42 protein-coding genes and 5 pseudogenes are annotated in these 46,037 nt (G+C 46.6%); 36 read left to right on the top strand and 11 right to left on the bottom strand.

Annotation, left to right across the window (positions count from 1 at the left end):
- On the bottom strand, positions 1–94 hold a 94-nt coding region (locus tag KY305_RS20425), incomplete at its 3' end, for a hypothetical protein (RefSeq protein WP_396021546.1).
- Positions 95–415: 321 nt separating this feature from the next.
- Between KY305_RS20425 and KY305_RS18990 the strand changes: the two genes are divergently transcribed.
- From KY305_RS18990 to KY305_RS18950, 9 genes and pseudogenes are all read left to right on the top strand, one after another.
- The gene (locus KY305_RS18990) at positions 416–1,135 is read left to right on the top strand and encodes a YebC/PmpR family DNA-binding transcriptional regulator (protein ID WP_214800479.1); all 720 of its coding nucleotides are present in this window, start codon (positions 416–418) and stop codon (positions 1,133–1,135) included.
- 312 nt (positions 1,136–1,447) lie between these two features.
- Positions 1,448–1,528: pseudogene (locus KY305_RS20185) on the top strand (spore coat protein); the annotation flags it as partial.
- 299 nt (positions 1,529–1,827) lie between these two features.
- Positions 1,828–2,694 (top strand): annotated as a pseudogene (ant(6), locus tag KY305_RS18980) (aminoglycoside 6-adenylyltransferase).
- Positions 2,695–2,884: 190 nt separating this feature from the next.
- On the top strand, positions 2,885–3,133 hold the full coding sequence (locus tag KY305_RS18975; protein WP_061520246.1) for a spore coat associated protein CotJA: 249 nt from the start codon (positions 2,885–2,887) through the stop codon (positions 3,131–3,133).
- A complete protein-coding gene (cotJB, locus tag KY305_RS18970; protein WP_223063810.1) occupies positions 3,117–3,380 on the top strand; it encodes a spore coat protein CotJB in 264 nt (87 codons plus the stop codon). Before KY305_RS18975 ends, cotJB begins: the two co-directional genes overlap by 17 nt.
- Before the next feature lie 14 nt (positions 3,381–3,394).
- Positions 3,395–3,964 carry a spore coat protein CotJC gene (gene cotJC, locus KY305_RS18965; protein ID WP_223063809.1) on the top strand — a complete coding sequence of 190 codons (570 nt, stop codon included), beginning with the start codon at positions 3,395–3,397 and terminating at the stop codon, positions 3,962–3,964.
- A gap of 91 nt (positions 3,965–4,055) precedes the next feature.
- Positions 4,056–4,589: a GNAT family N-acetyltransferase gene (locus KY305_RS18960; protein WP_223063808.1), complete on the top strand. Its 534-nt coding sequence runs from the start codon at positions 4,056–4,058 to the stop codon at positions 4,587–4,589.
- Between the two features lie 22 nt (positions 4,590–4,611).
- Entirely contained in the window at positions 4,612–4,890 is a 279-nt protein-coding gene (locus KY305_RS18955) for a YesK-like family protein (RefSeq protein ID WP_223063807.1), read from the top strand.
- A 97-nt stretch (positions 4,891–4,987) separates the two neighbouring features.
- Positions 4,988–5,677 (top strand): YetF domain-containing protein, encoded by a 690-nt coding sequence (locus tag KY305_RS18950; protein WP_223063806.1) that lies wholly within the window; start codon positions 4,988–4,990, stop codon positions 5,675–5,677.
- A gap of 32 nt (positions 5,678–5,709) precedes the next feature.
- On the opposite strand, the gene hmoA is transcribed toward KY305_RS18950, so the two are convergent.
- The gene (gene hmoA, locus KY305_RS18945) at positions 5,710–6,036 is read right to left on the bottom strand and encodes a heme-degrading oxygenase HmoA (RefSeq protein ID WP_223063805.1); all 327 of its coding nucleotides are present in this window, start codon (positions 6,034–6,036) and stop codon (positions 5,710–5,712) included.
- A gap of 83 nt (positions 6,037–6,119) precedes the next feature.
- Positions 6,120–6,482 carry a VOC family protein gene (locus KY305_RS18940; RefSeq protein ID WP_223063813.1) on the bottom strand — a complete coding sequence of 121 codons (363 nt, stop codon included), beginning with the start codon at positions 6,480–6,482 and terminating at the stop codon, positions 6,120–6,122.
- A 161-nt stretch (positions 6,483–6,643) separates the two neighbouring features.
- On the opposite strand from KY305_RS18940, the gene KY305_RS18935 reads away from it, so the two are divergent.
- The 4 genes from KY305_RS18935 (at position 6,644) to KY305_RS18920 (ending at position 8,931) form a co-directional block, all read left to right on the top strand.
- A complete protein-coding gene (locus KY305_RS18935; RefSeq protein ID WP_223063804.1) occupies positions 6,644–7,507 on the top strand; it encodes an STAS domain-containing protein in 864 nt (287 codons plus the stop codon).
- A 180-nt stretch (positions 7,508–7,687) separates the two neighbouring features.
- A complete protein-coding gene (locus KY305_RS18930; RefSeq protein WP_223063812.1) occupies positions 7,688–7,861 on the top strand; it encodes a YezD family protein in 174 nt (57 codons plus the stop codon).
- 31 nt (positions 7,862–7,892) lie between these two features.
- Positions 7,893–8,195 (top strand): FMN riboswitch-binding regulator RibR, encoded by a 303-nt coding sequence (gene ribR, locus KY305_RS18925; RefSeq protein WP_223063803.1) that lies wholly within the window; start codon positions 7,893–7,895, stop codon positions 8,193–8,195.
- Positions 8,196–8,286: 91 nt separating this feature from the next.
- The gene (locus tag KY305_RS18920; protein WP_223063802.1) at positions 8,287–8,931 is read left to right on the top strand and encodes a Bax inhibitor-1/YccA family protein; all 645 of its coding nucleotides are present in this window, start codon (positions 8,287–8,289) and stop codon (positions 8,929–8,931) included.
- A gap of 216 nt (positions 8,932–9,147) precedes the next feature.
- Here the strand turns inward: KY305_RS18920 and KY305_RS18915 are convergent, their stop codons facing one another.
- On the bottom strand, positions 9,148–10,218 hold the full coding sequence (locus tag KY305_RS18915) for a DUF3900 domain-containing protein (RefSeq protein WP_223063801.1): 1,071 nt from the start codon (positions 10,216–10,218) through the stop codon (positions 9,148–9,150).
- Between the two features lie 162 nt (positions 10,219–10,380).
- On the opposite strand from KY305_RS18915, the gene KY305_RS18910 reads away from it, so the two are divergent.
- From KY305_RS18910 to KY305_RS18880, 7 genes are all read left to right on the top strand, one after another.
- Positions 10,381–13,566, top strand: a complete 3,186-nt coding sequence (locus tag KY305_RS18910; protein WP_223063800.1) for a bifunctional cytochrome P450/NADPH--P450 reductase — start codon at positions 10,381–10,383, stop codon at positions 13,564–13,566.
- A 425-nt stretch (positions 13,567–13,991) separates the two neighbouring features.
- Positions 13,992–15,920, top strand: coding sequence for a lipoteichoic acid synthase (gene ltaS / locus KY305_RS18905; RefSeq protein WP_223063799.1), 1,929 nt, complete (start codon positions 13,992–13,994; stop codon positions 15,918–15,920).
- A 220-nt stretch (positions 15,921–16,140) separates the two neighbouring features.
- Positions 16,141–16,905: a glucose-1-phosphate cytidylyltransferase gene (locus KY305_RS18900; RefSeq protein WP_223063798.1), complete on the top strand. Its 765-nt coding sequence runs from the start codon at positions 16,141–16,143 to the stop codon at positions 16,903–16,905.
- 6 nt (positions 16,906–16,911) lie between these two features.
- Positions 16,912–17,880: a GDP-mannose 4,6-dehydratase gene (locus KY305_RS18895; RefSeq protein ID WP_223063797.1), complete on the top strand. Its 969-nt coding sequence runs from the start codon at positions 16,912–16,914 to the stop codon at positions 17,878–17,880.
- A 24-nt stretch (positions 17,881–17,904) separates the two neighbouring features.
- Positions 17,905–18,816 (top strand): putative nucleotide-diphospho-sugar transferase, encoded by a 912-nt coding sequence (locus KY305_RS18890; RefSeq protein WP_223063796.1) that lies wholly within the window; start codon positions 17,905–17,907, stop codon positions 18,814–18,816.
- Between the two features lie 28 nt (positions 18,817–18,844).
- Positions 18,845–20,005, top strand: a complete 1,161-nt coding sequence (locus tag KY305_RS18885) for a glycosyltransferase family 2 protein (protein ID WP_223063795.1) — start codon at positions 18,845–18,847, stop codon at positions 20,003–20,005.
- Between the two features lie 15 nt (positions 20,006–20,020).
- Positions 20,021–20,959: a putative nucleotide-diphospho-sugar transferase gene (locus tag KY305_RS18880; protein WP_223063794.1), complete on the top strand. Its 939-nt coding sequence runs from the start codon at positions 20,021–20,023 to the stop codon at positions 20,957–20,959.
- A gap of 31 nt (positions 20,960–20,990) precedes the next feature.
- Here KY305_RS18880 and KY305_RS18875 read toward each other — a convergent pair whose 3' ends face one another.
- Both KY305_RS18875 and bcaP read right to left on the bottom strand, forming a co-directional pair.
- Positions 20,991–22,220: an MFS transporter gene (locus KY305_RS18875; protein ID WP_223063793.1), complete on the bottom strand. Its 1,230-nt coding sequence runs from the start codon at positions 22,218–22,220 to the stop codon at positions 20,991–20,993.
- 119 nt (positions 22,221–22,339) lie between these two features.
- The gene (gene bcaP / locus KY305_RS18870; protein ID WP_223063792.1) at positions 22,340–23,725 is read right to left on the bottom strand and encodes a branched-chain amino acid transporter BcaP; all 1,386 of its coding nucleotides are present in this window, start codon (positions 23,723–23,725) and stop codon (positions 22,340–22,342) included.
- A 247-nt stretch (positions 23,726–23,972) separates the two neighbouring features.
- Here bcaP and yfmT point away from each other — a divergent pair, with 247 nt between their 5' ends.
- Positions 23,973–25,430 (top strand): benzaldehyde dehydrogenase, encoded by a 1,458-nt coding sequence (gene yfmT, locus KY305_RS18865; RefSeq protein WP_223063791.1) that lies wholly within the window; start codon positions 23,973–23,975, stop codon positions 25,428–25,430.
- A gap of 15 nt (positions 25,431–25,445) precedes the next feature.
- Positions 25,446–26,300 carry a methyl-accepting chemotaxis protein gene (locus tag KY305_RS18860; RefSeq protein WP_223063790.1) on the top strand — a complete coding sequence of 285 codons (855 nt, stop codon included), beginning with the start codon at positions 25,446–25,448 and terminating at the stop codon, positions 26,298–26,300.
- Positions 26,301–26,454: 154 nt separating this feature from the next.
- Here KY305_RS18860 and KY305_RS18855 read toward each other — a convergent pair.
- Both KY305_RS18855 and KY305_RS18850 read right to left on the bottom strand, forming a co-directional pair.
- Positions 26,455–26,805: pseudogene (locus tag KY305_RS18855) on the bottom strand (FMN-binding negative transcriptional regulator); the annotation flags it as partial.
- A 185-nt stretch (positions 26,806–26,990) separates the two neighbouring features.
- Positions 26,991–28,058, bottom strand: a complete 1,068-nt coding sequence (locus KY305_RS18850; RefSeq protein WP_223063789.1) for a glycosyltransferase — start codon at positions 28,056–28,058, stop codon at positions 26,991–26,993.
- Positions 28,059–28,216: 158 nt separating this feature from the next.
- Here KY305_RS18850 and KY305_RS18845 point away from each other — a divergent pair, with 158 nt between their 5' ends.
- The 4 genes from KY305_RS18845 (at position 28,217) to KY305_RS18830 (ending at position 32,269) form a co-directional block, all read left to right on the top strand.
- Positions 28,217–30,106 (top strand): ABC-F family ATP-binding cassette domain-containing protein, encoded by a 1,890-nt coding sequence (locus KY305_RS18845; RefSeq protein WP_223063788.1) that lies wholly within the window; start codon positions 28,217–28,219, stop codon positions 30,104–30,106.
- Between the two features lie 122 nt (positions 30,107–30,228).
- Positions 30,229–30,651 (top strand): MerR family transcriptional regulator, encoded by a 423-nt coding sequence (locus tag KY305_RS18840; RefSeq protein ID WP_223063787.1) that lies wholly within the window; start codon positions 30,229–30,231, stop codon positions 30,649–30,651.
- 63 nt (positions 30,652–30,714) lie between these two features.
- The gene (locus tag KY305_RS18835; RefSeq protein ID WP_223063786.1) at positions 30,715–31,899 is read left to right on the top strand and encodes an MFS transporter; all 1,185 of its coding nucleotides are present in this window, start codon (positions 30,715–30,717) and stop codon (positions 31,897–31,899) included.
- Between the two features lie 43 nt (positions 31,900–31,942).
- Positions 31,943–32,269: a hypothetical protein gene (locus KY305_RS18830; protein ID WP_223063785.1), complete on the top strand. Its 327-nt coding sequence runs from the start codon at positions 31,943–31,945 to the stop codon at positions 32,267–32,269.
- A gap of 87 nt (positions 32,270–32,356) precedes the next feature.
- Here KY305_RS18830 and KY305_RS18825 read toward each other — a convergent pair whose 3' ends face one another.
- Entirely contained in the window at positions 32,357–33,913 is a 1,557-nt protein-coding gene (locus KY305_RS18825) for an ABC-F family ATP-binding cassette domain-containing protein (RefSeq protein ID WP_214800447.1), read from the bottom strand.
- A 168-nt stretch (positions 33,914–34,081) separates the two neighbouring features.
- Between KY305_RS18825 and KY305_RS18820 the strand changes: the two genes are divergently transcribed.
- Positions 34,082–35,212, top strand: coding sequence for a DEAD/DEAH box helicase (locus KY305_RS18820; protein WP_223063784.1), 1,131 nt, complete (start codon positions 34,082–34,084; stop codon positions 35,210–35,212).
- Between the two features lie 33 nt (positions 35,213–35,245).
- Here the strand turns inward: KY305_RS18820 and KY305_RS18815 are convergent, their stop codons facing one another.
- Positions 35,246–36,253 carry an NADP-dependent oxidoreductase gene (locus tag KY305_RS18815; protein WP_223063783.1) on the bottom strand — a complete coding sequence of 336 codons (1,008 nt, stop codon included), beginning with the start codon at positions 36,251–36,253 and terminating at the stop codon, positions 35,246–35,248.
- A 113-nt stretch (positions 36,254–36,366) separates the two neighbouring features.
- On the opposite strand from KY305_RS18815, the pseudogene KY305_RS18810 reads away from it, so the two are divergent.
- Positions 36,367–36,926: pseudogene (locus KY305_RS18810) on the top strand (GNAT family N-acetyltransferase).
- Between the two features lie 118 nt (positions 36,927–37,044).
- Here the strand turns inward: KY305_RS18810 and KY305_RS18805 are convergent.
- A complete protein-coding gene (locus KY305_RS18805; RefSeq protein WP_223063811.1) occupies positions 37,045–37,386 on the bottom strand; it encodes a DUF3212 family protein in 342 nt (113 codons plus the stop codon).
- Between the two features lie 198 nt (positions 37,387–37,584).
- Here KY305_RS18805 and KY305_RS18800 point away from each other — a divergent pair, with 198 nt between their 5' ends.
- The 8 genes and pseudogenes from KY305_RS18800 to KY305_RS18770 form a co-directional block, all read left to right on the top strand.
- A complete protein-coding gene (locus KY305_RS18800; RefSeq protein ID WP_214800444.1) occupies positions 37,585–37,932 on the top strand; it encodes a YflT domain-containing protein in 348 nt (115 codons plus the stop codon).
- A 278-nt stretch (positions 37,933–38,210) separates the two neighbouring features.
- On the top strand, positions 38,211–39,476 hold the full coding sequence (locus KY305_RS18795) for a pectate lyase (RefSeq protein ID WP_223063782.1): 1,266 nt from the start codon (positions 38,211–38,213) through the stop codon (positions 39,474–39,476).
- A 124-nt stretch (positions 39,477–39,600) separates the two neighbouring features.
- Positions 39,601–41,037 carry an anion permease gene (locus KY305_RS18790; RefSeq protein WP_214800442.1) on the top strand — a complete coding sequence of 479 codons (1,437 nt, stop codon included), beginning with the start codon at positions 39,601–39,603 and terminating at the stop codon, positions 41,035–41,037.
- Between the two features lie 106 nt (positions 41,038–41,143).
- Positions 41,144–41,830, top strand: coding sequence for a hypothetical protein (locus KY305_RS18785; RefSeq protein WP_223063781.1), 687 nt, complete (start codon positions 41,144–41,146; stop codon positions 41,828–41,830).
- Positions 41,831–41,925: 95 nt separating this feature from the next.
- Positions 41,926–43,014, top strand: a pseudogene (locus tag KY305_RS18780) (NTTRR-F1 domain); the annotation flags it as partial.
- Between the two features lie 514 nt (positions 43,015–43,528).
- The gene (locus KY305_RS20280) at positions 43,529–44,941 is read left to right on the top strand and encodes an NTTRR-F1 domain (protein ID WP_396021545.1); all 1,413 of its coding nucleotides are present in this window, start codon (positions 43,529–43,531) and stop codon (positions 44,939–44,941) included.
- A 245-nt stretch (positions 44,942–45,186) separates the two neighbouring features.
- Positions 45,187–45,381, top strand: a complete 195-nt coding sequence (locus KY305_RS20170; RefSeq protein WP_262417874.1) for a hypothetical protein — start codon at positions 45,187–45,189, stop codon at positions 45,379–45,381.
- A 5-nt stretch (positions 45,382–45,386) separates the two neighbouring features.
- Positions 45,387–46,037, top strand: a 651-nt coding sequence (locus KY305_RS18770) for a hypothetical protein (protein ID WP_262417873.1), incomplete at its 3' end; no start/stop codon positions are given.

Here is a 46,037-nt window from a genome sequence, read left to right as displayed (position 1 = left end):
TTTTTAGATTGACCATTTGGCCGCGGAGTTGTTTGTATTCTCCCGCGCGCTGTTTTGCGGCGGAAAGCAGGGTGGTTGCTTCGAAAACTTTCATGACCATATCCTTTCTTTTGTTCGATATCAAAATTTTACCACGTGTTGCCGGATGTGCAGTGTAGGAAATAGGTAATGAGGATAAAATGAATCTTTTGGCTTGCGACTTAATTCCTGTATCCTGAATTTTTGTGTTTCATACATACAAAAGTCAGAGTTCGTTAATGGCACGTTCAGCTGCTCCGCCGTTATTTTGACAGGGAGAAAATCTGCTGGCTGCTTTTTCTAACGTCTTACACTCGAAACAACCAAACCACTTGAGGTATAATAGAAAAAGAGTATTTATCATACAGATTCAATTCGTGAAAGAGAGTGGAACAAAATGGGCCGTAAGTGGAACAATATTAAAGAAAAGAAAGCGTCAAAAGACGCGAATACCAGCCGGATTTACGCGAAGTTTGGCCGTGAGATTTATGTGGCGGCAAAACAGGGCGAGCCTGATCCGGAGTCAAACCAAGCGCTGAAAGTAGTGCTGGAGCGCGCGAAGACGTACAGTGTGCCGAAAAACATCATTGAGCGTGCGATTGAAAAGGCGAAGGGCGGTGCGGAAGAGAATTTTGATGAGCTGCGTTATGAAGGCTTCGGGCCGAACGGGTCAATGATCATCGTTGACGCTTTGACAAATAACGTGAACCGGACGGCGCCTGAAGTGCGGGCTGCGTTTGGGAAAAACGGCGGAAACATGGGTGTCAGCGGGTCTGTCGCTTACATGTTTGATGCGACGGCTGTTATCGGGGTTGAGGGCAAATCAGCTGATGAAGCGCTTGAATTGCTGATGGAAGCTGATGTGGATGTCCGTGATATTTTAGAAGAGGATGACAGTGTCATCGTTTATGCCGAGCCTGATCAATTCCATGCCGTGCAGGAAGCCTTTAAAAATGCCGGCGTTGAAGAATTTACCGTGGCTGAACTGACGATGCTGGCGCAAAATGAAGTTGAGCTGCCGGAAGAAGCGAAAGCTCAGTTTGAAAAGCTCATTGATGTATTAGAGGACCTGGAAGACGTGCAGCAGGTCTACCATAATGTAGATTTAGGCGAATAAAGTCAGACAGAAGGCCGGAACATGTTCCGGCCTTTTTTTATTTATACAGGCCTTGTAAAGCGATTCATTTATTATTTTGTGAAAAATGGGCAGATGCCCATACGTTTCGTTCCAAATCTCATAAGCTGGACTGTAACCTATGTGAAGGAGCGATTGATCATGAATGAAAGAAGACCGATTTACGGAGGCTACGGAGGGTTTGGCGGCGGCTACGGCTTTGGAGGCTACCCAGGCGGTTATGGCGGTTACGGGGGCTTCGGCGGATATCCGGGCTATGGCTACGGAGGCTATGGCGGTTTTGGAGGATATCCGGGATACGGCTACGGAGGTTACGGAGGCTATGGCGGCGGATATCCGGGCTATGGCTACGGAGGTTACGGCGGAGGCTATGGCGGATACCATCATTACCCGTTCCATCATCGGGCCGGCCAGTATGCCTGATCATAAGAGAAAGGCACTCTTGAGCAGCAAGAGTGTTTTTCTCATGTTCTTGCAGCTGAATTGTACTGTTGGAACAAAATTATCAGTACATAGGGTTTTCTGCAAATCATGAGCTGGCTCACAGACCTTTTCTTTCTGTTGATTATAACTCCACTCAGTAAAACGAATATGATAAAATTCCTTTTAAGTTATTGGGGAAAAATCACCGTTTATCCAAAAGGGGCTGATCTCTTTGTCGGGAGGTTTTACATGTGAGAAGTGAAAGCGAAATGATGAATTTCATTCTTGATATTGCAAAAAAGGACGAGCGAATCCGCCTTGTTACATTGGAGGGGTCAAGGACCAATAAACATGTACCGAGAGACCGATTTCAAGACTATGATATTTCTTATTTTGTGACCGATATGGATTCTTTCACGTCCGACGACGGATGGCTGGCCTAGTTTGGAGAAAGAATAATGATGCAAAAACCTGAAGATATGGAACTTTTCCCTCCGGAGCTTGGAGGCTGGTTCTCCTATTTAATGCTTTTTAAAGATGATCATAAAATCGATTTAACCTTGATCCCTGTAAATCAAACAGAGCATTATTTTGCAGAAAGTGATGGTTTGGCGGAAGTATTATTAGACAAGGATGACCGAATCCGCCGCAGAATGATTGCGACTGATGAACAATATCATATCAAGAAACCAACTTCCAGGGAGTTTGATGATTGCTGTAATGAATTTTGGATGGTTTCAACGTATGTTATTAAAGGGTTAATGCGTAACGAAATACTGTATGCGCTGGATCATATGAATGGCATTTTAAGACCTAATGTATTGCGTATGATTGCTTGGAATATTGGGATAGAAAATCAGTTTTCAATAAGTGTGGGGAAGAATTACAAGTATATTCAAAAATACATGGATGCAGAAGACTGGGAAATCCTGCTGAATACCTATGTCGGCAATACGTATGAAAGCGTGTGGCAGGCATTATTTGATTGTTATGATCTCTTTAGAACATATTCAAAGTCAGCGGCTTCTGCATTAGGATATAAATATCCTGGGTATGATAAGCAAATTACGGATTATTCGTTGAAAAACTACGATCGTTTCCTTCAAAGTTTTACTTGAAGAGACGGTTCAAGCTGAAGATCCGCATGAGAAAAGTCCGTTCTAATGAGCGGACTTTTTTGCAGCTCAGATCATGCCTTTGTACATGCCGGCTTTTTTTTGGACGAAATGATCCTGAACCGGAAAGGCATAAATGCCTTTCCATGTTCATACCTATTAAGGTCATGTGTTTCTTGAAAGGAGGATCGTTATGAAAGAAAACGAGCCGTTTACACCGATCAAATCCTATAAGCCCTTCCACAGCAGGTTTGATCCGTGCCCGCCGATCGGGAGAAAGTATTACAGTACGCCGCCGCAGCTTTATATGAGATTTCAGCCGTATCATTTAGAGCAATTTTCTCCGATGGAGGCATTAAAAAAAGGAACCCTTTGGAAGGATCTGTATGATTTCTATGATAATCCTTATCGGGGGGGAATCGAATATGGCGAAAAAGATTGATGATGAATATTACCGGCTGCTGGAGCAAATACAGGCGGCGGATTTTGTCTTGGTGGAACTGACGCTTTATCTTGATACACATCCTCATGACCGCCTTGCGCTTCAGCAGTTTCATGAATATTCCCGGTACTCAAAGCAGCTCAGAAAACGTTTTGAGCCGGAATACGGACCGCTTTTGCAATACGGCGTCAGCCAGGTTGGGGCACAGTGGGATTGGAGCCGCGGTCCTTGGCCATGGCAAGTATAGGGAGGGATCAGTGAATGTGGGTATATGAAAAAAAGCTGCAATATCCTGTGAAAGTCAGCACTTGCAACCCGATGCTGGCGAAATATCTCATTGAGCAATACGGCGGGGCGGACGGCGAATTGGCCGCAGCGCTCCGGTATTTAAACCAGCGCTATACGATACCTGATAAGGTCATCGGGCTGCTGACTGATATCGGCACGGAGGAATTTGCGCATTTAGAAATGATTGCGACGATGATTTATAAGCTGACAAAGGACGCGACGCCTCAGCAGATGCGTGACGCGGGGCTTGGCGATTATTACGTCAATCACGACAGCGCGCTGTTTTATCAAAATGCGGCAGGTGCCCCGTTTACTGCAACTTACATACAGGCGAAGGGGGACCCGATCGCTGATTTATATGAAGACATCGCGGCAGAAGAGAAGGCAAGAGCGACATATCAGTGGATTATTGACATTTCAGATGATCCTGATTTAAATGATTCCCTCCGTTTCTTGCGCGAGCGGGAAATCGTCCACTCCATGCGTTTCAGGGAAGCGGTTGAGATTTTGAAAGAAGAACGCGGCAAGAAGAAGATTTTCTAAAACGGCCCTCCTTGAAGAAGGCTGTTTTTTTCTGGGCGGAGTTTGTTTTATAATAAAGGTGTCCAATATTCTGACAATACGGGAGGCCTTTATGACATCTTTTACGATTACAAACGATACAGCTGGGACTTTTCAAGCTTCCCTTGCACTGCCGGATGATGCTCAAGCGGTCATGGATCTGCTCGTGTCTGCGGCGAAATGGCTTCGCGACAAGGGATCTGACCAGTGGAGCGGCCTTTTACATGGTGAAGATACGCATAACATGCGCGGCTCGATCGCCGAAGGGCATGTTTTTTTATTCAAGCGGGACGGAGAGCTGGCCGGTGTTGTCATGCTGCTTCCCGAAGCGAGTGAGTGGGACAGACGGCTGTGGGGCGAAGACGGCCATGAGGAGTCTGTGTATTTGCATCGGCTTGCGATTGCCAGAGAGTTTGCCGGCCGCGGACTGGGCCGGGCCATTTTATCTTGGGCGGAAACGGGCGTTTATTGTCCGGGAAAAACGAAAATCCGCCTCGATTGCGTTTCTGAAAATAAAGCGCTCCAATCGTTTTACAGCCGGATGGGGTATGAATCAAAAGGAAAGGCCGCGGGTTATCTTTTGTTTGAAAAAGAATTGGTGAAATAAGAGCCATGATTGGGGTGGAAGCATGGGGTATTTTTTTATAATCGGTTTGCTCGCGTTTTGTATAGCAGGCGGGGTTTCCGCTTTCCTCCGCAAAAAATGGCCGAAAAAGATGTGGCCGGAATGGCTGTTGGCCATTTTGGCTCTTCTTGCTTTCGGAACGGTTGTATACAGCATTTTCGGAGTCGGCGGCTGGGAAGGCATGGGCCTGGGACTGCTTGCAATCTTTGCAGGGTTCGGTGCTGTTGCCGGTTATATCGCAGAGGTGTGCTTTCGAATCGTCAGATCAGACCGCAAACGGTAAACGCGGCATAGGCTGCGTTTTTTGTGTATTGAGCCGCTGTATAGAAAACAGACGAATGTCCATAATGGTAATGACTTTTAAGAAGTAGGTGCTAATTATGGGACATTTAATCACAGTTGCTTGGGAATTAGTATGCGGTTTGGGCATTTTATTTGTGATTTTAAAGTTGTTAGGTAAGACGCAATTCTCACAAATTACGCCGTTCGATTTCATATCCGCGTTGATTCTCGGCGAATTGGTCGGTAATGCGGTGTATGACAAAGGGGTAAGAATATGGGAAATTATTTTCGCTTCTCTTTTATGGGGCGTTTTGATTTATCTCATTGAACTGATTACGCAAAAAGTAAAAGGCTCGAGAAAGCTTTTAGAGGGCGAGCCGAATATTGTCATCCGCAAAGGAAAGCTCAAATATGATGTGCTGAAAAAGAATAAACTGGACATCAATCAATTGCAAAGCCTTCTCAGACAGGCCAATTGTTTTTCCATTCAAGAAGTGGAATACGCAATTTTAGAAACGAACGGCTTAGTCAGCGTGCTTCCAAAATTTATCCATGATACGCCGACAAACGGAGATTTGCAAATCAAGCCGAAGCAGGTGACGTTGCCGGTCACTCTTATCATTGACGGCGAGGTTCTGTATGAAAATCTTAAAGAAGCCGGATTGGAAGAGCGGCAGCTGAAAGAAGAGCTGAAAAAGCGAAACATCAGCGGGGCAGAGGATGTCCTATTTGCCGAATGGAAGGCTGATAAACCGCTTTATATTCTTCCTTATGAGGAGAAAAAGTAAAAAGAGCTTTGCCCTGCGGCAAAAGCTCTTTTTTATTTCCCATGAATGCCTTTTTTTACGGCTCTTACATGATACATGCCGACATCTGTTCCCAGCATGTAATCAGGCTTAGGCTTGCCTTGGTTTGCTTTATGGGCTGCGATGTGGTCCTCGCTTTTTTCCCATTGCCTCCAGTGGTCTTCAGATTCCCAGCGGATCATCACGACAACTTCTTCATCGCCGCGGCGGACTTTTTTCTCAAGCACCGTTACGTCTACCAATCCTTCTTGCTTTTCGATTACGCCTTCTGAGCTGAAGCGTTCTATGACTTTATCGGCATGTCCTTCTTTTACGGTCATTTTTCTTAATTGCACGAACATATGAAATCTCTCCAATCTTTTTCTCGCTTCATATATTGTAAATGAAAATGATTCTCAAAGTCAACGAACATGCCGGCCGTGTGTTACGCTTTCAGCAGGAAGACATTGTCGTCTTCGTCTGTAAATTGAACGAAGGTGCCCCACTCCATTTGTTTCGGTTCTTCTAAAAACGTGACGCCGTTCTTTTTCATTTGTTCGTACGCAGCAAAGACATCCTCGCACTCAAATACGATAGAAGCTTTCATATGTTCTGACCCTTTCATCATCGCTTTCGGATAGATGACCAAATGAGTATCAGCACCCTTTGGCGCTACTTCAAGCCAGAATGCATTCGGGCCCATCGGATGCTCAGCCACGACCTCAAACCCTGCTTTTTCTGTCCAGAATGTCTTTGCTTTTTGCTGATCATCAGTGTAAACGGCGACTGTAGCGATTTTTTTAATCATCATATAGACCTCCTTGTTTTCTCTTTATAGTGTATCCTGCAAACGAAAAAAGCAACCGATTGTCCTCAATGTGTTGACTCGCCTCCATTTCCCCTAGTACGATTGGCGATTCCGATTTATAATTTAAAAATAGGACAAACGTGTGAAAGAGGAGACGTCATTTGAACATAGACCAATTACTTCATCATTATATTATCAATCATTCGGCTGAGCTGACTGAAAGCTGGCTCAAGCTGAGGCGGAAGCTGAGAGGGCGGTTTTACTCTGCCGATCAATTAAGCCCGGAAATGAAGGAGCTGTTAATTGAGCAGCATACATTTACGAATACAACCATTGCGAGCGCTTTTTTAGATGATCCGGCCGAATTTCAAAACAATAAGGAAAAATGGGCGGCAACGGTGGCGAAAAGCAGGGTGGAGCAGGATGCGCAGGTACACGAGGTTGTAGAAGCGATCGGTAATTCACGAACCGTTTTTTGGGACGCGGTCACCCGTTTTATAGATGACCGAGCGGACATTGTCACAAACGAAGACGCCCGCCGATGGAATCATGTCGTGAACAGCTCATTTGATCAATTAATTACCGATTTTGTCGAGCAGTACCAAAAATTAATGAAATCGAGACTGTCATCCCAGCAGGAGCTGATTTCAGAATTGGGATGCCCGGTCATTTTAATCGCCGATAATATTGGCGTTTTGCCGCTCATCGGCGGAATTGATACGAGACGGGCGCGCGTCATTTTGGATACGGTGCCGGGAAGCTGCGTCTCAAAACGGATCACAAACCTTGTGATTGACCTGTCCGGTGTGCCGATTGTGGATACGATGGTGGCGCAGCAATTGTATACGCTGTCGAAAACATTATTTCTGCTTGGCATCAAAACTGTTTTTTCCGGAATCCGTCCCGATGTGGCGCAGACATCCATCCAATTGGGGCTGGACTTTTCCGAATACCAAACCTACGGAACGCTGGAGCAGGCGCTGGCCAGTATGGGCGTCAGATGTATCGTTGCGGAAATACAATAGAAATGAAGGGCATATCATCTCTCGTGATAAGGATGATATGCTTTTTTTGTATGGCATAAAACATTCAGAAAATTGTTGGAACGATATTGATTTCTCGGTTGGAAAGTAATATCATTATTCTTATGAGAATAGTATGGATTAAAAATCCTAATGATTATGATCAGCTAAAGGGGGAGCATGATGATATCCAAAGCAAATGTTGATCCGCATGTGATTGAAAAAATTATCAGCGCGCTGGAAACCATTGATTTTGGAACTGTTCAGATTACGGTTCATAATTCCCAAGTTACACAAATTGATAAAGTGGAAAAATACCGTTTTTCCTTGAAGAGCAAGGAAGCAAAGCAATCTTAAGGCGAAAAATCAATGACAGGAGGCGGTTCATATGAAGCATTCAGACAGTCCTTTCCAAGAGAGCCGGTATCTGCACCTGCCTGAAGTGCGCTTTCTGCATTGGTGCACGAAGCAATACGGAATTAATAAAGGAGTGCTGAATACGATTGACGGCTGGTTTTATGATGCGGGCATCATTCCCATTCCTGTTAGGCGCCTTTATGTGCTGGCGTTTCTGGACTTTGTGAAGACACCCGGACGGGAGACGAGTATCAGATTCGGGCACGGCGGACTGACGAAAAAGCTGCATGATTTTATGAACATGCAGGAGTGTGCAGCCAAACGGCAGGCATGAACATCCTTAAAATCTTCTTAAAATCATACAAATTTCTCCCATTTTATTTATAATAGACCTATAACGATCATTTTTTGGGAGGACATTTGACATGCAAGCTACTGCTTATGAGAGTAAACAATCTATTATGCAGCGCATCTTAACGGTTTTTGTATTTACGCTGCTTATCGCGACAATCGGCCTATATATCGGCCAATTCATTCCGCCGGCATTGATGCTGCCGCTGTCGGTCTTAGAAGTGGTCATGATCATCGCCGCATTTTGGCTGCGCAGAAAAAAAGCTGTCGGATATGCGTTTGTCTTTACATTCGCTTTCATTTCCGGAATGACGCTGTTTCCGATTATCAGCCATTACGCGTCCGCAGCGGGCGCTTATGTCGTATTGGAAGCGTTCGGTTCCTCATTTGTGATTTTTGCGGTACTTGGCACGATCGGAGCTAAGACGAAAAAGGATTTATCGTTTTTATGGTCCTTTTTGCTTGTCGCGGTCATCGCACTTCTCGCGGTGGGAATCTTTAATATCTTCAGCCCGCTGAATTCCGCCGCCATGATGGCATATTCCGTGATCGGAACGATTGTATTTTCATTGTACATCTTGTACGATTTGAACCAGATCAAACACCGGAACATCACGGCGGATATGATTCCCTTGATGGCATTGACACTCTACATCGACTTTATCAACCTGTTTATTAACCTGCTTCGGTTTTTCGGGATTTTGAATAGTGATGATTAATCGTAAAAGGCGCCCTTGTTAAGGGCGCCTTTTACTGTCTGCCGTCAGAAAACACCGGAGATTTTGCTGACAGACGGGCGGAGCGAGCCTTAAAGATGCAGGATCTGTCGAGATACGGGGTGAACCTGGCATGCAGGAGATCAGCGGTGAGTGCTGCGATTTCTGAAAGAGCCTTATTAAAAAAACAAAGTCCAGAACATAGTGTCTGGACTTTGGTCATTCTTGTACTGTTTTGGTTCGAATCCGCTCAATCACCTCATGCAGCCCTTCCGGTTTATGAAATTCCACCGGCGAACTGCCCTTCTCAAACGAAATCGTTTCTGCTTCAATCAGCGCGACGTAACGCCCGTTTACTTTTGCGAGATGAATCGAATCGCCGAAATCGGCTAGCAATCCTTTAATCTCCGTATCTCCGACTTTCATTTTCAGCTCGGCTTCCGGTGAGTGCTCGATGATTTGCGCAGAGGCTTCAATGACTTGATGGGTGTCGAGACGTTCCTGGATTTCCCGCTTTTCGCTCGCTTCCCAAATTTCAATGTCGTGTTCAAACTGCTGAAGCTCTTCGCTGTTATCTTCAAACGTTTCGTACACGTGCTCCTGCACCATATTCATGACTTGGTTTTTCATGATTTCCGGCATGGATTCACCGTATTCGACAAATTTGAGAAAGTCCTCAAAATACCGGGCGTGGGAGGATTGGTGAATTTTCAGCTCGTGCTCCTCGGTCATTCCTTCTTCCGGCATGTACGGGTATTGGATGCTTTTCATGTTTTTCGTCGTGATGGCCATCTCGACCTTTTTGATAAGTGACGATGTGTCTGAGATGCGGGCGACCTTCGGCTCGAAATCGCATTTCATCATAAAGACGAATTTGTCCTCGAAATATTTGCGAGGCACGGCTGATGCCACGATAAAAACGCCGCCGCGGACCGCGCTCGTATCGAGATAAGTGCGGACGAACTGCTCGCTTACTTCAATAAATGTTTCCTTTGTATTCGCAAGCCGGGCGCGGTTGAAGAGGTTATAATTCGGATTTGAATCAAGCTCATGGCCGGGCTCCGCGATAAAATGGCCGATTTTTGTCGGAACCTGCTCGGATTGAGGGTGCCGGTCGGCTTTCCGTTTGACGATTTTTTTCAATTCGCCGTCCAGAAAATCCTTCAGCTCGCTTTCTTCAAATTCTTCCGTATCCAGTGTCTGAAAATGTTTGAACTGCTTGTTCGCCTGTTCGTCTTTTCCTTCGACTTGGATGACATAAAAAGATAAAAACTTGATTTCAAAATCCATATGTGAACTCACCTTATTTGCGTATTTGACAAGCCTCTCAAGTATAGAAAAAACCGCGATCATCCGTCAATCGGCGGAATCACCACAGAGACGGATAATCGCAGGGTTTAAAGGGCACTGTAGTGTAAAGGAAGGCATTAAACTTCAGAAAGGGTGTTTTTGATGAAGGAAACAAGTCCGATCCCTCAGCCGAAAACGTTCGGCCCGCTCGGAAATCTTCCGTTAATTGATAAAGACAGGCCGACTCTGTCGCTTATCAAACTGGCGGAAGAGCAGGGCCCCATTTTTCAGCTGCATACGCCTGCCGGCACCATCATCGTTGTTTCCGGCCATGAATTAGCGGCCGAGGTCTGTGATGAATCCCGCTTTGATAAAAGTATAGAAGGCGCTTTGGAAAAAGTCCGTGCTTTTGCAGGAGACGGATTATTTACAAGCTGGACGCACGAACCTAACTGGAGAAAAGCGCACAATATTCTTATGCCCACTTTCAGTCAGCGTGCGATGAAAGAGTATCACTCCATGATGACTGATATTGCGGTTCAGCTGATTCAAAAATGGGCCCGGCTTAACCCTGATGAGGTTGTGGATGTGCCCGCTGATATGACCCGGCTGACATTAGATACGATCGGTTTGTGCGGATTCAATTATCGATTTAACAGTTATTACAGAGAGACGCCTCACCCGTTTATCAACAGCATGGTGCGTGCGCTTGATGAAGCGATGCATCAAATGCAGCGCCTCGACTTTCAAGATAAGCTCATGATCAGGACGAAGCGCCAATTTCATCATGATATTCAAAATATGTTTTCGTTGGTTGACAGTATTATTGCGGAGCGTAAGTCCAACGGCCGTCAGGATGAAAAAGACCTGCTTGCCCGTATGCTGAATGTGGAAGACCCGGAAACAGGGGAGAAACTGGATGATGAAAATATCCGATTTCAAATCATCACATTTTTAATCGCAGGTCATGAAACAACGAGCGGCCTGCTTTCTTTTGCAATCTACTTTTTATTAAAAAACCCCGATACCTTGAAAAAAGCCTATGAAGAGGTAGATCGGGTATTAACAGACCCTGTTCCTTCATATAAACAAGTATTGGAGCTTACATATATCCGAATGATTTTAAATGAGGCATTGCGCTTATGGCCGACGGCTCCGGCATTCAGCCTTTATCCAAAGGAAGACACGGTGATCGGGGGGAAATATCCGATCTCGACAAAAGACAGAATTTCCGTTTTAATCCCTCAGCTTCACCGTGACAAGGACGCTTGGGGAGACAACGCGGAAGATTTTTATCCGGAGCGGTTTGAACATCCGGATCAAGTGCCGCATCACGCCTACAAACCGTTCGGAAACGGCCAGCGGGCATGTATCGGCATGCAATTTGCCCTTCATGAGGCAACGCTCGTGCTTGGCATGATTCTTCAGCAATTTAGATTTATTGATCATACGGATTATGAATTGGATATTAAACAAACATTAACGCTCAAGCCGGGTGATTTTAACATTCGAGTGCAGCCCCGAAACAGGGAGGCCGTTCATGCGGCTGTCCTGACGGCTGAAAAAGAAACGCCGGATGTTCAGCAGGAGAAAACAGAAAAGAAAGGCACTTCGATTATCGGGCTCAATAATCGTCCTTTGCTGATTCTTTACGGCTCTGATACAGGAACCGCAGAAGGCGTTGCGAGAGAACTTGCCGATACTGCCAGTATGCACGGCGTCAGGACTGAAACAGCTCCGCTTAACGATCGGATTGAGAAACTGCCGAAAGAAGGAGCGCTATTGATTATCACATCCTCTTATAACGGAAAGCCCCCGAGCAATGCAGGACAATTCGTTCAATGGCTGGAAGAAATCCAGCCAGGTGAATTGGCGGGTGTTCAATATGCTGTTTTTGGCTGCGGTGATCATAATTGGGCCGCCACATATCAAGATGTGCCGAGATTGATTGATGAAAAGCTTGCCCAAAAGGGAGCGGAACGCTTTTCTCCCCGCGGGGAGGGTGATGTAAGCGGTGATTTCGAAGGCCAGCTCGATGAGTGGAAACGAAACATGTGGAAAGACGCAATGAAAACGTTCGGACTCAAGCTTAATGAAAATGCTGAAAAGGAACGAAGTACGCTGAGCCTTCAGTTTGTCAGCGGGCCGGGCGGTTCTCCTTTAGCCCGGTCGTATGAAGCGGTTTATGCAGCTGTGGCGGAAAACCGGGAGCTTCAGGCGGCTGATAGCGGCCGAAGCACCCGGCATATTGAAATCACTTTGCCGAAAGAGGCTGCTTATCAAGAGGGGGATCACCTTGGGGTGCTGCCTGTTAACAGCCGGGAACAAATCAGCAGGATTCTCCGCAGATTCGGCTTAAATGGGAATGACCAAGTGCTCCTGACGGCAAGCGGACAGAGCGCATCCCATCTTCCGCTGGATCGGCCGGTCAGTTTACACGACCTTTTGAGCTATAGCATCGAGGTGCAGGAAGCGGCGACAAGGGCTCAAATCCGGGAACTTGCTGCCTATACGGTTTGTCCTCCGCATAAACGTGAATTAGAAGATCTTCTGGAGGAGGGTGTTTATCAGGAACAAATATTGAAATCACGCATTTCGATGCTCGATCTTCTTGAAAAATATGAAGCGTGTGAACTTCCGTTTGAACGCTTCCTGGAGCTGCTGCGCCCGCTGAAACCGCGGTATTACTCGATCTCAAGCTCTCCGCGGGAAAATCCGGAACAAGCATCGATTACAGTCGGCGTCGTTCGCGGTCCTGCATGGAGCGGCTTGGGAGAATATCGCGGAGTCGCTTCGAATTACTTGGCAGACCGTAAGGCGGGGGATGATATTATCATGTTTGTCCGTACGCCGGAAACACGCTTTCAGCTTCCGAAAGATCCCGCAACACCGGTCATTATGGTCGGCCCGGGGACCGGTGTTGCGCCATTCCGCGGTTTCTTACAGGCACGGGCGGCATTGAAGCGGGAAGGAAAGACGCTTGGTGAGGCTCATTTGTATTTCGGATGCAGAAACGATAACGATTTTATTTACCGGGACGAGCTGGAAGCATACGGAAAAGAAGGAATCGTAACGCTTCATACGGCTTTTTCCCGCAAGGAAGGCGTGCCGAAAACGTACGTGCAGCACTTAATGGCGGAGAATGCCGAGGAATTAATTTCTATCCTTGACCGGGGAGGGCATCTTTACGTATGCGGAGACGGCAGCAAAATGGCGCCTGATGTAGAGGAAACGCTGCAAAAAGCGTATCAGTCGGTCCATGGGGCAGATGAGCAGGCTGCGAAAGAGTGGCTCGGAGACCTCCAAACAAAGGGAATCTACGCAAAAGATGTGTGGGCTGGAATGTAATAAGCATTTGAGGACTGGAGACTATCCAGTCCTTTATTTATGTCAGGCAGAAAAAAATTCATGATTTTACATCCCCGTGCATACAATAACTTCAGCCCGCCAATAGGCAGCCGTCTTCTATATTCATTTTTCGTTTTTTAGCAGTTTGTGTTATTCTTATATTCGGTATCTATTCTTTTTCAGACCGGATCTGACACGGGTATCTTTTTTATGACAGAAAAAAATGTGAAACGAAGAGCGGATATCTTGCGTCTAATGGCTGGCGGGATAGATGTTCAAAGGGCATGACACGAATGATAAATATATCGTTTTTTTAAATGGTGTGTTTATGGGGCTGTGTGATGCTTTCATTTTGCACGGAAAGCAGGAATTGAAACAAAAAGTAAGAATACAGATTTAAAGTGTTTAGGAAAGTAGAGGTTGCCATGAAGAAATTATTTTCTTACAGACTTAGTTTTTTTGTACTGGCTATTATTTTGTTTTGGGCCAAAACGTATTTAGCCTATCATGCTGAATTCAACCTTGGGGTAAAGGGTCCGACACAGCAGTTTCTGCTTGTGATTAACCCGTTCTCAAGCGCCATTTTCTTTTTAGGACTGGCATTATTTGCGAAAGGCCGCAAATCAGCGATTATCATGGTGGTCATCGATTTCATCATGACGTTTATTTTGTATGCAAACATTCTATTCTATCGTTTCTTTGACGATTTCTTGACATTCCCGAACTTGAAGCAATCAGGCAATGTCGGAAATATGGGAGACGGCATTTTCAGCATTATGTCCGGCCATGATATTTTATACTTTGTTGATATTATTATCTTAATCGCACTCTTGGCGTGGAGACGTGAACTGAAAGAATTTAAGCTGAAAAAACGGTATACATCTTTAATTATCGTTACGGGGATTATTTTGTTCTTCATTAACTTATCGATTGCCGAGGAAGACCGTCCGGAGCTGTTAACAAGAACATTTGACCGCAACTACATTGTGAAGTATTTAGGCCTGTATAATTACACGATTTATGACGGCGTGCAGACAGCGCAGACGGAAACGCAGCGGGCATACGCCAGCAGTGATGACCTGACGAGCGTTGAGAACTACACATCGTCGCATTACGCAAAACCAAACGCCGAGTATTTCGGCAAGGCCAAAGGCAAAAATATTATTAAGATTCACTTAGAAAGCTTCCAGTCGTTCCTGATCAACTACAAGCTGAACGGGAAAGAAGTCACGCCGTTCTTGAATAAACTCGCCCGCGGCGGAGATAACATGACGTACTTTGATAACTTTTTCCACCAAACAGGCCAAGGGAAAACATCTGATGCCGAGCTGATGATGGATAACAGTCTTTTCGGTCTGCCTGAAGGATCAGCCTTCGTGACAAAAGGAGAAAATACGTATCAATCACTGCCTGCCATCCTGGACCAAAGTGAAGGGTATACAAGCGCCGTCATGCATGGTGACTACAAATCCTTCTGGAACCGTGACCAGATTTACAAACATATCGGCTATGATAAATTCTTTGACGCCAGCACATACGATATGTCTGACGACAACCTTGTGAATATGGGACTTAAGGATAAACCATTCTTTAAAGAATCTATTCCTAAGCTTCAATCGCTGAAACAGCCGTTCTATGCGCACTTAATCACGCTGACGAACCATTATCCGTTCACGCTTGATCAAAAAGACGCAACGATCGCAAAAGCGACGACCGGAGACGCGACGGTTGATGACTATTTCCAAACCGCCCGTTATCTTGACGAAGCGCTTGAAGAATTCTTTAAAGAATTAAAAGCATCAGGTTTATATGATAACTCTGTCGTTATGCTGTACGGAGACCACTACGGAATCTCTGAAAACCATAACCGCGCGATGAAGGAGATTCTAGGCAAAGAGATTACGCCTTATCAAAACGCTCAAAACCAGCGCGTGCCGTTGATGATTCACATTCCTGGCAAAAAAGGCGGAGTGAACCATACGTTCGGCGGTGAAATGGACGTTATGCCGACAATCCTTCACCTTGAAGGCATTGACTCTAAGAAATATATTAATTTCGGTACGGACCTCTTCTCGAAAGACCATGATGATACGGTCACATTCCGAAACGGAGATTATGTTACACCGAAATACACATCAATTTCTAACGTCGTTTACGATACGAAGACAGGAAAAGAACTAAAAGGCAATCAAGAAACGAAGAACCTGAAAGCAAGAGTGACAGAGCAGCTGAAACTGTCAGACAGCGTCATGTACAAAGACTTGCTCAGATTCCACAAATTGAGTGACTTTACGCCGGTTGATCCGTCCAAATATCATTACGGCAAAGAAAAGCTCAACGAAGACAATAAATAAACAGAAAGAGCCTGACGGGACATATTCCCGTCAGGCTCTTTTTTTGTGTGTATCTTGATCATTCTGAAAAAAGAGGCAGCTTTTGATCACAAAGGGTGCCAATCTCTCATATCTTACAGTAGATTTTGAAACCGATGATAGAGAATCGGACAAATTATCGGGTGGGTTTCTCTGACATGAGCGGTTTCGATTTCAATATTCATAGAGAAGAGGGGTAGAGATGAAAGCAGTCATTCTCTGCGGCGGAAAAGGAACGAGAATGAGCGAAATCACCAATGAACGTCCTAAACCGCTCGCCATGATAGGCGGAAAACCGATTCTATGGCATATCATGAAACTCTATCAATACTATGGCGTAAACGAATTTATCCTGCTTCTTGGCTTCAAAGGAGAGCTCATCAAGGAATACTTCTTAGACTATGATTGGAAAAACCACAGTATGACGCTGGACAGCTCTACCGGCGAAGTACGGATATTGGGAAAGTCTGAGCCGTGGAAAATCACCTTTTTAGAAACGGGTGAACTTACGCAGACGGCGGGGCGGCTGCTGCAGGCGAAGGAAGTCATTGGTGATGAAACCTTTCTGATGACGTACGGAGACGGATTGGCGAACATCAACCTGTTTCATTTAATCAGCTATCATCAATCAAAAGGGGCTGCCGCCACAGTCACCGGCATTGAAAAAAACTCACAATTCGGAACGCTGACAGTGGAGGACGGAATGGCGAAAAGCTTTTCTGAAAAAACCTCAAGCGACGGCATCATCAATGGCGGCTTCTTCGTGCTGAACCCGAAAGTATTCGATTATTTGCCTGAGGGCCGGGATGTTATGTTTGAAGAAGAACCGCTGAAAAAACTGGCTGAGGACGGAGAACTGGCGGTATACAGGCATTATGGGTTCTGGACGGCGATCGATACGTATAAAAATCTGCTTGAGGTCAACAAGATGTGGGACCAAGGACAACATGTATGGAAGGTATGGTGATCAAATTTGAGTTTCTGGAAAAATAAAAATGTATTTGTGACGGGTTGTACAGGTTTGCTGGGAAGCTATCTGGTAAAGGAGCTGATTGACCAGGGAGCCAATGTCACCGGGCTTGTCCGTGACGCCGTGCCGAAGTCGAATCTTTATCAGGGAGAGCAAGTGAAGCAAATGAACATCGTCCAGGGCGCTCTTGAAGATTTGGATGTGATTGAACGGGCGCTTGGGGAGTACGAGATTGACACGGTATTTCACCTTGCAGCCCAGGCAATCGTCGGTGTCGCGAACCGGAATCCAATCTCCACATTTGAAGCCAACATTCTCGGCACATGGAACGTCCTCGAAGCGTGCCGCAAGCATCCGCTCATCAAGCGGGTCATCGTTGCTTCCAGTGATAAGGCGTATGGCGATCAGCCGAATCTGCCGTACGATGAAAACATGCCGCTTCAAGGAAAGCATCCGTATGACGTATCAAAAAGCTGTGCCGATCTGCTGAGCCACACATATTTTAATACGTACGGCCTTCCGGTCTGCATCACGCGCTGCGGCAATCTGTACGGCGGCGGTGATTTGAACTTTAACCGGATTATCCCGCAGACGATCCGGCTCGTGCTGAACGGAGAAGCACCGGAAATCCGCAGCGACGGCACGTTTATCCGTGATTATTTTTACATCGAGGATGCGGTGCAGGCATACCTCCTGCTCGCTGAAAAAATGGAGGAGCTTGGTCTGGCGGGAGAAGCGTTCAACTTCAGCAATGAAATTCAGCTGACGGTGCTGGAGCTGGTGGAAAAAATCCTGAAGACCATGGACAGTGACCTGAAGCCGAAGGTGCTTAACCAAGGAAGCCACGAAATCAAGCATCAATATTTATCAGCGGAAAAAGCGAGGAAGCTTCTGAACTGGACGCCTGCGCACACCATTGATGATGGGCTTGAAAAAACGATCGAGTGGTATAAAGCATTTTTTCAAAAGTAACTGACATAGAGGTGAGAAAAAGACGTGACAAGCGCATATTGCACTGTTTTATCAAAAGGAAGGCTGTATCAGGCCATCGCTTTATTCGGCTCATTAAAAGAGGTTCAGGCGGACGCCTCCGTTTTTACGTTATGTATGGACGATGACACCTATCAGGTGCTGAAAGCGATGAAGCTGGAGAATGTCACCTTGATTCCGGTAGCTGCGCTGGAAAACAAGGAGCTTCTTGAACTGAAAAAAACGAGAGACCAAAGCGAATACTGCTGGACGGTGAAGCCGGTATTCCTCGAAGCCGTGGTGGACAGACATCCTGATTTAGAGCGTGTCACGTATATTGACGCCGATTTGTTTTTCTTCGCTGATCCTAATCCGATTTTTGACAATCAGCCGGATTGTTCGGTGCTCCTGTCACGCGGCGATATCGTCATCCCATCGTTTGAAAAACAGGAAATTGACATGCTCCAGCGTCTTTTAGGCCGGTATAATTCCGGTTTTCTCAGCTTCAAAACCGATCAATCCGGCACTGATTGTCTCAAGTGGTGGAAACAGCGCTGCCTTGAGGAATGCAAAAACGCTCCGGGAGAAGGAAAATTCGGGGATCAAGGCTATTTGGATTATATGCCTGATCTGTTTCCGAATGTATGTGACATCACAACGCCCGGTGTGAATATCGGCCATTGGAATTATGGAAAACACACATTTTCATGGAAGGACGGGCGTCTTGTTCTGGAGGACGGACATCCGCTGATTTTTTATCATTTCAGCGGATATCGAATCGTCAGCGCCGATGACATTCGGCTGATTCATGAGACGACCCGGACGGATCTGCCTTTTGTCCATCAGCTTTATCAGGACATTCTGCCGCATGTGATTGAGACGGTCAGCGCCGTTTGTCCTGATTTCAACGGGTTTGCATCTGAGGATGATAACAAATAAAAGATCATATACAGGAAGTGACCGAAAAGTGAAGGCAAGCGTCATTGTACCCGCATATAATTCAAGGGAGAGGCTTTATAACAGCCTTTTGTCTCTAAATGAACAGGAGTGCACAGAGCCGTTTGAAGTCATAGTGGCTGATAACGGCTCAGAGGACGGTACTTTATCTATGCTTGAATCATTCAGCGCGAATTTCCCGCTGAGCTTTGTCAGAATTAAAGAAAACAGAGGCATCGCATATGGGCGCAATCAGGCGGTCCGCAATGCCAGAGGTGACATTTTAATCTTCCATGACAGTGACATGCTTGCCGAAAAGGATTTGGTGGCAAAGCATATCAAAGCGCACGAAAATCAGGATGGTCTTGTTGTGTGCGGTATGTTCTGGAAACGGATTTACAGCTTTTATTATGACCGTTTTGAAAAAGAGCATAAAGAAAAACTCGCTGAGCTGTATGACGAGATGCCCGGCGATAAAGAGCCCCTTCTTGATGAAAGCGAAATTCAAGACGGCAGTTTTATTGAAAAGTGCTTTGATTTAGATACCGATTTTATTAAAGTGCTCAAAAGCATTTTAGAAAAATACGGAGACGATTTGAAGGGCTATCATCTGCCGTGGCGTTTTTTCATCACAAATAATTCGTCCGTCAAAAGAAAGCATGTGGCAGACCTCGGCCTGTTTGATGAAGGCATCGTCAGATACGGCTTTGAAGATTATGATCTCGGCATCAGGCTCCACCAGGCGGGGCTGTCCTTTCAGCTGCGGCGCGATATCATGAGCGTCCATCAGGAGCATCCGAGCAATTGTGCTTCCTTTGATGACATTCGGACGAATATCGCCTACATGTGCGACAAATACAATAACATTCACTCACTTGGGGTGCACCTCGCATTTAACGGCCCGTTTGATGCGGACTTAACCAACAGCATCGTGGCAGACATTGAAGAGCTGCTTGAATATGAGAAATATGAAAGCCTTCTGCATTTGTTTCTTGAGCTGCTGCATGTGGTCAAAGACCGCAACCTTGACCCTGACTGGCGAACGAAGGCCCCGCGTGTCACGAAAAAAAGCTTCGACTTGCAGCAGGCGCAAAAGCTTCTTTTGAAAGCGGAAAAGAAATTGGGCGTTACGCACTTTGGAAGGGCGCTTAAAGCGCTGATTGCTGATTTACTGCATGTGGATCTTAATTAAATTGGATGTGGTATGGTGAGTAAATATCATTTTTCAACTATTGTTTCGAGGACACATATCTTTAAATTGATGCCGATGATCCATTCTCTCCATGAGCATTGCCGCGATTTTCATCTGTATGTGCTGTGTGTCGATCAGAAAGCGTATGAGCTGCTTCAGCAGGTGCCGTGGGAGCATGTGACATTTGTGCAGCTCCATGAAATGGAGGACCCGGAGCTGCTTGAGGCAAAAAGCAGCCGAACGTTTCACGAATATTGCTGGACGCTCAAACCGGCGTTTTTGTTCCATGTCATGTCCGAGTATGACGAAGCTGAATATTTTGCCCATCTGGATACCGATCTCTTTTTCTTTTCTGACTTGGAAAGCTTGTTTATGGAAAAGCCGGATGCGTCGCTGTTTCTGACAGACCACCGCAATTCTGAACGGTTTATGCCTTATTACAAGCGGACGGGTCAGTACAACACCGGTTTTGTCGGCGCGCGGAATACAGAGGAAGCGTACAGGGCGGTATGGCAGTGGAGGCAGGATTGCATCTCCTATTGTACGGTGGAGATGAATGAAGAAAAAAAGACATACGGTGATCAAAGATATGTTGAAAAGTGGCCTGCGCAATTTGAACACGTCCATGTCGTGAATTCGATCGGCGCCAATACGGCGCTGTGGAATATTGAGCAATATGAGGTCAGCCTGCGTGACGGGGCTGTTTATGTAGATGACACTCCGCTGATTTTTTATCACTTCTCCGGCTTTACTCTCGTTACGGAGAACGAATTTAACCTATGCTGGTACTATCACATTGATGACCAGGCAGCTGTTGACATCATTTATATGCCGTATATCGCCAATCTGAAAAAATGGATTGATGAAATTCAGCAGGCGTTTCCCGATTTCAGGGATGGGTTTATTCCGAAGTATGCGGTGCCTGACACTCATTTTTATACGATTCAAACATAAATCCTCCTGCCAATGGACAGGAGGATTCTTTTTATGAATGCCACTCTTTTAACGTCTTATCACTCGGAAGCATAAACGCGAGAAGCCCTAAAAGGGGCAAAAAGGCGACGGCGGTCATTGTCGGCGTCAATCCGGCCGTGTCAATGAGGGCGCCGAGAGCGACAGCGCCGATCGCGCCCATTCCGAAGGCGAGCCCGACCGTCAGTCCTGACATTGTGCCGATTTTACCCGGAACAAGCTCCTGCGCATATACAACCGTCACGGAAAAGCTGGACATCAGGACGACACCGATCAGGGCCAGCACGGCATAGGCGATAACAGGACCCGCAAACGGGAGAAAAATCGTCAGCGGCGCCGATGCCGTCAATGAGCAGATGATCACGTTCCGCTTCCCGAAACGGTCTGCAAGCGGCCCGCCGAGAAATGTGCCGACAGCGCCGAAAAATAAAAACACGAAAATGTAGCTTTGCGCCTGCTGAATACTCACATGATAAGCATTCATCGCGTAAAACGTATAGAAATTACCGATGGCGCTGACATACCAAGAGCGTGCGAAAATTAAAAAAATGATCATAATAAGTGCGGCAATAATCGGCTTTGTAATCATCGTTTGCTGAGCGGCGGCATGCGTTTTTTTACTCGAAGCGCGCAGGTGAAGAAGCCGTTCTTTGTACCATTTGGCGATATAAATCAAAAACAGCACGGCGATTGCGGCAACAAGGGTAAACCAGACAGAGCCGAATTGTCCGAGAGGGACGAGAATCAGCGCGGTAATTAACGGCGCCATCGCCTGGCCGGTATTTCCGCCGACCTGATAAATCGATTGGGCTAAGCCCCGTTTGGTGCCGGCGGCCATATAAGCGACGCGTGAGCCTTCCGGATGAAAGACTGCGGAGCCCAAGCCGATAAAGAAAACACAGCATAAAATCGTCAGAAAAGACGGGGCAAACGCGAGACCTAATATGCCGAGCATGCTTGAGGTGAGGCCGAGCGGCAAAGCATACGGCATCGGGCGTTTATCTGTGTACCAGCCAATGACGGGCTGCATGACGGAAGACACCATATTTAATGTAAAGGCGATAACCCCGAGCTGCGTGAATGTAAGGCTCATCGACCGTTCCAAAATAGGAAACATCGCAGGAATTACCGCTTGCAGCGAATCATTAAGCAAATGGCAGATCCCGATAATGAATAAGATGGAATATACGGTCGTTTCGGGACGTTGAACAGGCTTTTCTTTCAGTGGGGCGGCAATTGCCAAAATCATTCTCCTCCTTCTTATATGTAAGCGAAGCATACACCATATTATTCATAAGGTGAAGGAATTATCAAGAGCAAAAAAGGCTCTTCTTTCTTTTATCCGAAGGAAGAGCCTCTTTTTTATTTGTTTAATAAACTGTGTTTTTTCGAATAGATCATATAGATGATCATGCCGGCGGCAATCCAGATGACAAATGCCACCCAAGTGACGCCGGGCAGGCTGTATGCGAGGTAGAGGCACAGACAAGCACTGATGATCGGCACGACAGGTACGAAAGGAACACGGAAAGATGACTTGATCTCCGGGTGTTTTTTTCGCAACACGATGACGGCGATCGCAATGACGGTAAATGCCGCCAATGTTCCCATATTTACAAGATGAGCCAATGTTCCGAGGTCGATAAAGCCTGCAATTCCTGCTGCGATAATCCCCGTGAGCCACGTGTTTTGAAACGGCGTTTTAAACCGCGGGTGCACTTTTGAAAACATGCCGGGCAAAAGACCGTCTCTGCTCATGGCGAACGTCAGCCGCACCTGAGCATAAAGAAGCGCGAGCATGACCGTTGTAATCCCGATAATGGCGCCGACTGAAATAATGCCGGCTACTTTGTTCTGACCGACAAATTGCAGCGCAAATGACACGGGATCTCCGACATTCAGTTTTGTATAAGGAAGCATCCCCGTCAGAACAAGCGATACCGTAATGTAGAGAACGGTGCAGATAAGAAGCGCGCCGATAATTCCGATGGGCATGGATTTCTGCGGGTTTTTGACTTCCTCCGATGCGTTTGAAACGGCGTCAAATCCCAGATAGGCGAAGAAAACGGTTGCGGCGCTGGCGATTACGCCTTTCATCCCAAACGGCATAAACGGCGACCAGTTTTCCGGCTTTACATAACCGAAACCGACGACAATAAACAGCAGAATGATTGCGATTTTCATTAAAACGATGACGTTGTTAAAGCGTGTGCTTTCTTTCACGCCCCTTGAGACGATGGCGGTAATGGCCAAAATAATCAAGGCGGCCGGAAGATTAAAGACCGCGCCCGTTTTGCTTCCCGGAGCGGCAATTAACGCCGCCGGGAGATGCAGCCCGAAACCGGCAAGAAGCGACTGAAAATAAGAGGACCAGCCAGTCGCAACTGCAGCGAGAGCAATGACATATTCAAGCATTAAATCCCAGCCGATCAAAAACGCGAGAAATTCTCCAAGCGTCACATACGAATATGTATACACGCTTCCCGAGACCGGTATGGATGAAGAAAATTCCGCATAACAAAAAGCTGCAAGCGCGCAGGCAATTCCCGCGAGAACAAACGACAGAATTAAAGCCGGTCCGGCGCCAGTGGCGGCAACGGTTCCGGTGATAACAAAAATCCCCGTGCCGACGACACAGCCGATTCCGAGTAAGACTAAGTCAAAAGCGCTTAACGAGCGGGACAGACTGGTCTGTTTGCTCTGGGCCTTTAGATCTGCCAGCGGCTTTTTTCGAAAAAGTGAAGACATATTGTTCCTCCTGGAAAATTCATAATATTCTAATCATTATATACACTGACGTTTGTATTATATTGTCGAACTTTCGTGCAGTCAATTAAAGAATTTTCCACTTTAAAAGAACAAAGCTCAAAAGCGTCAGTGTACGGCAGGATTCGTATTTTTATTCTGAAATAGTTCAATTTTCTCACGTTAAAACCGATACAAAAAATGACTCATCCACAATTTTTCCAAGTTTCGATTAAAGGGAGATGTTTATATGTTTCAATATGAAGAATTAAATAAGCAGTTTATCGGCGGCAAATGGAGGGAAGGCAGCAGCCGGAACGTATTGGAAAACAGAAATCCTTATACTCAAAAAGTGATAACCTCATTCCGAAAAGCGACGCCTGACGATGTAGATGCTGCGTATCGCGCTGCGGCTCTTGCGAAAAAAGAATGGGACAAAGTGAACCCTTTCAAAAAGCGCTCTATTATGGAAAAGGCTGTATCTTTCATCGAGCAGCATGAAGAAGCCATCATTTACTTAATGATGGAGGAGCTTGGCGGAACAAGGCTGAAGGCTGAGTTTGAAATCGGACTTGTCAAAAATATGATAAAAGAAGCGGCTTCCTTTCCTGTTCGGATGGAAGGGAAGATCCTGCCGTCTACGATTGACGGCAAAGAAAACAGGCTGTATCGAATTCCGGCCGGAGTCGTCGGGGTGATCAGCCCGTTTAATTTCCCGTTTTTCCTCTCCGTGAAATCGGTCGCGCCGGCACTCGGAGCGGGGAACGGCGTCGTTTTGAAGCCGCATGAGGAAACGCCGATCTGCGGCGGCACGCTCATTGCGAAAATTTTTGAAGCGGCCGGAATCCCGGACGGACTGCTGAACGTCATCGTTACAGATATTACGGAGATCGGCGACAGCTTTGTCGAGCATCCGGTGCCGCGCATCATCTCATTTACAGGCTCAACGGGTGTGGGCAGCTATATCGGGCAGCTTGCGGTCAAGCACTTTAAAAAACCGCTCTTGGAGCTTGGCGGAAACAGCGCGCTGATCGTGCTTGAGGATGCCGATATTGAATATGCGGTCAATGCGGCGGTGTTCAGCCGGTTTACGCATCAAGGGCAAATTTGTATGTCAGCAAACCGTGTGCTGGTTCATACGTCTTTGTATGACAAATTTACAGAACTTTATGAAGCGAAGGTATCTTCTCTGAAGGTCGGAGATCCGATGGACCCTGATACGGTTATCGGGCCTTTGATCAACACGAGACAGACGGAGAGCTTGAAACGGTCTGTAGAAAAAGCCATTGAAGAGGGAGCTGTTCCCGTGCTTCTCGGTGAATTTAAAGGAACGGTCGCTGAGCCTGTAATCTTAAAAGACGTGACACCGGACATGAGCATCGCAAAGGAAGAATTATTCGGTCCGGCGGTTTGCATTATGCCGTTTGATACAGAAGACGAAGCGGCAGACATTGCAAATGCTACGCCGTTCGGTTTAAGCGGAGCGGTGCATACGGCAAATATTGAGCGCGGCGTTGAATTTGCGAAGCGGATCGAAACAGGCATGATTCATGTCAATGATACAACCATTAATGATGAACCGAACGTGGCGTTCGGGGGTGAAAAGCAATCAGGCCTCGGCAGGCTGAACGGCGAGTGGAGCCTTGAGGAATTTACAACATTGAAATGGATTTCCGTTCAGCATGAAAAACGGCAATTTCCATATTAAGAAGGAGTGAAAGAGATGAATATAATGACGGAGCAAGACACACATGGGCTGCTCGAGGCTTTTATCAAAGTCGCGCCTTATTTAAACAGCCTGATCCAGGATGATATCACCATCGGCATTTATGATACAGAAAAATTAATCGTGAATATTCCGGCTAAGACGTTTTCCCTGAATGTAAAGCCGGGTGACCCGCTGCAAAAAGGGGATATCATTACAGACGCCATCCGCACGAATCAGAAAAAAACAAGCATGGTTCCAAAAGAGCTGTTCGGATTTCCGCTCATTGCCAGAGCGATTCCGCTTCATGATGAAAACGGAAGAGTCATCGGGGGCGTCGGTCTCGGCACAAGCCTTGAAAAGTCGGCGAAGCTGCATGATGTGGCCGAAAGTCTGTCTGCAGTCGTTGAGCAGACGGCTTCTGCCGTCGCAGATATTTCTGAATCCATCAACGGTTTCTCAGCACAGATGTCAGGCATTTCTACCCAAGCGAAACAGGTCAGTGAGAGCGCCGGAGAAATCGCCGACATTTCCGTTACCGTCAAAGGCATATCAGATCAAAGCAATCTGCTCGGCTTAAACGCGGCCATTGAAGCGGCCAGAGCCGGGGAGTCAGGGAAGGGCTTTTCCGTCGTAGCGGACGAAATCCGCAAGCTTGCCACTCATTCAAAGGACAATGTCGGCCAGATTGACCAAATTACGAAAAAAATACACAGCCTGCTGAAAGGGCTTGAGGATTCCATTGAATCCATCAACCAGAACACAGACGGCCAAGCAGCGGCGGTTGAACAAATTTCAGCGACAATGCAGGAAATTTCGGGAAGCGCCCAGCATTTAGCGAAGATGGCCGAAAACGTGTTGGGAGAATCATAAAAAATATTGATAGATAAAGCCTGTATCGCCGATTACCAAGTAATCAGTGATACAGGGCTTTTTTTGAAAATTTCTTCTTCAATATCTGAAGAGAAGCTGCCAATATGACAACCTCGTTTTCATCCTTGTATCTGAGGAGTTAATAAAAGCGGGCTTATATTTCTTTTTTTAATCTCTTTTCCATCAGTTCTGCCATTTGTTTCGAATTTGGATTTCCTTCATTTTGTAATTGATCAATGATGTTCATATAATCCGTTTCATTTCGGTTCTGGCTTACTTTATATGCTGCCTGAATTTCTCCCGCCTTAATCTTAAACCCAACAATACCTTTCAGTTGGTTTTCTAGGAGTTGAGGAGAAAGTTTATCCCATAAAATTGGATTTTCTCGATGTTTTTCGTATTTTTCCATCATTGTTGTTAATTCTTCTATTAATTCATCTTTCTCTAAAATGCTTGCTTTGCCATATACATGGACGGCTTGATAATTCCATGTCGGAACTTCTTCATGCCATTTACCGGAAGAGTATTGGACCGCATATTAGCACCTAGTACATCATCAAATGATGATAAAGATAAAAAGCATTCAATATAGAAGGCGGTGAGAGCCGGGCGGTTTGGATGTATGCCGGATTGGCCGCCGGAACCAGCAGGAGCTGTCTCCGTATCAAGGGACAGCTCCTTTTCTGTGTATTATTTACCCAGCACGCCTTGATTATAAAGCACGCTCGGATGTGACGGATAGTAGGAAGCCGCTTTGTCATTGTGATACTTCGCTTTTTCTCTGTCGCCGAGCTGCCAATGGCAGACGCATAGCTGCAAATGAGGATACCAGGTGGAGAACTCGACCTGAGTGAAGCCTGAATCGCTGCTTTTGGCTGAAAGGGCGAGCTCATACCAAAACGCGCCTTGCGGATATTGCTGTTTCTCCGTAAAGTAGTCACCGAGCCTGCAGCAAAACTCCGGGCGCGGACAATCAATCAGAAACGATTTTAATAGAGATGTAAGGGCTGCCTCTTCATGCCCGACCGCCCTATAGCAATCGGATAAGTATTGGCACGTTCTGATTTCATCTTCAATCCAGCACTGCTTTGTCGAGAGAAAATGGTGGTAATACGTAATGGCGCGCTGATATTGGCCGTGATCCTTCAATTCATTCGCAAAATAAAATAAATCGCGCGGCGTCATCGTTTCGCCGTTTTCCGCCATTTTTTCATAAATGTTTAAGTTGCGGTCTGAGGGCGGCGAGTGCTTTTTGTCAGATTTACGGTGTGTGACGGCAATATCGGTTTCCACAATGTTCCCGTATACCTCAAGATACTCATGCACCGCCCCGATCCAGCGAAAACCGATTTGCCGCTTGACCAATCGGTTCCGGCGATACTTAAAATTGACCTCTCCCTGTGCATCAAAACCGACATGATAATACATGGACACCGCGTCAACGTCTTTAGAAAGTGCCGCTTTCAGCTCAATCAGCTTCCGGCGGTCTTCCTCTAAAAAAATGTCGTCAGCGTCCAGCCAGAGAATATAATCCATTTCTGCCTTCGAAAAAGCAAAGTTGCGGGCTGCCGCAAAATGGTCGATCCACTCAAAGTCATAAATCTTATCCGTATATCGGGATGCGATCTCCTTTGTCTGATCAAGCGATCCCGTATCAACAATCACGATTTCGTCTGCAATGTCTTTGACAGACTCAAGGCAGTCTGCCAGCACTTCTTCTTCGTTTTTCACGATTACGCACAAACTGATGCTGATCATGTCATCACCTCTTCCCCTCCATTGTATAGAAGGAGACGCGCAAACATTCTTTGGACAAAATCATCCTCTTCAAGAAATTTGTCTGTCCTTTTACTAGTTTTATTCCAGCGCCTGATTTAAAATGAACACATGAACTTACGTGAGGATTGATAGGAACCATGAGCATCATAAAAGCGGAAAACCTTTATAAAACATACGGAGATAAGACACTATTTGATCATATTTCCTTTCATATTGAAGAGAATGAAAGAATCGGCTTAATCGGACCGAACGGAACGGGCAAGTCAACGCTGCTGAAAGCCATTGCCGGCATCGAATCAACCGAAGAAGGCAACATAACGGCATCAGGCAGCGTGCATATTGAATTTTTGCATCAGGACCCGGAGCTTCCCGCTGGGCAAACCGTGCTTGAGCACATTTATTCAGGTGATTCTGCCGTCATGAGAACGCTGAGAGAATATGAAAAAGCGCTTCAGGCGCTGAATGAAGAGCCGGAAAATGAAAAACGCCAGAAAAATCTGCTTGATGCGCAAGGCAAGATGGACGCAAACAACGCGTGGGAGGCAAACACGTTAGCCAAAACAGTCTTAACCAAGCTTGGCGTCACAGATTTGATGAAGGATGTCAGCGAGCTGTCCGGAGGCCAGAAAAAGCGGGTCGCTATTGCAAAAAATGTTATTCAGCCTGCTGATCTGCTCATTTTGGATGAGCCGACAAACCATTTGGACAATGAAACAATTGAATGGCTGGAAGGGTATCTGTCCCAATATCCCGGCGCCGTTATGCTCGTGACGCACGACAGATATTTTTTAAACCGAGTGACGAATAGAATATATGAGCTTGAGAGAGGGAGCCTTTATACGTATAAAGGAAACTATGAAGTATTTCTGGAAAAACGAGCCGAGCGGGAAGTGCTGGCCGAACAAAAGGAAACAAAGCGCCAAAACCTGCTGCGCCGTGAACTGGCCTGGCTCAGACGAGGCGCAAAAGCACGCTCGACGAAACAAAAGGCGAGAGTTGACAGAGCGGAGGCGCTCAAGGAGCAAAAAGGGCCCGCCGTTTCCGGCTCACTCGATTTTGCGGTAGGCTCCCACCGCCTCGGCAAACAGGTGATTGAAGCCGAAAACGTGACGATAACTTATAGCGGGCAAGCGCTCATCAGCCAATTTAACGAGCTTGTCATACCGGGAGAAAGAATCGGTATCATCGGGCCGAACGGCATCGGAAAAACAACCTTGCTGAACAGCCTCGCCGGGCGGATTGAGCCTGACATCGGCAGCATCACCATCGGGCAGACGGTAAGAATCGGCTACTACACCCAAGACCATAGTGAAATGAACGGTGACATGAAAGTCATTGAGTATATAAAAGAAACCGCTGAAATCGTCAAAACAGCCGAAGGTGATATCATCACGGCGGAACAAATGCTCGAACGCTTTCTGTTCCCGCGCCCGATGCAGCAGACGTATATCAGAAAGCTGTCAGGCGGGGAAAAACGGCGTCTGTACTTGCTGAACGTTTTGATGCAGGAGCCGAATGTGCTGTTTTTAGATGAACCGACCAATGATCTGGACACAGAGACTTTAAGCGTGCTCGAAGATTATATCGACCAGTTCCCGGGCGTCGTCATTACAGTATCCCATGACCGCTACTTCCTTGACCGCGTCATCGATCGCCTGATCGTGTTTGAAGGACAAGGCATCATTTCACGTTTCCAAGGTTCGTACAGCGAATATATGGAAGAAACGAAAATGAAAAAAACAGTGGAAAAACAGCCCGCTGAAGAGAAAAAACCCGAGGAAGAACTGAAGAAAAAGCGTAAAAAGCTTTCTTACAAAGATCAGATCGAATGGGACGGCATTGAAGACAAGATTGCCGGACTTGAAGAAAAACATGAACGTCTGGAAGCGGAAATCGCCGAAGCGGGAAGCGATTTCGGGAAGATTCAAGAACTGATGGCGGAGCAGGCGAAAACGTCGGAAGAGCTTGAAGCCGCAATGGAACGCTGGACCGAATTGTCACTGATGATTGAAGAGCTTGAGAATTAAAAAGAGCCGGTATGACCTAAGCCAGGGACATACCGGCATTTTTTTATTTTCAAAAGTTTACGTTTACGTTAAGGTTCAGATGGTGTATAATGATAACAGATACGATAAGAGGGGGATTGACCTTGGAATGGATGAAGATTGATCAAGTTGCCAAAAGAAGCGGATTGACAAAACGCACCATTCGTTTTTACGAGGAGATTGGTTTAATTCCTGCTCCTAAACGGACAGAAGGCGGCGTAAGGCTTTACTCCGAAGATGACATGGAGGAACTGGAGAAAGTCACCAGCACGAAAGAGGTGCTCGGTTTTTCACTTCAGGAGCTTCAGCAGTTTATGGAAATGAGCCGTCAGCTGGAATTAAACAAAGAGGGGTACTTGTTGTCACTGGATCTGAAGGAACGGAAAGAAAAGCTGGAAGAGATTCAGCATGCTTTGAATCACCAGCTTGATATGATTGATGAGAAAATCCGCACATTCCAAAGCTTTAAAGAGCGCCTTAACGGGATGAAAGAAAAAGCCGATCGTGCGATTCAGTCAATCGAATGAAATTGCTGTAAACGCTATGTATATAGCGTTTCTTTTAATGGATCAAATTGGAGGTCTGATAAAATGGATAATTCACCACAACAGAAAACAGGCTTGCTCAGCCAGCCGAAAGCAGTCTGGGCGGTTGCGTTTGCCTGTGTTATTTCGTTTATGGGAATCGGTCTGGTCGATCCGATACTTCCGGCAATCGCCGCACAATTACATGCTTCACCTAGTGAAGTATCTCTGTTATTTACAAGTTATTTACTCGTTACCGGTTTTATGATGTTTTTTTCTGGCGCGATTTCAAGCCGGATCGGTGCGAAATGGACGCTGCTTCTCGGACTTATTTTTATCATTGTATTTGCCGCTCTTGGCGGAAGCTCAGGCTCGATCGCTCAGCTTGTCGGCTATCGCGGCGGCTGGGGATTGGGGAACGCCCTATTTATTTCAACCGCGCTTGCCGTCATCGTCGGCGTATCTGTCGGAGGAAGCGCGAAAGCCATTATTTTGTATGAGGCTGCACTTGGACTTGGGATTTCCGTCGGGCCGCTTGCAGGCGGAGAGCTTGGCAGCATTTCATGGCGCGCTCCGTTTTTCGGGGTATCTGTCCTGATGTTTATTGCGTTAATCGCCATTTCTTTGATGCTGCCGAAGCTGCCGAAACCAGCGAAACGTGTCGGTGTATTTGATGCGATGAAGGCGCTCAAATATAAAGGCCTGCTGACAATGGCGGTATCTGCGTTCTTATACAACTTTGGATTTTTTATTTTGCTAGCTTATTCTCCGTTCGTTCTGGATTTAGATGAACACGGTCTCGGTTATGTTTTCTTCGGGTGGGGACTTCTGCTGGCGATTACGTCAGTCTTTACGGCGCCGCTCGTGCATAAAGCGCTGGGCACAGTGCGTTCGCTCGTCGTTCTCTTTATCGCCTTTGCGGTTATTCTCATCGTCATGGGGATCTGGACAGACCATCAGACATTAATTATTACATGTATCGTTGTCGCCGGTGCTGTCCTCGGTATGGTCAACACGATCATGACGACAGCTGTGATGGGAGCTGCGCCGGTTGAACGTTCAATCGCGTCTTCAGCCTACAGCTCAGTCCGCTTCATCGGCGGCGCGCTCGCTCCGTGGATTGCGGGAATGCTGTCAGAACACTTCACCGCAAGCACACCATATACGGTAGGCGGAATCGTCGTTTTTGTCGGTATGCTTGTCCTGCTCATGGGGCGTAAGCATCTCGCCGGAATTAAAGCCGGGCATTAAGAAAAAAAAGGAACTTCCGCATCGGCGGAGGTTCCTTTTTTATTTGGAAAGAGAAATGAGTAACGTTATGTTTGTACAGTCAACAAAGGACAAAACTCCTTTAGAAACAGGTTTCTTCGGTCGGATTGAAGCGAAAACGAGAAAAGGCATCCTGTTCGGGCAGGTGCTGATGCGGCCGGAATCTATATTGAAGATACAGAAAAGTCTTCTATTTGGGCTTTTGCAAAAGATAAGTCCGTTCTGCACAATGTTATGGAAAAAAACAGCTTTTCCGTTGAGTAGTTTACCGCGTGGGCGGATGAGGAAGACTTTGAACTATCCGCAGAAAGAGAATGAACGCTGGATGAATTTACTTCATCTCTTCAGCTGATGTTAAAAGACAGGGAACTGCCAAGGATTGTCCGGAAAAAATGGCATTAAAAAAACCCGCCCTTAAGCAGGGCGGGTTTTTGTGTGTTTACAGCACTTTCGTCGTCCAAGACTCACAGTTCCATGTTTCCGTCGCGATATCCATGTAGAACTCCGGTTCGTGGGAAATCAGCAGAATGGAGCCTTTGTATTCTTTCAGCGCGCGTTTCAGCTCTTCTTTTGCGTCGACATCCAAGTGGTTTGTCGGCTCGTCAAGCACAAGCAGGTTTGTTTCTGAATTGATCAGCTTGCACAGTCTGACCTTTGCTTTTTCTCCTCCGCTGAGGACGGAGACGCGGCTTTCAATGTGTTTTGTCGTCAGTCCGCATTTTGCAAGAGCGGCGCGGATTTCATATTGGGTAAAGGAAGGAAACTCGCTCCATACCTCTTCGATGCACGTATTGTTGTTTGTTTCTTTCACTTCCTGCTCGAAATAGCCGGTGTATTGGTGCTCGCCTCGCTCTACCGTGCCTTCAAGCGGCTGGATTTCTCCGAGCAGGCTCTTTAACAGCGTCGTTTTCCCGATGCCGTTTGCGCCGTACAGGGCGATTTTCTGGCCGCGCTCCATTCTGAGATTGAGCGGCCGTGACAGCGGGCTATCGTAGCCGATGACTAAATCCTTCGTTTCAAAAATGAGCTTGCCTGATGTTCTGGCAGGCTTGAAATGGAATTCGGGCTTCGGTTTTTCCGCCGCCAGCTCAATCATATCCATCTTATCAAGCTTCTTCTGGCGGGACATCGCCATGTTTCTCGTGCTGACGCGCGCTTTGTTGCGGGCGACGAAATCCTTCAGCTCGGCCACTTCCTGCTGCTGTTTTTTGTAGGCGGCTTCAAGCTGCTGTTTTTTCACTTCATATACTTCCATGAATTGATGATAATCACCGACATAACGGGTCAACTCCTGATTTTCTACGTGATAAATCAGATTGATGACGCTGTTTAAAAACGGAATATCGTGAGAAATTAAGATAAACGCGTTTTCGTATTCCTGCAAATAGCGTTTCAGCCATTCAATGTGCTGTTCATCAAGGTAGTTGGTCGGTTCATCCAACAGGAGGATTTCCGGTTTTTCCAAAAGCAGCTTGGCGAGAAGCACCTTCGTACGCTGGCCTCCGCTTAAATCGGTGACGTCACGGTCAAGCCCGACTTCGTGCAAGCCCAGGCCGCGGGCGATTTCCTCCACTTTGCTGTCGATGACATAAAAGTCGTTATTCGTCAGGGCATCCTGAATGACACCGACATCTTCAAGCAATTGTTCAAGCTCATCGGGATCTGCTTCGCCCATTTTGTTGTAAATCTCATTCATTTCCGCTTCCATGGCAAACAAGTAATGGAAGGCATCTTTTAAGACGTCGCGGATCGTTTTTCCTTTTTCAAGCACCGTATGCTGGTCAAGATAGCCGACGCGGACGTTTTTTGACCATTCGACTTTCCCCTCATCAGGCTCAAGTTTTCCGGTAATAATATTCATAAACGTTGATTTTCCTTCGCCGTTTGCGCCGATTAAGCCGACATGTTCCCCTTTTAAAAGACGGAACGATACATTGTTGAAAAGCGCGCGGTCACCGAAACCGTGGCTTAAATCCTTAACTGATAAAATACTCATTTTTACACCTCTATCGTTATCGAACACGCTGATGTCACGTGTATTTCTCATTTATGATTATAAAGGAGGAAGCGGTTTGTTAAAAGGCTTGGAAGGAAAAAGAAAATTGCGTTTGCAGCGTGCATTTGAGATACTATGGAGTAGATTTTAAGAATTGAGGAGAACGACATGACGCAAACTTGGCCATTTTTACAACATACACAATCATTCATCGCCGAAAACTGGAAAGCATCAGGTTTTCAGGAGCCGACTGCCATTCAGGAAAAAGCGGCACAGGTGATCATGGAGGGGAAGGATGTCATCGCCGAGTCCCCGACGGGAACGGGAAAAACATTGGCGTATACACTTCCGGTTTTGGAAAGGATCAACCCGGAGCAAAAGCATCCTCAGGCGGTTATTTTAGCGCCGTCACGTGAGCTTGTCATGCAGATTTTTCAAGTGATTCAGGATTGGAAAAAAGGCTCGGAGCTGCGGGCTTTGTCTTTAATCGGCGGGGCAAACGTGAAGAAGCAGGTGGAAAAGCTCAAAAATAAACCTCACATCATTGTGGGCACGCCGGGCAGGGTGTTTGAATTGATCCGGGCGAAAAAGCTGAAAATGCATGAGGTTAAAACGATCGTCCTTGATGAAGCCGACCAGCTCGTCACACCAGAGCATCGGGAGACGATGAAAAACATCATTAAGACAACGCTGAAGGATCGCCAGCTTTTATGCTTCTCAGCCACATTAAAACAAGACACAGAAGAGGTGCTCAAAGACATCGCGCAGGAACCGGCCGTGCTGAAGGTTGAACGGAATATAGCAGGAAAGGGGCAGGTCAAGCATCAGTATCTCGTCTGTGATCAGCGGGATAAGGTCAAGCTTCTGCAAAAGCTGTCACGGCTTAATGGCATGCAGGCGCTCGTGTTTGTCAGAGATATCGGGAATTTAAGCGTGTATGCGGAAAAGCTGACCTATCACCATGTCGATCTCGGCATTCTGCATGGAGAAGCGAAAAAAATGGAGCGGGCCAGCATTTTATCAGCGTTTGAACAGGGAGAATTTCCGCTGCTTTTGGCGACAGACATCGCCGCGCGCGGCCTTGACATTGACGATCTCCCGTATGTCATTCACGCGGACATTCCGAATGAAGATGGGTATATCCACAGATCGGGCCGGACGGGGCGAGCGGGCAAAAAAGGAACCGTACTCAGCCTTGTCACGCCGATGGAAGAATCCAAACTGAAAAAAATGGCCAAATCACTCGGAATCGAGCTGCACGAGGCTGTCTATTCAGGCGGAAAGCTATCGGAGAAATAAAAAAACGGAGGGCGAACTGCCCTCTGTTTTTTATTATACTTTGATAAGCTGCTTCCCTTTATTTTCTCCCTTAAATAAGCCGAGGAACGCGTCGGGAATATTGCTGAAGCCTTCTGTCACCGTTTCTTCATAATGCAGCCTTCCGTCCTTCAGCCATTCAGCCAATTGCTTTGCGCCTTCAGAAAAGCGGTCTGAGTAATCACTGGCGATAAATCCCTGCATGAGCGCTTTTGATTTAATCAGCTTCGATTGGACGCGGGGACCCAAATCCTCCGCTTCACTTTTGGCATTGTAGGAAGAAATGGCTCCGCAAACCGGGATGCGGGCAAAGTCGTTCAAAAGGTTCATGACCGCATCTGAAATCGGCCCGCCGACATTGTCAAAATATACATCAACCCCGTCAGGACAAGCGTCAGCCAGCGCTTTTTGAATATCCTCCGCGGCTTTATAATTGATGGCTTCATCAAACTGCAGCTCATATTTTAAATAAGAAATTTTTTCATCAGAGCCGGCAATGCCGACGACCCTCGCGCCTTTTATTTTGGCGATCTGCCCGACGGCTGATCCGACGGCTCCGGCAGCGCCTGAAACGACAACGGTTTCTCCCTTTTTCGGACGGCCGATATCCAAAAGGCCGAAGTAGGCGGTTAATCCGGTCAGCCCTAAAATGCCGAGATACGCTTGAGCCGGTGCGATGCCGGTGTCAACTTTGCGAAGAGATGACTCACTGACTGCTGAATATTCCTGCCAGGCAAGAGTCCCGATCACAACATCGCCTTTTTTCAGCTTGGCGCCGTCTGAGATGACTTCTGCAATGACGCCGCCTGTTAAAGCTGCATCTAAGGCAAACGGTTCGACGTATGATTTTGTATCCTGCATACGGCCGCGCATATACGGATCAACAGAGACATAAAGCGTTTTTACAAGCACTTCGCCGTCTTTCGGTTCGGGGACGGAAATGGTTTCAAAACGGAAATCCTCATGAACGGGAATGCCTTCAGGCCGTCTTGCCAATTGAATTTGCTGTTGGGTTTCTGGCATACTGCATCCTCCTGTCAAAACGTGTATTTACCCCAAATGTAACATGGATCGTTTTCAAAATACAAAAATAAACCGTCAGGAGATTGTTAATATGTGTAAAAGGGGGAGGCTGCATGTTTCCTGTATTAGAAACTGAAAGACTGATATTAAGAGAAATAGGAAAAGATGATGCAGAACGGGTTTTTGCCTGTTTTTCAAATTCAGATGTGACACCCTATTAGGGACAAAAACCTTTTGCATCAATTGAGCAAGCTGAAAAATTAGTCGAACTGTTTGAACATCAGTTTAACGAAAAAAGAGGAATACGGCGGGGAATTGAAAGAAAAGATGCTGAAGGAATAATAGGGACAATTGGTTATAATGCTTGGGTGCCTAAGCATGGACGGGCGGAAGCGGGTTATGAGATCTACCCGGATTTATTGGAGGAATGGATATGCTTTTGAAGCAGTCTCAAAAGTTCTTTCTTATGGATTTGAAGTTATGAAATGATTTCGTATAGGCGACTGTTGTATTCCTTGATAATGCTCCCTCTCACAAATTATTAACGAAGATGGGGTTTCAAATGGATGGTGTTTTAAGGGGGTATATGCATCAGAACGGTATGCGGCATGACACGAATGTTTACTCATTACTTAAAGAGGATCATTCAGCCCTGCCATCACAGCCGTTATAGACCCCAGTGCTTGGTTTTTTTATTATAAAAAAGAAGCTTCAGAGAGCCTCCTGATGCTTCGTATGCAAAGCTGCTATGGTCACGATCTATCATCCGGCAATGTTTTAAAACGAAACATTCAAAGAAATAATTGATAGACATCGGTGTTTTTCTCATGTTCTAAATATTCGTAGGCGTTTGCCTTTGAAGAATCAATCATGTCAAGGGTGATCACAGGACGGAGCGCGGCCAGATAGGCTGACAGTTTTCCTTGAATTTCATTCGGAAGCACGAATTCTATATCACCAATATTCATAATAATCGAGAAAACAAAATCAATATTAATATGAAAGGTTTCCTCAGCAAAGTTTGCAAGTTCCTGTACACCTTCAGGACAGCGGGGCCGACTGCGGAATACCTGTTTCACTAAATCACTCACAACCCAAGCGTTGAATTGCTGTTCCGGTGAAAAATATTGGATAGGGAACCACCTCCTGCTTGATTAGCGCGTGAATTTTTTTATTTTTCTGATAAGGTTTGTTTTCCTCAACTGTAACATGTCCTAGAGATAAATATCCACCGACAATCTGCCTGTTTTTTAACGGAACTCTCTTTCTCCCGTTTGATACATGACGGAGCGGGTAAACATCCAATATACAAAACAAAAGGAGGACTTACAATGAAACCGGTAGTAAGAGAATATACAAATGATCAAAAGCTGATGCAGGATGTGAAAGAACTGCAGCGATTGGGTGTGGCAAAAGAGGACGTGTACGTGCTTTCCCATGATGATGACAGAACGGAGCGCCTGTCTGACAACACTGACGTAAACACAATCGGCGCCAAAGAAACAGGCTTTAAACACGCGGTCGGCAACATGTTTAATAAAAAAGGCGATGAGCTTCGCAATAAAATTCATGAAATCGGCTTTTCAGAAGAGGAAGCGTCTCAATTTGAAAAGCGTTTAGATGAAGGAAAAGTGCTTCTCTTCGTAACGGATAATGAAAAAGTAAAATCATGGGCGTAAGCTGATCCAATCCCAAGGGGTATTTCTATCCCTTGGGATTTTTTTTGCGTTTTCCGCAAAAAACGACATTTACATTTGGCAAGTTTGCGGTTGGTTATGAAATGGTTTTCAGAAAAGGAAGCGTCTCCATTTGCCGGGGATTTTATTGCGGTTGCCGCAATGAAACCGAAATACATTTTTGGAAAATTTTCGGTGAATATTCCAAGTTCATTTGGTACAATTCGGTTGTAAGAAATTGGAATAAACTCTTACAATAAGCTCTGGGAGGGACGCAATTTATGAAAAAAATGCTTTTTATGCTGGCCGTTTGTTTATGTATGATTCCGGCGGGTGTCCATGCCGCCGACTTGGGCCGGCAGACGCTAGGGTCAAATGACGGCTGGGGAGCTTATGCCGGCGGAACAACCGGCGGTGCAAAAGCTTCTTCATCCAATGTGTATACTGTAACAAACAGACAACAGCTTGTTTCTGCATTAGGAGGAAGCGCCAACAGTACGCCGAAAATGATTTACATACAAGGTACAATCAATCTGAATACGGATGATCATAACAAAATGCTCGGTTTTAACGATTATAAAGATGCGGCTTATGATCTCAATGCCTACCTGAAAGCGTACGATCCGGGCAAATGGGGAAAAAAAGCGCCGTCAGGCACCCAGGAAGACGCCAGAAAGCGTTCACAGCAAAACCAGAAGGCAAGAGTCGTGATTGACATTCCTTCGAATACGACCATCATCGGTTCAGGCTCAAATGCCAAGGTGACAGGCGGGAATTTTAATATCAAGAGCGGAGTCGATAATGTCATCATCCGCAACATTGAATTTCAAGACGCATATGACTATTTTCCGCAATGGGACCCGACTGACGGCGATAGCGGCAACTGGAATTCGGAATATGACAATATCACCATTAACGGCGCGGCGCACATCTGGATAGATCATTGTACATTTAATGACGGATCAAACCCCGACAGCGGTTTTCCCCACTATTACGGGCGAAAATATCAGCACCATGACGGCCAGACGGATATATCAAACGGGGCGAATTATATTACATTATCCTATAATAAATATCATGACCATGATAAAGGCTCCGTCATCGGAAATAGCGACAGCAAGACGTCAGATGACGGAAAATTAAAGGTGACCATTCACCATAACTATTACCAAAACATCGTCCAGCGCGCACCGCGGGTCCGATACGGACAGGTTCATATTTATAATAACTTCTATGCGGGCAGCAAAAGCGCTGCATATCCCTTCAGCTATGCATGGGGCGTAGGCCATTCGTCGAAAATTTACGCCCAGAATAACGCCTTTGAAGTGCCGGGACTCTCTGCCGATAAAACAATCAGCGTCTTCAGCGGCGGAAAAGCGCTTCATGAAGACGGCACTCTTTTGAACGGCGCCGCGATTAACGCGTCAGCCGCCAACGGATTGAGCCAGTCTGTCGGATGGACGCCGTCTCTGTACGGTTCAATCGGTCCGGCTGCAAATGTGAAATCAGATGTTATATCCCAAGCGGGTGCGGGTAAACTAAAATAAGAAACAAGGAACACAAAGGAAAAAATTCCTTTGTGTTTTTTAATTAACAAAAACGTTTATTAACTTAGTTAAGTAGTAAAATGGGATAGGGGATGGAAGATAACAAAATAGGAGGAGACCTGTAATGGCTTCAGAAAAAGACGCAAAAAAACAGCAGGCAGTGAAATTAATTCCTTTACTTATTACTGTTGCTGTGGGATTAATCATTTGGTTTATTCCCGCGCCGTCCGGACTTGAACCTAAAGCATGGCATTTGTTCGCTATTTTTGTCGCAACAATTATCGGCTTTATCTCCAAGCCCTTGCCAATGGGCGCAATTGCAGTTTTTGCATTGGCAGTTACCGCGTTAACGGGAACGTTATCAATCGAAAATACGTTAAGCGGCTTTGGAAACAAAACAATCTGGCTGATTGTTATCGCCTTTTTTATTTCCCGGGGATTTATTAAAACCGGACTGGGCGCCAGAATTTCTTACGTATTCGTACAAAAGTTCGGGAAGAAAACACTCGGGCTTTCATATTCACTGCTTTTCAGTGATTTAATTTTATCACCTGCCATACCAAGCAACACGGCACGGGCGGGCGGCATTATTTTTCCTATTATCAGATCATTATCCGAAACATTCGGATCCACGCCGGCAGACGGAACAGAACGGAAAATCGGAGCTTTCTTATTAAAAACCGGCTTTCAAGGGAACTTGATCACGTCTGCCATGTTTTTAACGGCAATGGCGGCAAACCCGCTGATCGCCAAGCTGGCACACGATGTCGCAGGGGTGGACATCACGTGGACAAGCTGGGCAATTGCGGCGATTGTACCGGGATTGGTGAGCTTAATTATTACACCGCTCGTGATTTACAAGCTGTACCCGCCGGAAATTAAAGAAACACCGGATGCGGCTAAAATCGCAACAGAGAAACTGAAAGAAATGGGTCCTTTTAAAAAATCCGAGCTGTCCATGGTCATCGTCTTTTTATTGGTTTTGGTGCTTTGGATTTTCGGAGGAAGCTTGAATATCGATGCAACGACAACGGCTTTAATCGGTTTATCCGTCCTGCTTTTGTCTCAGGTATTAACTTGGGAGGATATCAAAAAAGAACAAGGCGCATGGGATACGCTGACTTGGTTTGCGGCGCTTGTGATGCTGGCGAATTTCCTGAATGAGCTTGGCATGGTGTCTTGGTTCAGTAATATGATGAAATCTTCCGTTTCCGGTTTCTCATGGATTGTGGCATTTATGATTTTAATCATTGTGTATTATTACACCCACTACTTCTTTGCGAGTGCAACCGCACATATCAGTGCCATGTATGCGGCATTTTTAGCTGTGATCGTTGCGGCAGGCGCTCCGCCGCTTTTGGCAGCGCTCAGCCTGGCGTTTTTCAGCAACCTTTTCGGTTCAACGACGCATTACGGCTCAGGTGCGGCTCCGGTCTTTTTCGGAGCGGGCTATGTATCGCAAAGCAAATGGTGGTCCATCGGCTTTATTCTGTCGATCGTCCATATCATTACATGGCTTGTGATCGGCGGTTTATGGTGGAAAGTATTAGGTTTGTGGTAAGAAGAAGGCAGATGCGATCTGCCTTCTTTTTTTTTGAACTAAGAGATTGATGGGACATTTCACAATGTATAAACCGCCTGAGTACTATAAGGTATGAGGTGATTTTATGAGTGCGAAACGAAATAATCCGTTCACTGGGCAAAGCTCTCACTATAAATATATGAGCCGGCATGTGAAGAGCTGGTATAAAGAGCATTCGCGCAGATATAATGAAAAAATTTCTGATGGCTGTTCTCACATAGAAAGTGATAAAACCCCCTCCTTTGCAGAAAAGCATCCTGCACTGTGCTCTCCTAATAGTGTACAAGGACCTCCGGGGAAGAGAGGGCCGGCAGGGCTTCCGGGCTCTCAAGGTCCCCCCGGCCCAACCGGTCCCCCGGGTCCGCCCGGCGGCATACCGATTCTGGCTTTTCAACAAGCTGCTGATGCCGCCGTCATTCCTTTGGATGGATCACCGGCAAATATTCTGTCCGGCACAGTTATAGCAGCAGCTTCTCAATTGATAAAAATAGATTCTACGGTACAGCTCAATATCAGTCATGAGCCTTTATCCCCGGATTTTTCACTGAAGCTGATTTTGATGCTGAAAAGAGACGGGATAACAGTCAGTACAGAGACGCTTGAATTGAATTTGTTTTACTCAGGCGGGCAGTCTCTCATTGTTCCGCTGACATTCGTAGACCAGGCGCCGTCTGCCGGGGCCATCACGTATGATGTGGTATTAACGGTTGCCGGTTCTGTTAATGTAACAGGTGTTAATGTGACAAACCGTGCCATCAATATGATCGGATAGTACATTTAAATAGGGGATAAACAGAAATCTCGCGAATTGAGTTTCCATAATAGATAAAACTGCATATGCTATGTTGATTTGTACTACCAAAAATGATGAAAGGAGGGTATAGATTGGCGATTCAAAATCTCATAAACAATGGAAGTTTCGAATCCGGAGACTTAACAGGCTGGAGCGGAGTGAATGCTTCGGTTGTGTCTGCATTTGCTCATACGGGAGCATTCTCCGCCCAATTTGCAGGCGGAGTTACGAGTGCCTCCTTGTCACAAACTGTTCCTGTCTCTCCGCAGCAATCATTTCAGCTTTTCATTTCTCTCGGCAAAATTGGCACAATTGCAAACCCTGCAATCAATCTGACAGTTTTATATTTAGATGCTTCGAACGCAGTGGTAGGAACCGGATTAAACATAAACGTCACAATAGGAAACATGCCTAATACTATATTTGATACATGGACTGAAGTCTATCAAACAACAACTGCTGCGCCGGCTGCTGCTGTGCAGGCGCAAATTTTAATCAGTAAAACAGCCGGGTCAAGTAATACTCCAGTTGTATTAATTGATGATGTCGCATTTGTTGAAGTAACAGGAATCACGGGAGCCACCGGAGCCACGGGTCCGACTGGGGCGACGGGAGATACCGGACCAACCGGGGCGACGGGACTAACTGGATCAACAGGAGATACCGGACCAACTGGGGCGACGGGAATCACGGGTCCAACTGGAGCTACAGGAGATATCGGATCAACCGGAGTGACAGGAGCCACTGGAGCGACGGGGTCAACTGGACCAACCGGGGCGACGGGGTCAACTGGAGCGACGGGAGATACTGGACCAACCGGGGCGACGGGGTCAACTGGGGTTACGGGAGATACTGGTTCAACCGGAGTGACAGGAGCCACTGGGGCGACGGGGTCAACTGGACCAACGGGAGATACCGGACCAACTGGAGTGACAGGAGCCACTGGAGCGACAGGAGATACTGGTCCAACCGGGGCGACGGGACTAACTGGATCAACGGGAATCACGGGTCCAACGGGAGATACCGGACCAACCGGGGCGACGGGTCCAACCGGGGCGACGGGATCAACTGGATCAACAGGAGATACCGGTCCAACCGGAGTGACAGGATCAACTGGACCAACGGGAGATACCGGACCAACCGGAGTGACGGGAGCCACGGGCTCACAGCCGACGGTTGCTTTTCAGAATGCGGTTGATCAAGTGGTGATTCCATTAGATGGTACACCGGCAAGTGTCTTAGCGGGAACCATAACTGCAGTTGCCACTCAATTGGTGAAGATTGATACGACAATTCAGCTTAATATCAGCCTTGACCCACTGACGCCTGATTTCTCCCTCTTGCTTACTTTTGACTTGGAGAGAAATGGAACTATAATCAGCACCGAAACCCTTGAATTGAATCTATTCTATTCAGCTGGGCAATCTATTATTATTCCTCATACGTTTGTTGACCAAGTTCCGGATTCTGGGATAACTGTTTATAACGTAGTGTTAACAGTCGGAAATACAATTAATGTAACACAAGTCGATATTACAAACCGGGCTTTAAACGCAACATCATTCCCTCTGCCATAAGTTTTTAAAAGGTGATCGTTTTTTTCAGTCACCTTTTTTGTATCGCTTTAGATCATCATGCACCTGAAAAAACGTTAATCTCAGCTTGGAAACGATAAATATGTATAGCTGGCTGCAAAGAAAATACGAATACAAGAGAGGGGGGATTGAATTGGCGCTTGGTAACCTCATTCTCAATGGCAGCTTTGAAAGTGGAGATTTAACCGGGTGGGATTCGATCAATGCCGATGTTGTCAGTTTATTTGCCCATTCAGGAACATACTCAGCACAATTTATGAGTGAAGCAAACGCTGCTTCGCTTTCACAAACCGTTCCGGTTACGGTTGGTCAGGCATTTTATTTTCAAGTTTCCTTAGGAACTATTGGAACGGCTTCAAATCCTGAGATTAACTTGCAAATCTTATATTTAAATTCATTAGGAGAACCGATTGCAACAGGTTTAGATACAGCGGTCACGATAGGCCATTTACCGAATGTAATTTTTAATACATGGACAGAGGTATACCAAACAACAGCTGTTGTTCCTGATGAAGCAACTGATGCTCAGATTATTATCAGCAAGGCACCTGTGAACACGAATACAACAATACTAATTGATGACGTGTCTCTCCTTCAAGTCAAAGTGAATTCCGGTCCGACAGGCTCTACAGGATCAACAGGACGAACCGGGGCAACGGGAGCCACGGGAGTCCCAGGATCGACTGGGGTAACAGGAGCAACCGGAACAACGGGAGCGACAGGCCCAACAGGACGAACCGGAATAACGGGAGTCACAGGATCAACTGGGGTAACAGGATCAACCGGAGCCACGGGAGTCACAGGATCGACTGGGGTAACAGGAGCAACCGGAACAACGGGAGCGACAGGAATAACAGGCCCAACAGGACGAACCGGAACAACGGGAGTCACAGGATCAACTGGGGTAACAGGATCAACCGGAGCGACGGGAGTCACAGGATCAACTGGGATAACAGGAGCAACCGGGGCAACGGGAGTCACAGGATCGACTGGGGTAACTGGAGCGACCGGAGCGACCGGAGCCACGGGGGCCACAGGATCAACCGGAGCGACTGGAAGAACTGGTCCAACAGGCCCAACTGCCAGTGCACCGACCTTGCTCTTCACAAGAACCAACGGGCCGCTCACTGTTTACCCGCCGTTAAATACAGAAGTTCCTGTTGCTGCACTGGAAATTCCAGTTAATTCTTTACAGAATGTAAAGCTTGATTATTCAGTCAGCGTCGATGTAACATCTACAGCCAATTCAAACTTTGTCTTTGAAATAAGATTATATAGGGGAGCAGTACAGATTCATACAAGACTTCTGTCGCGGTCTGTTATTAGCGCAACTACTCAACGTTTTGGGGTAGCTGATACTACAGTGGATACAGCGCCGGCTGCCGGAATCAACACGTACCAGATGAGAGTTATTTTCACAACTGTTAATAATATAACAGCAGCAACAGCCCTGAATATCGATTTTAACAGCATTAGTTTTCCGACAACCTTATGAAAATAGCAGACTGATATTTTGAATGATGAAAGGCCCTGACTTATGCATAGTTAGGTCTTTTTTTCTGTAAATGCTGTGCAGCATGCAATCGTGAAGTCCAGTTAAAAATTCAAACATTGAGATGGGGATTTTACCACACCATTTTTCTTTGCAAAAATAATATGGCAAAAGAGGTGGTGTAATGAGAAAAGGATACAGTTGGAATACTGGATGCGATTCTTGGAATTGCGACTGTCCGCATTGCAATGATTGTTGCTGTCATTCTCATCATAAAAGAAGAAATCAAAGGAGCAGTTATCGTAATCGAGCACATTGCTGTGAAGGATGCTGCAGCAAAAACACTTGCTGTCATGAAAGATGGTGTCCGTGCTGTCATTCAAATCATTATCATGCAAGGGGAGCAACAGGAGCGACAGGAGCCAGGGGAGCGACTGGAGTAACAGGAGTGACCGGAGTACCAGGGGCAACGGGAGTAACGGGGGACCCAGGAGCAACCGGGGTAACGGGAGCCACTGGAGTAACGGGAGCCACTGGAGCGACAGGAGATACCGGAGTAACGGGAGCGACAGGAGCCACGGGAGTGACCGGAGTAACGGGGGCCACCGGAGTAACAGGAGATACCGGAGTAACGGGAGCGACAGGAGCAACCGGAGTAACCGGAGTAACAGGGGTAACGGGAGATACCGGAGCAACCGGAGCAACCGGAGCCACGGGAGCGACAGGAGATACCGGAGCCACGGGAGTGACCGGAGTAACGGGAGCAACGGGAGTAACGGGAGTGACCGGAGTAACGGGAGTAGCCGGAGCAACAGGAGCGACTGGAATAACAGGAGATACCGGTGCAACCGGAGTAACGGGAGCAACCGGAGTAACGGGAGCAACCGGAGTAACAGGAGCAACAGGAGATACCGGAGTAACCGGAACTACTGGAGTAACAGGAGATACCGGAGTAACAGGAGTAACCGGAGTAACGGGAGCGACCGGAGTAACCGGAGCCACGGGAGCAACCGGAGTAACGGGAGCAACTGGGGTGACAGGAGCAACCGGAGCCACGGGAGCAACCGGAGTAACGGGAGCAACTGGGGTGACAGGAGCA

This window comes from Bacillus sp. YC2 (assembly GCF_019891195.1).
In the GTDB taxonomy this organism is placed as follows: domain Bacteria; phylum Bacillota; class Bacilli; order Bacillales; family Bacillaceae; genus Bacillus.
This window is presented reverse-complemented; position numbering and strand designations above follow the sequence as displayed.

What these genes read in the sequence shown, in the direction of transcription:
- KY305_RS18990 (WP_214800479.1), top strand. Translation starts at nt 416, where the DNA reads ATGGGCCGTAAGTGGAACAATATTAAAGAAAAGAAAGCGTCAAAAGAC.
- KY305_RS18975 (WP_061520246.1), top strand. Translation starts at nt 2,885, where the DNA reads ATGAAAGAAAACGAGCCGTTTACACCGATCAAATCCTATAAGCCCTTC.
- cotJB (WP_223063810.1), top strand. Translation starts at nt 3,117, where the DNA reads ATGGCGAAAAAGATTGATGATGAATATTACCGGCTGCTGGAGCAAATA.
- cotJC (WP_223063809.1), top strand. Translation starts at nt 3,395, where the DNA reads ATGTGGGTATATGAAAAAAAGCTGCAATATCCTGTGAAAGTCAGCACT.
- KY305_RS18960 (WP_223063808.1), top strand. Translation starts at nt 4,056, where the DNA reads ATGACATCTTTTACGATTACAAACGATACAGCTGGGACTTTTCAAGCT.
- KY305_RS18955 (WP_223063807.1), top strand. Translation starts at nt 4,612, where the DNA reads ATGGGGTATTTTTTTATAATCGGTTTGCTCGCGTTTTGTATAGCAGGC.
- KY305_RS18950 (WP_223063806.1), top strand. Translation starts at nt 4,988, where the DNA reads ATGGGACATTTAATCACAGTTGCTTGGGAATTAGTATGCGGTTTGGGC.
- hmoA (WP_223063805.1), bottom strand. Translation starts at nt 6,036, where the DNA reads ATGTTCGTGCAATTAAGAAAAATGACCGTAAAAGAAGGACATGCCGAT.
- KY305_RS18940 (WP_223063813.1), bottom strand. Translation starts at nt 6,482, where the DNA reads ATGATTAAAAAAATCGCTACAGTCGCCGTTTACACTGATGATCAGCAA.
- KY305_RS18930 (WP_223063812.1), top strand. Translation starts at nt 7,688, where the DNA reads ATGATATCCAAAGCAAATGTTGATCCGCATGTGATTGAAAAAATTATC.
- ribR (WP_223063803.1), top strand. Translation starts at nt 7,893, where the DNA reads ATGAAGCATTCAGACAGTCCTTTCCAAGAGAGCCGGTATCTGCACCTG.
- KY305_RS18920 (WP_223063802.1), top strand. Translation starts at nt 8,287, where the DNA reads ATGCAAGCTACTGCTTATGAGAGTAAACAATCTATTATGCAGCGCATC.
- KY305_RS18915 (WP_223063801.1), bottom strand. Translation starts at nt 10,218, where the DNA reads ATGGATTTTGAAATCAAGTTTTTATCTTTTTATGTCATCCAAGTCGAA.
- KY305_RS18910 (WP_223063800.1), top strand. Translation starts at nt 10,381, where the DNA reads ATGAAGGAAACAAGTCCGATCCCTCAGCCGAAAACGTTCGGCCCGCTC.
- ltaS (WP_223063799.1), top strand. Translation starts at nt 13,992, where the DNA reads ATGAAGAAATTATTTTCTTACAGACTTAGTTTTTTTGTACTGGCTATT.
- KY305_RS18900 (WP_223063798.1), top strand. Translation starts at nt 16,141, where the DNA reads ATGAAAGCAGTCATTCTCTGCGGCGGAAAAGGAACGAGAATGAGCGAA.
- bcaP (WP_223063792.1), bottom strand. Translation starts at nt 23,725, where the DNA reads ATGTCTTCACTTTTTCGAAAAAAGCCGCTGGCAGATCTAAAGGCCCAG.
- yfmT (WP_223063791.1), top strand. Translation starts at nt 23,973, where the DNA reads ATGTTTCAATATGAAGAATTAAATAAGCAGTTTATCGGCGGCAAATGG.
- KY305_RS18860 (WP_223063790.1), top strand. Translation starts at nt 25,446, where the DNA reads ATGAATATAATGACGGAGCAAGACACACATGGGCTGCTCGAGGCTTTT.
- KY305_RS18850 (WP_223063789.1), bottom strand. Translation starts at nt 28,058, where the DNA reads ATGATCAGCATCAGTTTGTGCGTAATCGTGAAAAACGAAGAAGAAGTG.
- KY305_RS18845 (WP_223063788.1), top strand. Translation starts at nt 28,217, where the DNA reads ATGAGCATCATAAAAGCGGAAAACCTTTATAAAACATACGGAGATAAG.
- KY305_RS18835 (WP_223063786.1), top strand. Translation starts at nt 30,715, where the DNA reads ATGGATAATTCACCACAACAGAAAACAGGCTTGCTCAGCCAGCCGAAA.
- KY305_RS18825 (WP_214800447.1), bottom strand. Translation starts at nt 33,913, where the DNA reads ATGAGTATTTTATCAGTTAAGGATTTAAGCCACGGTTTCGGTGACCGC.
- KY305_RS18820 (WP_223063784.1), top strand. Translation starts at nt 34,082, where the DNA reads ATGACGCAAACTTGGCCATTTTTACAACATACACAATCATTCATCGCC.
- KY305_RS18815 (WP_223063783.1), bottom strand. Translation starts at nt 36,253, where the DNA reads ATGCCAGAAACCCAACAGCAAATTCAATTGGCAAGACGGCCTGAAGGC.
- KY305_RS18800 (WP_214800444.1), top strand. Translation starts at nt 37,585, where the DNA reads ATGAAACCGGTAGTAAGAGAATATACAAATGATCAAAAGCTGATGCAG.
- KY305_RS18795 (WP_223063782.1), top strand. Translation starts at nt 38,211, where the DNA reads ATGAAAAAAATGCTTTTTATGCTGGCCGTTTGTTTATGTATGATTCCG.
- KY305_RS18790 (WP_214800442.1), top strand. Translation starts at nt 39,601, where the DNA reads ATGGCTTCAGAAAAAGACGCAAAAAAACAGCAGGCAGTGAAATTAATT.
- KY305_RS18785 (WP_223063781.1), top strand. Translation starts at nt 41,144, where the DNA reads ATGAGTGCGAAACGAAATAATCCGTTCACTGGGCAAAGCTCTCACTAT.
- KY305_RS20280 (WP_396021545.1), top strand. Translation starts at nt 43,529, where the DNA reads ATGTATAGCTGGCTGCAAAGAAAATACGAATACAAGAGAGGGGGGATT.
- KY305_RS20170 (WP_262417874.1), top strand. Translation starts at nt 45,187, where the DNA reads ATGATTGTTGCTGTCATTCTCATCATAAAAGAAGAAATCAAAGGAGCA.